General features: G+C 31.3%; 52 protein-coding genes, 1 tRNA gene and 1 pseudogene (2 of these 54 cut by a window edge). 24 read left to right on the plus strand and 30 right to left on the minus strand.

The window, feature by feature from the left end; all coding sequences use genetic code 11:
* The 9 genes from WA340_RS09855 to WA340_RS09895 all read right to left on the minus strand — a co-directional run.
* Positions 1-1,571, minus strand: partial view of a helicase-related protein gene (locus WA340_RS09855; protein WP_336128806.1) — the 5' end (the start) only. 1,813 nt of this gene lie to the left of the window's left edge; only the first 1,571 of its 3,384 coding nucleotides appear in the window; it begins with the start codon at positions 1,569-1,571; its stop codon lies off the left edge, out of view.
* Complete coding sequence (locus WA340_RS09860; RefSeq protein WP_336128807.1) at positions 1,572-2,582, minus strand: nucleotidyl transferase AbiEii/AbiGii toxin family protein; 1,011 nt, start codon at positions 2,580-2,582, stop codon at positions 1,572-1,574.
* Positions 2,583-3,179, minus strand: a complete 597-nt coding sequence (locus WA340_RS09865) for a DUF6088 family protein (protein ID WP_336128809.1) — start codon at positions 3,177-3,179, stop codon at positions 2,583-2,585.
* Between the two features lie 164 nt (positions 3,180-3,343).
* Positions 3,344-6,259: an Eco57I restriction-modification methylase domain-containing protein gene (locus tag WA340_RS09870; RefSeq protein WP_336128810.1), complete on the minus strand. Its 2,916-nt coding sequence runs from the start codon at positions 6,257-6,259 to the stop codon at positions 3,344-3,346.
* Positions 6,260-6,288: 29 nt separating this feature from the next.
* Positions 6,289-6,558 carry a hypothetical protein gene (locus WA340_RS09875; protein WP_336128811.1) on the minus strand — a complete coding sequence of 90 codons (270 nt, stop codon included), beginning with the start codon at positions 6,556-6,558 and terminating at the stop codon, positions 6,289-6,291.
* Positions 6,559-6,670: 112 nt separating this feature from the next.
* Positions 6,671-8,158 (minus strand): hypothetical protein, encoded by a 1,488-nt coding sequence (locus WA340_RS09880; RefSeq protein WP_336128813.1) that lies wholly within the window; start codon positions 8,156-8,158, stop codon positions 6,671-6,673.
* Entirely contained in the window at positions 8,158-8,421 is a 264-nt protein-coding gene (locus WA340_RS09885) for a helix-turn-helix domain-containing protein (RefSeq protein ID WP_336128815.1), read from the minus strand. The genes WA340_RS09880 and WA340_RS09885 overlap by 1 nt, the downstream gene beginning before the upstream one ends.
* 166 nt (positions 8,422-8,587) lie before the next feature.
* Positions 8,588-9,865: a site-specific integrase gene (locus tag WA340_RS09890; protein WP_336128816.1), complete on the minus strand. Its 1,278-nt coding sequence runs from the start codon at positions 9,863-9,865 to the stop codon at positions 8,588-8,590.
* A 237-nt stretch (positions 9,866-10,102) separates the two neighbouring features.
* A tRNA-Ser gene (locus tag WA340_RS09895) sits at positions 10,103-10,190 on the minus strand.
* Between the two features lie 191 nt (positions 10,191-10,381).
* Between WA340_RS09895 and WA340_RS09900 the strand changes: the two genes are divergently transcribed.
* From WA340_RS09900 to WA340_RS09910, 3 genes are all read left to right on the plus strand, one after another.
* Complete coding sequence (locus WA340_RS09900; RefSeq protein WP_336128817.1) at positions 10,382-11,011, plus strand: NAD(P)H-dependent oxidoreductase; 630 nt, start codon at positions 10,382-10,384, stop codon at positions 11,009-11,011.
* 69 nt (positions 11,012-11,080) lie between these two features.
* Positions 11,081-11,542 carry a thioredoxin family protein gene (locus WA340_RS09905; RefSeq protein WP_336128818.1) on the plus strand — a complete coding sequence of 154 codons (462 nt, stop codon included), beginning with the start codon at positions 11,081-11,083 and terminating at the stop codon, positions 11,540-11,542.
* Positions 11,543-11,641: 99 nt separating this feature from the next.
* Positions 11,642-12,835, plus strand: a complete 1,194-nt coding sequence (locus WA340_RS09910; protein WP_336128819.1) for a DegT/DnrJ/EryC1/StrS family aminotransferase — start codon at positions 11,642-11,644, stop codon at positions 12,833-12,835.
* On the opposite strand, the gene ribB is transcribed toward WA340_RS09910, so the two are convergent.
* The 6 genes from ribB to tpx all read right to left on the minus strand — a co-directional run bounded on the left by ribB (position 12,832) and on the right by tpx (position 19,882).
* The gene (gene ribB, locus WA340_RS09915) at positions 12,832-13,983 is read right to left on the minus strand and encodes a 3,4-dihydroxy-2-butanone-4-phosphate synthase (protein WP_027878804.1); all 1,152 of its coding nucleotides are present in this window, start codon (positions 13,981-13,983) and stop codon (positions 12,832-12,834) included. The genes WA340_RS09910 and ribB overlap by 4 nt on opposite strands.
* Before the next feature lie 48 nt (positions 13,984-14,031).
* Positions 14,032-15,882, minus strand: coding sequence for an LptF/LptG family permease (locus WA340_RS09920; protein WP_336128822.1), 1,851 nt, complete (start codon positions 15,880-15,882; stop codon positions 14,032-14,034).
* Positions 15,883-15,891: 9 nt separating this feature from the next.
* On the minus strand, positions 15,892-16,533 hold the full coding sequence (locus WA340_RS09925; protein ID WP_336128824.1) for a LolA family protein: 642 nt from the start codon (positions 16,531-16,533) through the stop codon (positions 15,892-15,894).
* A 1-nt stretch (position 16,534) separates the two neighbouring features.
* Complete coding sequence (locus WA340_RS09930; RefSeq protein ID WP_336128826.1) at positions 16,535-18,949, minus strand: DNA translocase FtsK; 2,415 nt, start codon at positions 18,947-18,949, stop codon at positions 16,535-16,537.
* A gap of 62 nt (positions 18,950-19,011) precedes the next feature.
* Positions 19,012-19,383, minus strand: a complete 372-nt coding sequence (locus WA340_RS09935) for a diacylglycerol kinase (protein WP_336128828.1) — start codon at positions 19,381-19,383, stop codon at positions 19,012-19,014.
* Positions 19,376-19,882, minus strand: a complete 507-nt coding sequence (tpx, locus tag WA340_RS09940) for a thiol peroxidase (RefSeq protein WP_336128830.1) — start codon at positions 19,880-19,882, stop codon at positions 19,376-19,378. The genes WA340_RS09935 and tpx overlap by 8 nt, the downstream gene beginning before the upstream one ends.
* A 208-nt stretch (positions 19,883-20,090) precedes the next feature.
* Between tpx and katG the strand changes: the two genes are divergently transcribed.
* Positions 20,091-22,337, plus strand: a complete 2,247-nt coding sequence (katG, locus tag WA340_RS09945) for a catalase/peroxidase HPI (protein WP_336129225.1) — start codon at positions 20,091-20,093, stop codon at positions 22,335-22,337.
* Between the two features lie 21 nt (positions 22,338-22,358).
* Entirely contained in the window at positions 22,359-22,868 is a 510-nt protein-coding gene (locus WA340_RS09950; RefSeq protein WP_336128832.1) for an ankyrin repeat domain-containing protein, read from the plus strand.
* A gap of 26 nt (positions 22,869-22,894) precedes the next feature.
* On the opposite strand, the gene WA340_RS09955 is transcribed toward WA340_RS09950, so the two are convergent.
* From WA340_RS09955 to WA340_RS09975, 5 genes are all read right to left on the minus strand, one after another.
* A complete protein-coding gene (locus WA340_RS09955) occupies positions 22,895-23,152 on the minus strand; it encodes a DUF6952 family protein (RefSeq protein WP_106678114.1) in 258 nt (85 codons plus the stop codon).
* A 9-nt stretch (positions 23,153-23,161) separates the two neighbouring features.
* Complete coding sequence (locus tag WA340_RS09960; protein ID WP_027878813.1) at positions 23,162-23,470, minus strand: thioredoxin family protein; 309 nt, start codon at positions 23,468-23,470, stop codon at positions 23,162-23,164.
* A gap of 72 nt (positions 23,471-23,542) precedes the next feature.
* On the minus strand, positions 23,543-24,187 hold the full coding sequence (locus tag WA340_RS09965) for a peroxiredoxin (protein ID WP_336128834.1): 645 nt from the start codon (positions 24,185-24,187) through the stop codon (positions 23,543-23,545).
* A gap of 140 nt (positions 24,188-24,327) precedes the next feature.
* Positions 24,328-25,794: a Na+/H+ antiporter NhaC gene (gene nhaC / locus WA340_RS09970; RefSeq protein ID WP_336128836.1), complete on the minus strand. Its 1,467-nt coding sequence runs from the start codon at positions 25,792-25,794 to the stop codon at positions 24,328-24,330.
* Positions 25,795-26,044: 250 nt separating this feature from the next.
* Positions 26,045-27,244 (minus strand): aminotransferase class I/II-fold pyridoxal phosphate-dependent enzyme, encoded by a 1,200-nt coding sequence (locus WA340_RS09975; RefSeq protein ID WP_223076894.1) that lies wholly within the window; start codon positions 27,242-27,244, stop codon positions 26,045-26,047.
* Positions 27,245-27,401: 157 nt separating this feature from the next.
* Between WA340_RS09975 and WA340_RS09980 the strand changes: the two genes are divergently transcribed.
* The 4 genes and pseudogenes from WA340_RS09980 to WA340_RS09995 form a co-directional block, all read left to right on the plus strand.
* Positions 27,402-27,860 (plus strand): Lrp/AsnC family transcriptional regulator, encoded by a 459-nt coding sequence (locus WA340_RS09980; RefSeq protein WP_106678104.1) that lies wholly within the window; start codon positions 27,402-27,404, stop codon positions 27,858-27,860.
* A gap of 45 nt (positions 27,861-27,905) precedes the next feature.
* Positions 27,906-28,673, plus strand: a complete 768-nt coding sequence (locus WA340_RS09985; RefSeq protein WP_027878818.1) for a LuxR C-terminal-related transcriptional regulator — start codon at positions 27,906-27,908, stop codon at positions 28,671-28,673.
* Positions 28,674-28,933: 260 nt separating this feature from the next.
* Positions 28,934-30,334 carry a dihydrolipoyl dehydrogenase gene (gene lpdA, locus WA340_RS09990; protein ID WP_336128840.1) on the plus strand — a complete coding sequence of 467 codons (1,401 nt, stop codon included), beginning with the start codon at positions 28,934-28,936 and terminating at the stop codon, positions 30,332-30,334.
* Between the two features lie 99 nt (positions 30,335-30,433).
* Positions 30,434-30,817, plus strand: a pseudogene (locus WA340_RS09995) (DUF2721 domain-containing protein); the annotation flags it as partial.
* A gap of 3 nt (positions 30,818-30,820) precedes the next feature.
* On the opposite strand, the gene WA340_RS10000 reads toward WA340_RS09995, so the two are convergent.
* Together WA340_RS10000 and WA340_RS10005 are read right to left on the minus strand one after the other, a co-directional pair.
* Positions 30,821-31,531 (minus strand): LytR/AlgR family response regulator transcription factor, encoded by a 711-nt coding sequence (locus WA340_RS10000; protein WP_336128841.1) that lies wholly within the window; start codon positions 31,529-31,531, stop codon positions 30,821-30,823.
* Positions 31,524-32,594, minus strand: coding sequence for a sensor histidine kinase (locus WA340_RS10005; protein WP_336128842.1), 1,071 nt, complete (start codon positions 32,592-32,594; stop codon positions 31,524-31,526). Before WA340_RS10005 ends, WA340_RS10000 begins: the two co-directional genes overlap by 8 nt.
* A 190-nt stretch (positions 32,595-32,784) precedes the next feature.
* On the opposite strand from WA340_RS10005, the gene WA340_RS10010 reads away from it, so the two are divergent.
* Complete coding sequence (locus WA340_RS10010) at positions 32,785-33,177, plus strand: MotA/TolQ/ExbB proton channel family protein (protein WP_027878823.1); 393 nt, start codon at positions 32,785-32,787, stop codon at positions 33,175-33,177.
* Positions 33,178-33,210: 33 nt separating this feature from the next.
* On the opposite strand, the gene WA340_RS10015 is transcribed toward WA340_RS10010, so the two are convergent.
* Positions 33,211-34,566, minus strand: coding sequence for a DEAD/DEAH box helicase (locus WA340_RS10015; protein WP_336128843.1), 1,356 nt, complete (start codon positions 34,564-34,566; stop codon positions 33,211-33,213).
* Positions 34,567-34,606: 40 nt separating this feature from the next.
* Positions 34,607-35,497: an aldose 1-epimerase family protein gene (locus WA340_RS10020; protein ID WP_336128844.1), complete on the minus strand. Its 891-nt coding sequence runs from the start codon at positions 35,495-35,497 to the stop codon at positions 34,607-34,609.
* Between the two features lie 77 nt (positions 35,498-35,574).
* On the opposite strand from WA340_RS10020, the gene pabB reads away from it, so the two are divergent.
* The 6 genes from pabB (at position 35,575) to WA340_RS10050 (ending at position 43,794) form a co-directional block, all read left to right on the plus strand.
* A complete protein-coding gene (gene pabB / locus WA340_RS10025) occupies positions 35,575-36,867 on the plus strand; it encodes an aminodeoxychorismate synthase component I (protein WP_106678092.1) in 1,293 nt (430 codons plus the stop codon).
* Between the two features lie 26 nt (positions 36,868-36,893).
* Positions 36,894-38,210 carry a tRNA lysidine(34) synthetase TilS gene (gene tilS / locus WA340_RS10030; protein WP_336128845.1) on the plus strand — a complete coding sequence of 439 codons (1,317 nt, stop codon included), beginning with the start codon at positions 36,894-36,896 and terminating at the stop codon, positions 38,208-38,210.
* The gene (locus tag WA340_RS10035; RefSeq protein ID WP_336128846.1) at positions 38,207-40,579 is read left to right on the plus strand and encodes a protein-disulfide reductase DsbD family protein; all 2,373 of its coding nucleotides are present in this window, start codon (positions 38,207-38,209) and stop codon (positions 40,577-40,579) included. The genes tilS and WA340_RS10035 overlap by 4 nt, the downstream gene beginning before the upstream one ends.
* Positions 40,580-40,643: 64 nt before the next feature.
* Complete coding sequence (ade, locus tag WA340_RS10040; RefSeq protein WP_336128847.1) at positions 40,644-42,266, plus strand: adenine deaminase; 1,623 nt, start codon at positions 40,644-40,646, stop codon at positions 42,264-42,266.
* A 98-nt stretch (positions 42,267-42,364) separates the two neighbouring features.
* The gene (locus tag WA340_RS10045) at positions 42,365-42,715 is read left to right on the plus strand and encodes a hypothetical protein (RefSeq protein ID WP_336128848.1); all 351 of its coding nucleotides are present in this window, start codon (positions 42,365-42,367) and stop codon (positions 42,713-42,715) included.
* Positions 42,716-42,822: 107 nt separating this feature from the next.
* Positions 42,823-43,794 (plus strand): YheT family hydrolase, encoded by a 972-nt coding sequence (locus WA340_RS10050; protein WP_336128850.1) that lies wholly within the window; start codon positions 42,823-42,825, stop codon positions 43,792-43,794.
* On the opposite strand, the gene WA340_RS10055 is transcribed toward WA340_RS10050, so the two are convergent.
* The gene (locus tag WA340_RS10055) at positions 43,791-45,260 is read right to left on the minus strand and encodes an SLC13 family permease (RefSeq protein ID WP_336128851.1); all 1,470 of its coding nucleotides are present in this window, start codon (positions 45,258-45,260) and stop codon (positions 43,791-43,793) included. The genes WA340_RS10050 and WA340_RS10055 overlap by 4 nt on opposite strands.
* Positions 45,261-45,384: 124 nt before the next feature.
* Between WA340_RS10055 and WA340_RS10060 the strand changes: the two genes are divergently transcribed.
* The 6 genes from WA340_RS10060 to WA340_RS10085 all read left to right on the plus strand — a co-directional run bounded on the left by WA340_RS10060 (position 45,385) and on the right by WA340_RS10085 (position 50,209).
* Positions 45,385-46,920, plus strand: coding sequence for a YifB family Mg chelatase-like AAA ATPase (locus tag WA340_RS10060; protein ID WP_336128853.1), 1,536 nt, complete (start codon positions 45,385-45,387; stop codon positions 46,918-46,920).
* A gap of 74 nt (positions 46,921-46,994) precedes the next feature.
* Entirely contained in the window at positions 46,995-47,354 is a 360-nt protein-coding gene (locus tag WA340_RS10065) for a hypothetical protein (RefSeq protein WP_336128854.1), read from the plus strand.
* A 3-nt stretch (positions 47,355-47,357) separates the two neighbouring features.
* Positions 47,358-48,089 (plus strand): hypothetical protein, encoded by a 732-nt coding sequence (locus WA340_RS10070; RefSeq protein ID WP_336128856.1) that lies wholly within the window; start codon positions 47,358-47,360, stop codon positions 48,087-48,089.
* A gap of 107 nt (positions 48,090-48,196) precedes the next feature.
* Positions 48,197-48,661, plus strand: a complete 465-nt coding sequence (locus WA340_RS10075; protein WP_336128858.1) for a hypothetical protein — start codon at positions 48,197-48,199, stop codon at positions 48,659-48,661.
* Between the two features lie 5 nt (positions 48,662-48,666).
* Entirely contained in the window at positions 48,667-49,377 is a 711-nt protein-coding gene (locus WA340_RS10080) for a hypothetical protein (RefSeq protein WP_106678074.1), read from the plus strand.
* Entirely contained in the window at positions 49,370-50,209 is an 840-nt protein-coding gene (locus WA340_RS10085; protein WP_336128860.1) for a sensor histidine kinase, read from the plus strand. Before WA340_RS10080 ends, WA340_RS10085 begins: the two co-directional genes overlap by 8 nt.
* Here the strand turns inward: WA340_RS10085 and WA340_RS10090 are convergent.
* Genes WA340_RS10090 through panB form a run of 4 tightly spaced genes read right to left on the minus strand, consistent with a single transcriptional unit; the run spans position 50,195 to position 53,546 of the window.
* The gene (locus WA340_RS10090; RefSeq protein WP_336128862.1) at positions 50,195-51,565 is read right to left on the minus strand and encodes an aldehyde dehydrogenase; all 1,371 of its coding nucleotides are present in this window, start codon (positions 51,563-51,565) and stop codon (positions 50,195-50,197) included. The genes WA340_RS10085 and WA340_RS10090 overlap by 15 nt on opposite strands.
* Positions 51,566-51,603: 38 nt before the next feature.
* Entirely contained in the window at positions 51,604-52,308 is a 705-nt protein-coding gene (locus tag WA340_RS10095; RefSeq protein ID WP_336128863.1) for an RluA family pseudouridine synthase, read from the minus strand.
* 20 nt (positions 52,309-52,328) lie between these two features.
* Positions 52,329-52,679 carry a four helix bundle protein gene (locus WA340_RS10100; protein ID WP_336128865.1) on the minus strand — a complete coding sequence of 117 codons (351 nt, stop codon included), beginning with the start codon at positions 52,677-52,679 and terminating at the stop codon, positions 52,329-52,331.
* Positions 52,680-52,727: 48 nt separating this feature from the next.
* A complete protein-coding gene (gene panB, locus WA340_RS10105; RefSeq protein WP_304144454.1) occupies positions 52,728-53,546 on the minus strand; it encodes a 3-methyl-2-oxobutanoate hydroxymethyltransferase in 819 nt (272 codons plus the stop codon).
* Between the two features lie 181 nt (positions 53,547-53,727).
* Here panB and WA340_RS10110 point away from each other — a divergent pair, with 181 nt between their 5' ends.
* Complete coding sequence (locus tag WA340_RS10110) at positions 53,728-54,096, plus strand: nuclear transport factor 2 family protein (protein WP_336129226.1); 369 nt, start codon at positions 53,728-53,730, stop codon at positions 54,094-54,096.
* A 142-nt stretch (positions 54,097-54,238) separates the two neighbouring features.
* Here WA340_RS10110 and WA340_RS10115 read toward each other — a convergent pair whose 3' ends face one another.
* A complete protein-coding gene (locus tag WA340_RS10115) occupies positions 54,239-55,660 on the minus strand; it encodes an L-serine ammonia-lyase (RefSeq protein ID WP_336128867.1) in 1,422 nt (473 codons plus the stop codon).
* A 187-nt stretch (positions 55,661-55,847) separates the two neighbouring features.
* On the opposite strand from WA340_RS10115, the gene dnaK reads away from it, so the two are divergent.
* Positions 55,848-57,671: the 5' portion of a molecular chaperone DnaK gene (gene dnaK / locus WA340_RS10120; protein WP_336128868.1), read on the plus strand. Its footprint extends 87 nt past the window's final position; only the first 1,824 of its 1,911 coding nucleotides appear in the window; the start codon lies at positions 55,848-55,850; its stop codon lies off the right edge, out of view.

Below are 57,671 nucleotides of genomic sequence, written 5' to 3' on the forward strand. Positions count from 1 at the left end.
TCTTCTGGGTCTTTAACTTCTGATAAGTTGACAATTTCTTTTTTATACTCAAAATCTGTTTTAAGGTCTAAACGATTTCTACGAATTACCACAGGTGTGATTACATTTTTTATCTCGTTTGCCATTGTATTTACATTGCCTCGAACAATTTGAATATCTATTGGTAAAGGTAAACCAAACATTTTTTCGTAGTCCCTTTCGGCTTTTCTTCGCTTATCTGGATTATTTGAGTTGTGGTTTTTTATAATGTTAGATAAACGCTTAAATCTATAATTGTAGGCATTAAAACGTCCTTCCAAGTCCATTTCAATGGTAATACCTGATTGACCAGGAACAATAAATAATTTTAATAGCGAGAAAATATCAGCAGGCGAATTGTTAAACGGTGTCGCACTTAATAGAATAACTTGTTTACCTCTACAAACATCCATTAAACCTTGGTATGCTGCGGTATCTTGATTTCTAAACTTATGCGCTTCATCAATGATAACCACCTCATAACCTTGTTGATTATCTGAAAGATGTTCTGCCAAAGTTTCCATATCACCAGAACTATACACATCCCAACTGTACAGCTTAAATCTGTTAATATATTCATACCAACCCGAGCTTTCTTTTTTACTACCCACTAATCCCGGTGGGCATAAAATCAGCCCTCTTTTGTTAAGTTGATTGGCTATTAAAGATGCAATAACCGATTTTCCTAAACCTACAACGTCTGCTATAATCACACCGTTGTAGGTGTCAATCACATTTAGTGCTTGGTTAACTGCATCTAACTGGTATTGGTACTTCTCAAAACCATTATCTTCCAACAATCTATCAATAGCATCGTTAATACGTTTGGCTTCTTGTAATTCTATATAGGTTTTTAAAATTAAAGCATAGGCTTCATAAGGTGTAATTAAAGAGGCTTGACTTTTATTTTTTAGAAAATCGATAATAATTTTTGTGCCATTTTCGGCTTCGGTAATAGGTACAGCCACTTCCCAAAGGTCATCAAAATAGGCTTCGGCACTTTCAAAACCATAGTCTTTTATTTCAACATTAAATTCTTCTTGACCGTGCAACCCTGCTTTGGTTAAATTGCTACTACCTGTAATAAATTCGCCTTTAACGTTGAATAAGTCTTGATACTGATTGTCTAATTGAAATAAATAAACTTTAGCGTGATTGGGATTAAGTGTTTTTCTAATAATCAATCTGCCTTCTTCTAATAACTGAATAAAGAATGTTATTTGATTGTAAAAAGCTTCGTTATCCATTTCGGAATTATTTATTGCGAAACCCATAGATTTCATAAAATGCGCAAAATGTTCTTCTTGACTTAAACTATCGTCTTGCAAGCCAACCTCTACAATAGTGCTTAAATATTTATCTACTTGTAAGCCAACCAATATTTTTAAGGTTACTTGATTGTTATCCTGAAGGTTTTTATAAATTTCTTGCCAACCCGAGAAATAAAAAAAGCCGACCAAGAATTTTAATTCTTGACTTGCCGAAATTAGTTTCTCTAATCGCTTTTTTAGTGTAGCGTTATCTTGGCTATTGGTTATAAAGTTTTTGTTCATTTATTCAAATTTCAATGCGTTGTATTCTTGGGTTGCTTTTTTAACGGTTTCCAAAAGGTCTGTAAAACTTGGGCTGTCTTCTGGAATCATATTAGTTTGCATCGTTTTATAATCGTCTTCCCAAGCTTTTATAAAATCGTCTGGTGGAATAGGGTTTAAGTTTGGTGGATATAATGTAGCATAATCTACACCACGCATACCATTAAAACGCTCTCTATGTTCAATTATAGAAACTATTAGTTCTTGGTCGTAGGCTTTGTGTTTGTGTTCGCTATTGTAGATTTTTGTAATGTCGTACAAATGCCTACTTAAACGTTCTACACGTATTTTGTCGTTAGGTTTTTTAAACTCCTCGTGCAATAAAAACAATTTTTCCAAATAGGTACGCTCTGGATTTACACAAGGTACATTTATAGGTAAATCAGCAAATGGTTGTTTAGGAAATTGTTCACCTACAAAAGATATGATGTCGCAATTTGTAAACGGATCTTTTAACGAGCGACTACCCAATTCTACTTTTACCCTTGGTAAAACGTATTCTGAATGTTCTGTAACCGCAGGATAATAAATTAAAATAGATACTGGGTCTTGGTCGCCATCGCCTAAATTTTCAAAATCGAAGTTTACCTCTGTATAGCCTTTTTCATTGAATGCTTTTTGTAAGGCTTCATAAAATGTAGTGGTAACAAACTCAAAAGATTGCTCTCTTAATTTTTTTACTTGCGATTTACTGATTAAACCACCATCAAAGCCTAAATACTCTCTATTTAAAGCTAAATCTATATCTTCTGAAAAACGCTGTATTAAATACCACGCTTTACTTAATGATGTACCTCCTTTAAATAACAAATGTTCGGCAACTTCTAATTGCGAAAAGATAATATCGAGGGTTTGTACTACCCACCAATCTTTTTCTACAGCATATACAGGCAAGCCTTTTTCTTGCGCTACCGCAGTAAAAACTTCTACTTTTTCTGTCTCTTTTAATTTATAAAACTCTTGTGCTGCCATTTACAATGCTTTTGCCATTATTTCTGCTATCCATTGCGGTGCTAACCCAATGTCGTGTTTTAAATCTTGCTTATCTTCTTTTAATAACAGACTATGTATTTTTTCTAATTCTTGGGTTGTGGCTTTATCCTTTCCAATATCTTTTAAGGCTTGAACCACCAATTTGCTAACCTCACCTTTTAGCGCCAAATTTTTAGGTGTTGTTTTCTTAAACTGTATGGTGCGTTTGCCAATTTTTATGGTTCTGGGTGAGCCATCTGTTAAGTAAACAATGCGTAGTGGCACTTGGGTAGATAAGCCTAAAGCGTTTTGCGCTTGCGCTCCTGTGGGTAATAAACGCGCCTTATCTCTTTTAGCAATAGCAATAGCTACTTCTTCAGCATCTGGCAATACGTCTTGATTAAGCAACTTACTAAAGGTTGGTTTAGCATAAATACCTCTTGCCAAACGACTTATTTTTTTTGCTTTTACCAAACGATGTAATGCGGTATGTACTGCACCATTGCTACCAAGGTCTAAAAAATCTTCTATAAACAGAATTGTGCCAGGCTTGGTACGATTTATTTGTTCTGTAACTTTATCATCTACACTTTGCATAACACAAATATAGTTTTTTTGTAAGTTATTTAAAAATATTTGTGAGTTATTTATGCTATAAAACTTACAGATGGATGTTATTTAATTATAAACTATGCCTTGTTTTTGCAACCTATTTTATAACTATTTGTAACTAAACTATACTAAAAAGGTTACAAGCTATTTTACACTTTGTAATTATTATACGCTTCTTCTGTTAAACTAAAAGCTGGGTCTATAAGCAATACCTCTTGGTGGGTGAGGTTATAGAGCTTGTAGATTATTATATTCAACAATTCATAGTTTTCATTAAAATCATTAGTGCCATATGTGTTTTCCAATTCATTATGTAAATCATTAATTCTTGAAAGCACATTATTTGTTGGCAATTGTATAGGAAGTGTTTCTAAAAAAGTTTTTGAAATGTTTACAGTAAGGTTCGAGTTGTTAGAAAAATTGTTAGCGTAATACCAATTGATTAGCCTTGAATTAAGTAAGCTGTTGAAGAACTCATAGAGTTCTTTATATTCTTCAACGAGAATTATATTATTAGTAGAGGCGAAAGCTTTTCTTTTTTCTAAATCTATTGCAGAAACTAAAGGCATTGTACCACCACTTATTCTTTGCATAACAATTTTTTTAGGTTGATTCCATAAATAATCTGGTCTCGTTCTATGAATCTCTGCTTTATTCCAAATAATGAAATTTGAACATTCTTGAATAAAAAATCTCTTTACATCTTTACCTTCAATTAAATCAAATGTATTATCCTCCTTTTTATCAAGAATAAGGTGTTTGTGAGCAACAATACCTTCAATAATATCAACACAACACTCACCAAGACTCTTTTTATTCTTTTTAATTTTAGAAGAAAGTGCCATCTGCTCTTTATTGAGCATAATATTAAAGGTGTAGCTTGTATTCTCTAAAAATACATTTTGATTGATGTATTTAGTTTTATACTTGTTTTCTTGAAGTGACTCTACATCAGTTAAAATTTCAGTTTCAAAATCTGGACTTGTTTTGTTACTTAACTGAAATAGAATTGTTGAAGCAGTTACTTTATTAAAGATGCCTTCTCCTAAATCTACAATTGAGTTTATATCATTATTTTTCAATAATTCATATCTAATTACATCATAAACAGTACCTCTTAAAATATTATTTGGAATAATATAAATAAGGTTACCATTCTTTTTAATAAGCTTTTTACCCTTTAATAAGAAAATAGCAAAGAGGTTTATTTTTCCAGCTTGCCTTGATTTTGACTTACTTGGAAGAGCTATATCTTTAAAATATTCATCATTAACATAGTCTTTAAAACCTGCTCCAAAATCTACATCTCTTGTAAATACATAGGGTGGATTACCTATAACTATATCAAAATTATCTTCTCCAAACATCCATTGTGGGTCAAACCAAGATGAGGCTTCATTACTAAAAGGGTTCCAACTAATCAATTTATAGCTTCGGCTGTTGGTATCGGCAAACAAGTTATGCTCGTTTTTAAATGCCTTTTTTTGTACCCTTAAAAAGCGTTCTTTTATTTTTACTTTTTTCTTACCAGAGCTTTGTAGGTAGTCTGCACGTAGTTGTTCTAAAAGTTGTAACTCTTCATAATTATCGAACATACTTGTTTGTTGTCCTTGTTCTTCAGGCAAGCCAATAAGCGTATTGGCGGTTACAAATTTAAACTCCAAGTTAGGTAAGGGTTCAATGCCACGGTTTATAGCCGTGTCGTCTATATTTTCATCAATAACCAAAGAGAGAAAACTACGTAGTTTTGAGATTTCGGAAGCAATAGGTTGTATATCTACGCCATAAATAGAATGTTGTATCACGCCTAATTTACGAGCGTAATCGCTTGTGGCGGCATCCAACTTTTCTTTAAGTTGGCTACGTATTAGGGCGTTATTTACCTTTTCGAGCTGTTTTTGTTTCCACCATTTTGCACCTGGGTCTAACTTTTTTAGAGCTAAAATAATTTTATGTAATGCACCCATAGGGAATGCACCAGAACCGCACGCTGGGTCTAAAATCTTAACATCGCTTAATGCTTGTAATATTTGGTCTTTTTTATTGGTACTAAAGGTGTCTTCTTGGTTGGTTTCTTGACCTTCCTTGAAAAGTCGCTCTAACGCCTCTTCATCATCAATAGCTGTTTTGGTTTTTAGATATTGCACCAACGATTGTTCTACCATATAATCTACAATCTCTCTTGGCGTATAAAAGCTTCCTGTGGCTTTACGTGCGCTTTTTTCGGTATCTGGGTCTATTTCTGCTAAAAGGTTTTCAAAGATAGTACCCAACATTTCTGGGTCAATACTTACTTCGGCATCATAAATGCTGTTTTCGTCAATGGTAAAGTTGTATTGTTCCAGGACTTTAAATAGCTCTAAAAACCACGAATTAGGAATTTTTAATCCGAAAGAAATTTGGTGTATGCCTTGACTATCGGTTGGAAAGAAATCGTCTGGATGTGCTTCAAACAAACCACCGTTTAAGAATGGGATAATGTTGGCGTCTTGTGGTAGAGTATAATCTTTACGGTCTTCTTCTCGTTTATTGAGTACTAAAAAGAATAGTTTTTCTAATACCGAGTGGTAGTAATCGTGTTGCTGATTGTTAACGTCTACAACTGTGTTTGATGATAACCACGTTTCCGGAATTAATGGAATGCCAGCTTCTGACTTTTTATTCTTTAAAAACCAACAAAATATGGTACGACCTATCAATCTAACTGCAAACTCTTGATAAACTTTGCGGTTGTCTTTTAAAGGTGTTGATGGCAAAACCAATTGCGGATTATCTGCATTAATGGTTTTAGTGCCTTGTTTGTACTTACCACCAATTAACTCATAAAAGGCTTTAGCTATTTCTTGATAGAATTGTTTGTTTAGTGGTTCTACACTAAAGGCTTCAATAATTTCATCTAACGAGTTAAAACCACAACTACCAACTTGTTTAATAAAGGTTTTATTGGTTTGTTTAGGCGATACAAAATAGGTATAACGCTTGTATTCTGTAAATTCTCTTTTAGTGCCTAAATAATTGGCTTTTACAAAACTGAACCTAAAATTCCCTTCACTATCATAAAACACAAATAATGCTGCATCTTTTACTTCGTGTTTCAGAATTTTTTGGCAATTTCGTATTGGTTTTTCTTTCCTGTTCTTTCCGTTAATGGTTCGGTAGTTTCGGATGCGATAATAATAACATCGTCTTTGTTTATGGTCGCTTCACCAACTTTTTCGATAGACTCATACTTGTCGAAAATACCTTCCTGGAAGAGATAATCTAAATTTTCGTCGTCTAGTTTGAAGGAAGGTAGCTTGTCTCTTAAAAAAGCTATTAAATTTTTGTTAGAATATTGATTGATTAGATTGGTTAGCTGACTCATATATAAAACTTAATTCACTCAAAAATATAAATCTTTTTTGTGGAAAGTAGGAATATTTACAAGAAAAAGATAAAACCCAAAAAACCGAGTGGTTTAATTGGGTTTTGTTGGGTTATGATGCTGTTGCAAAAGTTTTTTGTTTAAGCTTTTCAAGATGCTTTTCCATATTGCTTTTGCACCATTCTTCTTTTGCTATTTTTGGTGGATGACCTATTGCTTTAGATAGTTCTTCTTTCATTATTTGCTCTACAGCATCTACATATTCTTCGGTAGTTGTAATGCTATCGTGAATAGTATAAATAGGTGCGTTGGGATATTCTTCTGTTATACGCTTTGCAATAACATTAATCATTAAATGACTTTCAATACTTTGCAATAATCTTGGAAGTAGGGTTTTGTCTTTGCTTTTAATTTTAGCAAACACATTATACACTTCTTTAAACATTTTTTCAAATACACGTTTTGGTGCTGCTTCAGTTTGACCTTTAAATTGATTTGCTGTAAACAATACTTGGAATACTGCTGCTTTAACTTCTTTACGGTCTTTTAAATGAATACCCAATTCCTTTTGAAATGCTTGTTCTAAAAACTCGTATAGCTTACCAGATACTACTAAATCAATGTAGTGTTGAAACTCATTATCTATAAGGGATTGAGGGATTTCTCCTAACATAATGTAATTATCATTGCTATGAATTTTAATATGTGATATATTTAATATTTTATAATTTATATCATTTATATTATTAAAAGAAAGACTTTTACGATTCTGCGGTTCACGAAAAGAGATTGAAAAAGTGTTAGGTGTATTTGGCTCATTTTTTTGCTCAATCCAAAAGTCACGACTTAACAAAACTGTGCTAATATATGGTTGGCTGTTTTTTATATCTAACGAATATAATTTTTGACCATCGTAAGTAATTGCATTTCTAATACGACTTGGCATATTTGTTAAGTTTGTATGTAATCGATATACATTATCATCCAGCATCAAATTATAGTCTTTGCATTTTAACCTTTGCGCACTCATTTGTGCGTGTATCATTTGATTTGTTGGGTGCTTTTGTTTTTTTCTGATTCTGTCATACTCCCATAATGATCTATCTTGCATTTTTAAATGATGCTCTTCACGTAAAAAAGCATCTACATAATCATAATCAATTTGCAGTTTATCATTAAACCACTTTGTTGCAAAGTCAAGATGTTTAACAGATTCTTGTTTGCGATTTTTTTCAACTTTTAATTTTTTACGAAATGTAAATTCTACTACTTGAAATGGTTTAACAGGTGTTCTGTATTTCTCAATTAATCTGTAACCTTTTGATTTTTCACCAACTAAATAATGATTATCACATTCGATAATTTTTAAATCTTGTTCTAAATAATCAAGATATTGCTTATAGTTCTGAATTTTATCCTGCAACTTTTTTGCATTGATAGGTATAAAATCTTCTCCTTGAATATCTTTATCCATTAATGGAATGGCATTAATTAGATGTAAGATATAACATAGCTTGTCTAATTTATAAGGTTTAAATGTTGGTGGGTTGTTATGCGTTAACTCGAATATATCCAAGTTTTCAGGTATGTATATTCTCATTATGCACTATTGTTTTGGGTTAAAATTTTAATTACATCGTCATACTCATAGTACATAGTTTTACCCATTTTTGTGTAGGGTAGTGTACCATTTACACGTAAGTTTTGCAGCGTTCCTGGTGAGATGTTAAGCATCTCTCTAACGTCTGCTGATTTTAACCACTTTTTTTGCTCTGTTTGGCTTCCTAAAATTGTCTTAAGTTCTGTGATGATTTCTTGTTTTAGAGTCTTTAAATCATCCTTTGTAATTACTTCGAATGTCATTTTTTATTAAAATGTATTAAAAGGTGTAAACACCTGATTTATATTGTGTTAATTTACGATATTTTGAGCTTTACATAAAACAAACTTATTAACAGTTATTAACTAATTTATGGCAATAAAAAACAGTAAAACCCTCGTAAATACAAGGGTTTTAGTTAGTTTGATGCTAAAATAATAATGATGAATGTTTATATCTGCTAATTAAACGCTTGGATGTTTCTACATTAGTTTTATTAGCAAATTTTTGCTTTAAAATTGCCATATCATCGCTTACTTTTCTATCCAATATTTTAGCATAATGTTGTGTCGTTTTTAGTGATTTATGACCTAACATTTTACTTACTGATTCCATTGGAACACCATTAGACAATGTTACCGTAGTAGCAAAGGTGTGTCGTGCTAAATGGGTGGTTAAGTTTTTATTAATACCACACAAGTCTGCTATCTCTTTTAAATAGGCATTGGATTTTTGATTGCTTAATACAGGAAGTAAAACACCTTTTGTTACTGCCTCTGGATGGTTTTCGTATTTTTTTATAATGTCTAAAGCGGTTGGAAGTAGTGGAATATTACTGCGTGTATCGGTTTTAGTACGCTTTGTTTTAATCCATTTATCACCATCAATACCAAATACCAAATTATCTTTTGAGAGCTTCTTAACGTCGCTATAGGCTAAACCAGTAAAGCAACAGAATATAAAAATGTCTCTTACTTGCTCTAATCGATTGGTGTGTAATTCTTTTTCGAGCATTGTTTGTATTTCTTCTTCTGAAAGGAATTGACGTTCTACTTCTTTTAATCGTACTTTGTAATTTAAAAATGGGTCTTTTGCTATCCAACCATTAGCCAGAGCAATACGCACTATTTTTTTGAAATTCTTTATGTATTTAATCGTGCTGTTATGACCGCAGTTTCTAACGGTTTTTAAGTAAAACTCAAAGTCTATTATAAATTGGTGGTTTACTCGCTTAATACTTATATCGCTTACTTTATACTGATGCTGCATAAATTCTTTAAGATGCTTGCATACGGTTTTGTAGCGCTCTAAAGTACCTGCTGAAAATTCTCTACCTACTAACTTTTTTACTTGTGTATTATGGTTTTCAAAAATGGTTATGAGTGTACGCTCTTTTTCTTCAATACCTAAAAACTTATTCTTTAGGGTTTCTGTAGTGACCTCTTTATTGTCTTGAATTAGGTCTCTTTGACTTTGATATACTTTTGTAGTAAGGGAATCTAAATAAGCGTTAAGCTCTCTTATGTCTTCAGTTCTTCCAATTGCTTTATTGCCTTGACTGTTCCATTTATTAACTTCAATACTGCGTTTTGTACTGATTTCTGTTCGTTTACCATCTATGGTAATACGAAGATAAATAGGGCATTTGCCCTGTGCATCTACCTTACTTTTCTTCAAGTAGAATAATAATCCAAATGTTTTGTTCATTCTGGTGACCTTTAAAATTATACATTAATTTACGAAATAATTAGGTCTTATTTTGTGTTTAACTAATTGATTTATAAACAGTTATTAACAAATAGGTGACCTAAAAAAGGTTTTAAAAAGGTCACCCAAAAGGTCACCAACAGAATGGTTTTTAATACACTTTTTGATGTTTTGTAGAAACTAAAAAGTCCCGTAAACATAGTGTTTACAGGACTTTGTTCGATTTTGAATAAATCTTGGCGGAGAAAGAGGGATTCGAACCCCCGGAGGTGTGACCCTCAACAGTTTTCAAGACTGCCGCATTCGACCACTCTGCCATTTCTCCAGTGAATCTCATCGGGTATTTCCCAAATGCGAGTGCAAATATAGATAGCTTTTTCATTTATTTCAAATAAAAATGAACTTTTTTTATAAAAAAAATATTTTCAAATTCTGCTAGAGTTTAAGTATGTTAAATTTATCTTTTTAGGACTATATATATCAGTAAGCTATATTATTTTTGCTCAAAAAGTTAAGATGAATATTACAGAAGATTTAAAATGGAGATATGCCACAAAAAAATTTGATAATAATAAAAAAGTATCTAAAGATGATATCGATAAAATTTTAGAAGCTTTTAACCTTACAGCTTCTTCTTACGGTTTGCAACCAATAAAACTTGTTGTTTTGCAAGATGAATTAAAACAAGAAGAGTTAGTAAAGTTTTCAATGATGCAACAACAAGTAAAGGATGCATCGCATGTTTTAGTTTTTTGTATCGACTCTGTAGTTAATGAAGATAAAATTTCAGACTATTTTAATTTAGTAAAGCAAACTAGAAATACTCCAGACGATATTTTAAATCCTTTTAAAAAGTTTTTGATTGAAGACTTCAAATTAAAAACTCAAGAAGAAATTGAAGCATGGGCAAAAAACCAAGCATATTTAGCTATGGGAAACTTATTGACTGTTTGTGCTATGTTAAAAATAGATTCATGCCCAATGGAAGGTTTTAACCCAGATAAATTTGATGAAATTTTAGGTTTAAATAAACTTAATTTAAAAAGTGTATTGGTTATGCCTATAGGTTATCGTTCTGAAGACGATTTTATGGCTAGTCTAAAAAAAGTAAGAAAGCCTATAGAAGATATGATCATCTTTAAATAATGTAATATTTTGGCTTAATTGTTGTTATTTAGATATAAATAATACATTTGTACATATAATTTTTAAGTAATGAAACATTTAATTTTCATATTTAGTTTATTTTTTTCTTCACTTTTATTTTCTCAAGAAGAAGAACATTCAAGTTTAAATTGGTTAACAGACTTGAACGAAGCAAAAGTAGAAGCAACATCTTCTAAAAAACCCATTTTAGTATTATTTACAGGAAGTGATTGGTGTGCACCGTGCAAAATGTTAAAAGAAGATTTTTTTGATTCTGATGAATTTGAAACTAAATCTAAGCAATTTGTTTTATTAATGATTGATATACCAAGACGAACAGACATAATTACAGAAGAACAAAGAAAAAAGAATTTTGAAGTTGTAAGAAAATACAACAAAGAAGGTGGTTACCCTAATCTTGTTGCTTTAGATGATAATTTAAAAGTTATAGGAGAGCTGTCAGGCTATACTTTTTTAAGAGAAACAGATAGACATTTTGCATTTATAGATTCAATATTAGAAAATTATTAAATATTAATAACTAATAGAAAAAAGCGTTGTGACTTTATGTTATGACGCTTTTTTTTTCTTCTTATTAATAGTAAATTTGAAATCAATAAAATAAAAATTATGCCAGGATTTGAAAGCTTTGGTGAAGCAGAGCGAAAAGAAGCGCAAGATGTATTAGATAGCGGTATATTAATGCGTTACGGATTTGATGCTATGCGAAACGGACATTATAAAGCTAAATCTTTAGAAGAAGAGTTACAATCTACTTTACAAGTAAAGCACGCACAATTAGTTACAAATGGAACAGCTGCAGTTTCTGCGTCTTTAGCAATAGCAGGCGTAGGAGCAGGAGATGAGGTTATTGTACCTTGTTTTACATTTGTAGCGTCTTTTGAAGCTATTATGATGCTAGGAGCTATACCTGTTTTAGTAGATATAGATGACACATTAACTTTAAGTCCTGAAGCAGTAAAAAAAGCAATCACACCAAAAACAAAAGCTATAATGCCTGTACATATGTGTGGTAGTATGGCAGATTTAGACGCTTTAAAAGAAATTTGTGATGACAATAATTTAATTCTTGCAGAAGATGCATGTCAAGCTGTTGGTGGTACTTATAAAGGAAAATATTTAGGAACTTACGGTGATGTAGGTTCTTTATCCTTCGATTTTGTAAAAACTATAACTTGCGGTGAAGGTGGAGCAGTGCTAACAAATAATCCAGAGTTTGCCAAACATGCAGATCAGTTTAGTGATCATGGTCATGACCATATTGGTAATGATAGAGGAGCAGAATCTCATCCAGTTTTAGGTTATAATTTTAGGATTTCAGAACTTAATGCTGCAGTTGGATTGGCTCAAGTAAGACGTTTGAAAGACTTTATAGCTGTTCAAAAGAAAAATTACACAACTCTAAGAGAAGCGCTATCCGAAATTGAAGAAGTTACTTTTAGAACTGTTCCCGAAGGAGGAGAAGAAAGCTATGCTTTTTTAAATTTCTTTTTACCTAATTTGGATACAGCAAGGAAAGTTATCGCTTCATTTAAAGAGAAAGGTGTAGATGCTTGTTTTCATTATTACGATAACAATTGGCATTATGTACGTAAATGGGAACATTTAAAAGACATAAAAACACTATATCCTGTATCTAAAGAAGTAAAAGAAGGTTTGTCTTATCTAAAGCATAAAACATTTGATCAATCAGACCACTTTATTGGTAGAAATATCTCTTGCTTAATCAAATTATCTTGGACTGAAGCAGAAGTGAAAGAAAGAGCTAAATTAATGGTTCAAGCTATAAAAGAATCTCTTTAATAATTTACATATTCTACAATTTCTAACCCATAACCAATCATTCCTACGCGTTTAGTTTGTTGTGAGTTAGAAATTAATTTTAATTTATGAATATTTAAATCATGAAGTATTTGGGCTCCAATCCCAAAGTCTTTATTGTCCATTGCTATAGCAGGAGCTTTTGTAATTTTATTAGGTACCTGTTTTTCTTTTAAAACCGAAAGACGTTGTAATAAATTCATACTTTCAGCTTGTTGATTAATAAATAAAATGGCTCCTTTACCTTCTTTATTTATTACTTTAAACATATTATCTAACTTTTGGTCTGCATTATTAGTTAAAGTACCTAAAATATCATTATTTACTAAAGTAGAGTTAACTCTTGTTAATACTTCATCCTTACTAGTCCAATCGCCTTTAGTTAAAGCAATATGAATTTGGTTATTAGTGGTTTGTTGGTAAGCTCTTAACCTGTAATTACCAAAACGTGTTTCTATATTAAAATCTTCCTTTTTAATTATTAAGGAATCGTGTTCCATACGATAAGCCACTAAATCTTCAATAGAAACTATTTTTAAATCGAACTTTTCAGCAACTTTTATTAATTGAGGTAAGCGCGCCATAGTACCGTCTTCATTCATGATTTCAACGATAACACCTGCTGGTTGTAGTCCAGCTAATCTGGCAAAATCTATAGCTGCTTCAGTATGACCAGTACGTCTTAAAACACCACCTTCTTTTGCTACTAAAGGAAATATATGACCTGGTCTTGCTAAATCATAAGGTTTTGTGTTTGGATTTATTAAAGCTTGAACAGTTTTAGATCTATCTGCTGCAGAAATCCCTGTTGTTACTCCTTGACCTTTTAAATCTACAGATACTGTAAATGCTGTTTCCATGTGGTCTGTATTATTAGTAACCATCATGTGTAGGTCTAATTCTTTACATCTTTTTTCGGTAAGTGGTGTACAAATTAATCCTCGACCATGTGTTGCCATAAAGTTAATCATCTCTGGAGTAACTAATTCGGCAGCAGCTAGGAAGTCGCCTTCATTTTCTCTGTCTTCATCATCAACAACTATAATTACTTTTCCTGCTTTAATATCTTGAATAGCTTCTTCTATAGTGTTTAATTTTACGTCTACTGCGCTAACTGTTTTTGTGCTCATTACCTTAAAATTTGTGCAAAGATAAGCTATTTTTAAGCTTTTATAGGTTTAAGAATTGATTTTTAGATTTCTATTAACATGAATAATAGGATAGAGGATAAAACCTAATATTTTAAATAAAAGTGTCTCTTTAGTTTTATTTAAAGTTTTAAGTATTTTACTGTAGTGCCTAAATGTTTTTATATAGTTAAAAATAAAAACTATATATGATATTGCACTAATCTGTATTCCTGCTTCTGCTAATTGTGGTAACTTATTGTTTTTGAAAACAAAAAATAATATAAATAAAGCTAGAGCCAATATATAGGTTATAAAGCTAATTTTTGAAAGCAGTTTAAATTCTTTTAAAGCAGTCTTATCTATTGGGTTAACTTTTGGTTTAATGATAGTTTCAGTAGTTTCACCTAAAGCCTCTGCTACAATAGCTCTTTTTTTGTCTTGATTGGTTGTTTGTGTTTTTGATTTTTTACTTCCTAATTTAGAGTTGTACCATTTTTTAATTGGTACTGTTATGTGGTCAAATTCAAATAAGCCTCTATCTTCTGTAGCGCGTTTTGTTAAAAATATACTTAGAGGAAACATTATTAATGTGGAAAACCAAGCGGAAAGAACTGGATTTAATTTACCATTTTTAGCACTATTTTCTGCAAATAAACCAATAAAATGATAGGTTAAAAATAATACAATAGCAATAACCATTGGTAACCCTAATCCACCTTTTCTAATTAAAGCGCCTAAAGGAGCTCCTACAAAAAATAGAATAATACAAGCTACAGCTAAAGCAAACTTTTTATGTAATTCTATACCATGTTTGTTAATCCAAATACTCTTGTTTTTTAGAGTTTTTTCTTTAGAAGTCATTATTTGTTTTGTACTTGATACATTATTTACAGCATAATCTAATAACTGCACTTTAAATCTAGTATCAAAGAGGTCTAATAATGGTCCTTCGTATATAGTATCTTTTTTTGACTTTAAAGAGATGTTTAAGGTAGCAATGTTTGTTCTATTGTACATGGATTTAGAAAACTCCATGACATTATCTTGTCTTTCTAATTTAAGAGAATCTAAAGTGTGATTTAGCTCTGCTATATTTAGCATCGTGTATTTATTATCAACATTTTTTTCGTCTAAATCTACATTATTCAGCTCTGTTAAATCAATGTTCATAATGTGCTTCTTAAACTCACTTTTTACAAATGGTTTTTTCTGGCGGTCTTTTAGTTTTTTGGGAGGTGTATCATCATAATAATACCCATCATAAAGAATTAGTTTTAGTATGTTAGAATCTTCTTGACTTACTAATTCTCCCGTTTCGGCAATTATAACAGTATGGTTTCCTGCAACTCTAGTACTACTTTTTTTATGTATAGTAACACCTTTTAAAAACTTACCGTTTTCGCCACTTTTTTCTTCAACTTTAATATTAAAATTATCACCAATGTCGTTAAACTGTCCTTCTGCTATTGCCATAGCTGGTTTAACTTTGGCTATATTTTTTCTTAAGTTATGGCTTTCGTAATGTGCCCAAGGAATAACATTATTACTAAAGAAAAAAGTTGTTATAGATAGAATAAATATGAAAACGCCTAAACCAGACATTGCTCTTTGAAGAGAAATACCTGTACTTTTCATTGCAGCAAACTCATAGTTTTCAGCAAAATTACCAAACACCATTATAGAAGATAACAAAATAGTAAGTGGTAAAATTAAAGGAATAAGTGTAGGAGTGATGTACATTAAAAACTTAAGGATAGTAACTACGTCTAAGTCTTTTCCTGCTAATTCTTTAATGTATAGCCATATGGCTTGTAAAACAAAAATCAGCATGAGTATTACAAACACGCTGATAAAAGTTTTTAAGTAAGAGGTTAATATGTATCTATCTAGTATTTTCACCCCAAAAAATTAATCTAATTTGTTGATGTAGTAGTCCTTATACTTTTCTTGATCAAATGTAAATAAGGATTTTGATAATGTTTCGTTAGTTTTAAAAGAATTAACAGTTAAGGTTGTTTTAGTTCCGTTTTTGCCAATTTCAATTAGTCTATAAATATGTTTCGTTTTATTGTCTATACCTAAAAGCACATATTTGATTTCTGAAGAAGAATCTATAGGTGTTAATTTTACAAATTGTATTTTTCTACCTTGTACATTTTGTTCAATATCCATTTTGTATGTAAAACCATCTTCATAAAAGCTAAGCATTTTACTAGGTGTAATTGTATTTTGATCTTCATTAGAAACTTTAGACACAGTAACTTCTTCATCTTCTGGGCTTATACTGTATAAATTTTGACCATCAAAAATACGTGTAATACCTAATATGTTAAGTCTATATTTTTCACCTTCCATTATTACGTCACCACGTGTTTCTTGTTTAATATTTTCTTCAGTATTTTCTAAAACATATTTAAAGTCAATACTAATGTTTTTGTAATTTTTTGCTTTAGTAGAAACCTCGTCTAGTAAAGCTTTTGCTTTAGCGTTTTGCGCATAAGTTGTTAGAGTAAAAATTGTACTTAAAAAAAGGAATAATAACTTTTTCATTTTAATTTGTTTCGTTTTCTAATAGTTGTTCTAAAGCTAGTAAATCAGGTACTAACACTTGTCTTGCTTTACTACCTTCAAATCCGCCAACAATACCTGCAGCTTCTAATTGATCAATAATACGACCTGCACGATTGTAGCCTAATTTAAGTTTACGTTGTAGTAAAGAGGCAGATCCTTGTTGTGCTGTTACAATAATTTCTGCTGCTTCACGGAAGAGTTTATCTCTGTCCGATATATCTATATCAAGACTTGTGCCACTTTCTTCACCAACATATTCTGGTAATAAATAAGCGTCAGGATATGCTTTTTGTGCGCCAATAAAATCTACTATTTTTTCTACTTCTGGAGTATCTACAAAAGCACACTGTATACGTATCATATCATTACCTTGTGTGTAAAGCATGTCTCCACGTCCAATTAATTGGTCTGCTCCCGCACCATCTAAAATAGTACGCGAGTCTATTTTTGAAGTTACTCTAAACGCAATACGTGCAGGGAAATTGGCTTTAATAATACCTGTAATAACGTTTACAGATGGACGTTGCGTTGCAATAATAAGATGAATACCAATAGCACGTGCTAATTGCGCTAAACGTGCAATAGGTGTTTCTACTTCTTTACCAGCAGTCATAATTAAATCTGCAAACTCATCTACCACTAATACGATGTAAGGTAAAAACTGGTGTCCGTCGTTAGGATTTAATTTTCTAGCTTTAAACTTGGCATTGTATTCAGAAATATTTCTACAAAGTGCATTTTTAAGCAATTCGTAGCGATTATCCATTTCTATACACAACGAATTTAATGTGTTAATTACCTTTGTGTTATCCGTTATAATAGCATCTTCACTATCGGGTAATTTTGCTAAATAATGTCTTTCAATTTTATTAAAAAGTGTAAGTTCAACTTTTTTAGGGTCTACTAGTACAAATTTTACTTCAGCAGGATGTTTTTTGTATAAAAGTGAAGTTAATACTGCATTTAAACCAACCGATTTACCTTGTCCTGTTGCACCAGCCATAAGTAAATGAGGCATTTTGGCAAGGTCTATAACTAATGTTTCGTTACTAATGGTTTTACCTATAGCTATTGGTAATTGCATTTCTGATTTTTGAAATTTTTGAGATGCAATTACAGATCGCATTGATACGATTGTTGAGTTTTTATTAGGCACTTCGATACCAATAGTACCTTTACCAGGAATTGGCGCAATTATACGAATACCAAGCGCAGCTAATGATAAAGCAATATCGTCTTCTAAGTTTTTAATTTTAGAAATACGCACACCAGCTTCCGGAACAATTTCGTAAAGTGTTACTGTTGGACCAATGGTAGCTTTAATACTATCTATACCAATTTTGTAGTTGTTTAAGGTTTCTACAATTCGGTTTTTGTTTTCTTCTAACTCTTGTTGGTTTATAGTTACACCTTCGTTATCATATTTTTTAAGTAGATCTAATGGCGGATATTGATATTTACCAAGCTCTAAAGTAGGGTCAAATTGTCCAAAATCTTCAACAAGCTTGTTAGCAAGATTATCAGTTTCAGATTCTTCTTCTTTTACTGTTTCTACTTCAATTTTAACGTCTTCTTCACCATTTTCTTCTTTAATCGAAGTTTTTAAAATAGGTTCTTCAACTTCTTCTTCATCTTTTGGTGTAGACACTTCAAATGTTGTAGATGTTTCGGTTGTAGAATGATTAGTAATTGTAGGTTCTACATCTTTTTTGACTTCAAAAGCAGATTTTATATTTTCTGCTTCTTCAGAATGAGAATTATCAACAGGAGTAAAATCTTCTTTTAAATCGTCTTTAATTTCTGCTTTAGCTTTATTGAAAAGCGAAGCTATACGTTGCGGTGTAAATTTAAAACGAACTGCTAAATAGGTTATAAAAGCAAAAATTAATAGAAGTACAGTCCCTAGTTTTCCTATATAATCTTGAAAAAAGGTATTGACTTCAAAGCCTATTGTTCCGCTTAAAATGTCATTTTTAGAAGTGAAAAATCCGAATAAAACTGAAAACCATATGATTATTAATGTACCCCAAAACCAATGTCTTCTTAATTTGGTTTTGCTTAAATCCATTAGCACAAATACACCTGAAAGAAAAGTTAAGCCAGAAAATATAAATGACGCAATACCAAAACCACGTTGGATAAAAACATCACTTAACCAAGCACCAACTTTACTAAGCCAATTTTGTGTTTCGACATCTCTAGTTGTAAATTCTGATAAGGCACTTTGATCTGCTTTTCCGGTAAAAATAAAGGATAAGAAAGCAGTAAATAGCAAAAATCCAAGTATTACCAAAAAGCTACCAAAGACTAATTTTTGTTGATTATTCAACGTAAAATCAGGTTTTTTAAAGCGTGGCTTGTTTTTGGTTTTAGATGTTTTTTTTGCTTTGGCCATTAACGGTTTTTTAATTTGGGTAAAAATACAAATTGTAAACGTTTATCCTAATGGATAATTGTTTAAAAAATCTTAGGAATATAAATTATTAAACCAATAATTGACGCAGCGATTGAAGCAATAAAAACAGCGCCAGCTGCAATATCTTTAATTATTCCAATTTTAGGATGATGATTAGGATGGATAAAATTTGCGACTTCTTCTACAGCAGTATTTAATCCTTCAATACTCATAACCATTCCAATAGCTAAGCATTGCATAATCCATTCTGTGTTAGAAATGGAGTAATAAAAGCCAGCAACAGTTACAATAATTGCAATAACAAATTGTATCTGTATACTAGCTTCTGTTTTAATTAAGCGTAACATACCTAAAAAGGCATATTTAACGCTTTTAAGACGATTTATAATAAAAGGTTCTTTTGTTTTACTCATTAGATAAAGCGCTAAGAGCAGCTTCATAGTTAGGTTCGTCTGCTACTTCTTCTACTTGTTCTGTGTAGATTACTTTTCCATTTTCATCTAAAATAACAATACATCTAGAATGTAAAGTTTCAAAAGGTCCATTTTTAAACGCTAAACCATAATCATTACCAAACTCACCTGTTTTAAAATCTGATAGCATTTCTAAGTTGTCAATACCTTCTGCGCCACAAAATCTAGACATAGCAAAAGGTAAGTCTCTTGATATGCAAATTATTTTTGTGTTTTCTACTTCTGATGCTTTTTTGTTAAAAGTTCTTACCGATGTTGCACATGTACCAGTATCAACACTAGGAAATATGTTTAAAACCACTTTACTTCCTTTGTAATCAGCAAGTGTTTTTTCTGATAAATCTGTGTTAGTTAAATTAAAATTTGGAGCATCATTACCTACTTTAGGTAAATTTCCAACAGTTTCTACAGGATTGCCTCCTAGGGTTATTTTAGCCATAACATTTAATTTTTTTTCAAATTTAAAAATAATACGTTAAACACATTTTTTAAACACTGTTTATTGTTATAATTTGAAATTATTGTTTTGTAAAATTAAATAAATTTAACTTATAATTAAATAGTGATAATCAATTTTTTTGATCATTTTTTTGTAAATTTAATAGTTAATTTTAATGAAATATTATAAAAACTATAAAACTATTAATATGAAAAGCAATTCTAATGAAAATCCTAATGGAGAGAACTTCGAAATTAATGAAAGTTCAGCAAAATGTCCTTTTCTTAGCGGAACTATCAAAAAAACTGCTGGTGGCGGAGTAAAAAACCGCGATTGGTGGCCAAACGAATTAAAATTAAATATTTTACGTCAGCACGCGCCAAATTCAAACCCTTTAGACGATGATTTTGACTATGCTAAAGAATTTAATAGTCTTGACTTTGCAAAATTAAAGCAAGAGGTCATAGATTTAATGACAGATTCTCAAGATTGGTGGCCTGCAGATTACGGTCATTACGGTGGATTTATGATTAGAATGGCTTGGCATAGTGCAGGTACTTACAGAGTAGGAGATGGACGTGGTGGCGCTGGTGGCGGTAACCAAAGATTTGCCCCAATTAATAGTTGGCCAGACAATGGTAACCTTGACAAAGCAAGACTTTTACTTTGGCCTATAAAGAAAAAATACGGACGAAAAATATCTTGGGCAGATTTAATGATACTTGCAGGTAATTGTGCTTTAGAGTCAATGGGCTTTAAAACCTTTGGATTTGCAGGAGGAAGAGAAGATATATGGGAACCAGAACAAGATGTGTATTGGGGAAGTGAAACAGAATGGGGCGCAAATGAAGCGCGTTATGGCGATAGTAAAAATGTAGAAGAAAGAGATCTTGAAGATCCTTTAGCAGCAGTAATGATGGGTTGGATTTATGTAAACCCTGAAGGACCAGACGGTAATCCAGATCCAATGGGTTCTGCTAAAGATGTTAGAGAAACTTTTGGTCGTATGGCGATGGATGATGAAGAAACTGTTGCATTAATCGCTGGTGGACATACATTTGGGAAAGCTCATGGTGCAGCAGATCCTAGCAAATATGTTGGTGTTGAACCACATGGAGCTTCTATTGAAGAAATGAGTACGGGTTGGAAAAATACATTTGGTACTGGAGTTTTAGACGATACAATTACTAGTGGAATAGAAGGTGCTTGGACGCCAAATCCAACGCAATGGGATCACGATTATTTTGATGTGTTATTAAATTATGATTGGGAATTAACCAAAAGTCCTGCTGGGGCATACCAATGGAAACCAACTGAAGCTTCTAAAGCAAGAAAAGCTCCAAAAGCTGGTGATCCAAATGGAACTCAAGATTTAATGATGACCACTGCAGATATTGCTTTAAAAACAGATCCTGAATATTTAAAAATTTCTCAGAAATTTCATAAAGATCATAAAGCATTTGAAGATGCTTTTGCTCGTGCATGGTACAAACTTACACATAGAGATATGGGACCAATAGATCGTTATTTAGGTCCAGAAGTGCCAAAAGAACAATTGTTATGGCAAGATCCAATTCCTAAAGTAAATTATAAACTTTCTGAAGGCGATATTTCTAAATTAAAAGAAATGATTTTAGATTCTGGGTTATCAATATCTCAAATGGTAACTACTGCTTGGGCATCTGCTTCAACGTTTAGAGGATCGGATAAACGAGGTGGCGCTAATGGCGGAAGACTTCGTTTAGAGCCACAAAGAAGTTGGGAAGTTAACAATCCAAAAGAATTAGAAAAAGTCTTATCAAAATTAGAAGGTATAAAAAACGATTTTGATGGAGAAGTTTCAATAGCAGACTTAATTGTACTTGCAGGAAATGTTGGTGTTGAACAAGCAGCCAAAAAAGCAGGTCATAATATAGAAGTGCCATTTGCACAAGGTAGAGGAGATGCTTCACAAGAACAAACAGATATCGAAGGATTTAACTATTTACAGCCAATAGCAGATGGATTTAGAAACTATATTAAATCTGATTTACAAATTGCAGCAGAAGATTTATTAGTAGATAAAGCTAATCTTTTAACGCTTACTGTTCCAGAAATGACTGTTTTAGTTGGTGGATTAAGAGTTTTGGGTGCAAACTATGATGGATCTGATTATGGTGTATTTACCGATAAAAAAGAAACATTGACTAACGATTTCTTTACTAATATTTTAGATTTTACTTACACATGGAGCGCTACAAGTGAAGACGACAGATATTTTGAAGGTAGAGATAGACGTACTGGAGAATTGAAATTTAAAGGAACTCGTGCCGATTTAATTTTTGGTTCTAACACCGAATTAAGAGCTGTAGCAGAATTTTATGGTGCAAATGATGCACAAGAAAAATTTGTAAAAGATTTTGTAAAAGCTTGGACCAAAGTGATGAATTTAGATCGATACGATTTAAAAAAATAATCAAACAATTTTAATTTAAGAATGCTTGCCTGTCAAGCACTCTTTTTATTTTATACAGCAATGACAGAAAACGAATTATTTTTTGCTACAATACAATCTGGTAATGAAGACAATATAAAAGCACAATTAACCAGAAATCCAGATTTGGTAAATATTAAAGATCAAAGAGGTTTTACACCGTTAATTTTTGCAACTTATTTTAATAAAGAAAATATTGCCGAAATATTGTTAGAGCACAACGCAGATGTTAATGGTAAAGATGCTTCTGGTAATACAGCTTTGATAGGTGTTTCATTTAAAGGAAATACAGCTATTGCTGAAAAATTATTACAGCATAAAGCAGATATAAATGCTAAAAATAATGCTGGTATTACTGCATTAATTTATGCAGCGATGTATAATCAAGAAGACATGGTAAAACTTTTGCTTAAATATGAGGCAGATAAAACTATTGTAGATAATGAAGGAAAAAAAGCAATAGATTATGCAAAAGAAAAAGGCTTCAACAGTATTGCTGAAACCTTAGAATAAAAAAAACACTTCATTTGAAGTGTTTTTTATTTATCAATCGATCCTAAAACGCGTTGCATAAAGCTGTTTACCGCTTCTTTTTTAGGCGTACCATCTTTTATCATTTTATTGACTTCAATAGCACCATACATATTAGAGATTAACTCGCCAATAACATCTAATTCTTCATCTTTTAATGAAGGTACTTCGGTTAAGGCTTCTAATGTTTCAATAGTTTCAACTACGTAATCTTCGTCGTTGTCTTCTATAAACTGTGTAAGGTGTTTTATTACAGGTAATTTCATAATTTATAATTAAGCAACTTCGTTAACTAAATCTTTTAAAACGTCAAATTTGTTAGTTTGTACTTGATTAACAAAGTTTCCGTTTTTAAATGTTGCAAATGTTGGTAAGTTATCTACCGTTGCTAATTTTCTTGACTCAGGAAATTTTTCCGCGTCAGCGATAACAAAGGTTACATTTTCTAACTCGCTAGCCAATTTTTTTACTTTAGGCTTCATTATTCTACAGTTACCACACCATGTTGCAGAGTATTGTACAACTACAGTATCATTACTATTTACTAACTCTTGTAGGTTATCTTGGTCTAATTCTTTAAGCATAATTGAAAGTTTTAGTGTAAACACCAAATTCTAAAATATAGAATTTGGTGTTTTTTAAATTAAGGGATTATTCTAGTTTGCGTGAGTTGCTAAGTAACTAGCAACGCCATCTCTGTTAGCATTCATTGCTTCTTTACCTTCTTCCCAGTTTGCAGGACAAACTTCTCCTTTTTCTTGTACGTGAGTTAACGCATCGATTAATCTTAAGTATTCACCAACGTTTCTACCTAATGGCATGTTGTTAATGCTTTCGTGTTGTACGTTACCTTCTTCGTCAATGATGTAAGTAGCTCTGTAAGTTACGTTATCTCCTTCTACAGTTACAACACCAGTTTCTTCGTTGTAAGTTTCGTTAGTAATATCTAAAATGCCTAATGTAGAAGCTAAGTTACGGTTAGAATCTGCTAAGATTGGGTATGTTACACCTTCTATACCACCGTTATCTTTTGGAGTGTTTAACCATGCAAAGTGTACTTCTGGAGTATCACAAGAAGCACCAATTACGATAGTGTTTCTTTTTTCAAACTCAGCTAAAGCAGCTTGAAACGCGTGTAATTCTGTTGGGCATACAAAAGTAAAGTCTTTTGGGTACCAAAATAATAATACTTTTTTGTTGTTATTTTTTGCTTCTTCAAGAACGTTAATTTTGAATGTATCACCCATTTCGTTCATTGCGTCTACATTTAAATCTGGAAATTGTTTTCCTACTAATGCCATGTTTTATTTGTTTTGATTATTAATTTTAAAGCCGCAAATATAAACATGTTATTACTTTTAAAATATTAATGAAATTTTAAATATTTATTTAGTAATAAGTTTTATTTATTGTAATGACTTTAGACTATAATTATTACAAATTATTTATGGGTAAGTTGTCTAATTTTGATAGAAAATGCAGCAAATATTAATGTTGTAATTGGGCTTAACCAATTAAAAATAGCAAACCAAAAATACTCTGCAACACCAACACCAAGAACGCCACTTTGATAAGCGCCACAAGTGTTCCAAGGAATTAAAACAGAAGTTACTGTACCAGAGTCTTCTAGTGTACGACTTAAATTTTCTGGTGCTAAATTTTTGTCTTGATATGCTTTTTTAAACATTTTACCAGGAATTACAATTGCTAGGTATTGGTCTGAAGCAATTGCATTTAAACCTAAACAACTAAAGACAGTACTTGCAAAAAGACCAAATACGGTTGTTGCTATTTTTAAAAGCTCGTTAGTAATTCTGGCTAAAGCACCAATTGCATCCATAATACCACCAAATACCATTGCGCAACAGATTAATAAAATGGTCCATATCATACCATTCATTCCTCCAGATGAGAATAGTTCGTTAAGTTTTTCGTTATCTGTAGCGATTTGAGTATCTGTTAAAATAGAATTAAAAATTGCAGCAAATTTAGAATTTGATAAACTTGTTAAAATTTCAGGTTGAAAAATAAAAGCAAATATTGCAGCAAGAACAACTCCTGTTAATAATGCAATAAGAGGTTTGGTTTTCATTAAAATTAAAGCAATAACTACTACAGGAACAATAAATAGAAGCGGAGTAATATTAAATGTATTATTTATACTTGACAAAAGATTGCTTATATCTGCATTACCAGTTGTGTCTATAGTTGCGCTTAAAATAGAAAATATAATAATTGTCACTAATACAGTAGGTACTGTAGTAAAAGACATATATCTTATGTGTGTAAATAAATCTGTGCCAGCCATAGCAGGAGCAAGGTTTGTAGTATCGCTTAAAGGCGACATTTTATCTCCAAAATAAGCTCCAGAAATTACAGCGCCAGCAATCATTCCTGTTGGTATACCTAACGCACTACCTATACCAATTAAAGCAATACCTACTGTAGCAGAAGTTGTCCAAGAACTACCTGTAGCAATTGAAATTATAGCAGCAATAATTACAGAAGCTGGCAAGAAAATTTCTGGGCTTAAAACTTGTAAACCATAATATACCATAGCAGGTATAATGCCGCTTACTAGCCATGTTCCTGCTAAAGCACCAACTAAAAATAAGATAAGAATAGGTACAAAAACACTTTTTAAGTTTTCCCAGATTTCTTTTACCATTAAGTTAAAAGATACCTTGTTAAATACACCTACTATAGCAGCAATGCCACCACCAATTAGTAATATAATTTGGTTGGTATAAGCACCAAACCATTCTTGATCATCAACAAAAAAGATATTGTAAGCAAGAAATGCCATTAGGCAGATTACTGGTATTAAGGCTTCTAAAAGGTTTAGTTCTTTATTTTTTACAATTCTTTGCTCGTTAATTTCAATATCAGAAAGGTTGTTGTCTTGCATGTTTAGTTAGTTTTCAATTGTAATGTTACGATTTTAGACAGAGCTATGCAAATTGAAATTATCTTTTAGGTTAACTTAACAGATCTGTTAAAACGATATTTAAAACTTAAGTTTTAAGTATAGGTATTAATAGATTGATAAATGTTATTTTTAAAAATTTAAGTGATAAAACTAGTCTTTAAACTATTATAATTTAGCTATTTATAAAGATTAGTTTTATCACTTTAGTTATAGTTGTATCTAATTAGTATTACAGTATACCAACTTCTTTCATACATTGATTCATCATATTGTATGTACGCTCTATATCGGCATCTAATCCAATAGAAAATCTAATTAATCCATCACTTAAACCCATTTCTTCTTGTTCGTCTTCAGGTATTTCAGAAGATGTAGAAGTTCCTGGAGCAGAAAATAAGGTTTTATAAAATCCTAAACTAACCGCTAAATAACCTAAGTTTTTTTCTTGCATTAATTCCATTAAAGCATTAGCCTTATCTAAGCTACCAACGTCTATGGTAAGCATGCCTCCAAAACCATACTGTTTGTTCATCATATTTTTAAATAATTGATGAGAAGGATGAGATGTTAATCCAGGATATACAGTTTTTAGCCCTAATTTTTCAAATTTTTCTGCTAAGTAACTAGCATTATGACTATGTTGTTGCATGCGTATATGCAGTGTGCGTAAGTTTTTTAAAATAGAAGAAGCGCGTAAACTATCCATTGTACTACCTAGTAGCATACAAGCACCATCGTTAACACTTCTTAATTCGTTAATAAAGTCTTGTGTGCCGCAAACAACACCTCCAACAGTATCACTAGACCCATTAATAAATTTAGTTAAACTATGTATTACAACATCTGCTCCTAATTTTGCAGGTGAAATGGATAAAGGCGAAAACGTATTGTCTACTACTAATTTTAAATTATGTTTTTTTGCAAGATTAGCTAGCCCTTCTATGTCTGCTACTTCTAATAAAGGGTTACTAACACTTTCACAATACAAAACTTTGGTATTTTTTGTAATTGCGGCTTCAACAATATCTAATTTTGTTATATCAACAAAAGATGTTGTAATGCTTAATCTAGGAGCAAAATTTTTTAAAAAAGCATAAGTACCACCATAAATAGTTCTGCTAGAAACCACATGGTCACCAGCTCCACAAAGTTGCATAATTACAGGTGTAATTGCACCCATTCCAGAAGCTGTTACATTTGCAGTTTCTGTACCTTCCATAGCGGCTAAAGCTTCACCTAAATATAAATTGGAAGGAGAAGAATGGCGTGAGTATAAATAACAACCATCTGCGTTACCTTCAAAGGTGTCAAACATGGTTTTAGCTGATAAAAAAGTATAAGTTGAAGAGTCTGAAATAGAAGGGTTTACACCTCCAAATTCTCCAAAATACTGTAAGTCCTGAATATTATTTGCTGGTTTAAAAGACATGGTTTTAAGTTTTATTACATCAAAATTGATAAATACTAGAATTTAAAACAATATTGTTAATGTATTTTAGAAAATTAAACTGAATTTTAATAATTTTACAGAAAATTAGTATTGTGTTTTAAATATAATAATTTGTTTTACAGAAAATTTTTCAACTATGGTATTTGACGATATTGACAAAAAATTACTTCAACTTTTACAAAACGACAGTAAACAAACCAATAAAGCTTTAGCAAACCAATTAAACTTATCTGTTACAGCAGTTTTTGAGCGTATAAAAAAATTAGAAAACCAAGGTGTTATAAGTAAATATGTAGTCTTAGTAAATAAAGAGAAAATAGATAAGTCTTTTGTTACTTTTTGCCACATAAAACTAATACAACATATGCAAGAATATGTAATTCAGTTTGAAAAAGAAGTAAATAAACTAACCGAAGTTATAGAGTGTTATCATATAAGCGGAGATTATGATTATCTTTTAAAAGTAGCAGTAAAAGATATGGAAGAGTTTAGAAAATTTATGGTAGAAAAATTAACCAATATAAAACATATTGGTAGCACACATAGTATGTTTGTTATCAGTGAAGTAAAACATACTACAGCAATTTCGGTTTAAATAAAAATAATTATATTGTGGTGTAAATGTTAGCTATTATCCCTTATGAAATACTCTAAAATTAAAGAGCTTTATAGCACAATTTTTGATTCTTACGCAAAACCTTCTTTAGAAACTCACATAAAGAAAATTATAGAATTAGATCAGTTTTTACCCTACAGTTCTACTTTTTTTTGCGTTACAAACACACAAGATTTAACTTTTGAATATGTAAGTAAAAATTTTACTAGCTGTTTGGGGCTAGATGATAACGATTTAAAGATTAAAGGTATGCGTTATTTTTGGAGCCGTATTCATCCAGATGATGTCGAAATATGGCTTTCTGCCATGCATCATTTAATGGACTTTACCTTAACCGAAATACCTATTAAACAAAGAAATAAAGCAAATTATACTTGGAATTATCGCTTTAAAAACGAAAAAGGAACCTATGTAAATATAGTGCAAAACACAACACCTTTAGATTTTGATAATGAAATGAAACCCATTATAGGTTTAGCACATTATACCGTTTTAGATCCTAAAATAAATATGCAAATAACAGCAACAGCAAAGCTTTTAAATGATCAAAATGAATATGAAACAGTGTATTTTAATAATTTTTCTCAAAAATTATTAAAAGAAGGAATTTCTAATAGAGAACGTGATATTATTAGGCTTTTAGTATTAGATAAAACAAGTAAAGAAATTTCAGAAAGTCTAAATATAAGTTCTCACACAGTAGATACACACAGAAGAAATATCTTGAAAAAATTAAAACTTTCATCTACAGGAGAACTAGTAGCAATGATTAAATTAAATAATATAATTTAAAAAATACTCAAATTGAGTATTGCACAAACTTTAAGATATACTCAATTTTACAATGCTATTAATCAATAAATATAAGCCTGTTTTAAATCAGATATAGAACTCTTGTTTGATTTAACAATGGGCTTTTTTTAGGTTATAGAGTTTCTTCTAAAGCTTAGACAAATTATTCAAAATTATACTTAGAGGTTTACATTCAAAATCGTATTTTTGTATTAGTTTTTAATAAAATTAATTTCCGCAAAAGCGAAAAATCAACACATATGAGTCAATACGATGTAGCAATTATAGGTTCTGGACCTGGTGGATACGTAGCCGCAATACGTTGTGCACAATTAGGTATGAAAACCGCAATAATCGAAAAATATTCAACTTTAGGAGGTACTTGTCTTAACGTAGGATGTATACCAAGTAAAGCGTTATTAAGCTCTTCTCATCATTATGAAGAGGCAACAAAACACTTTGAAGATCATGGTATCGAAATTCCTGGAGAAGTTAAAGTAAATCTAGAAAAAATGATTGCGCGTAAGCAATCTGTAGTAGATCAAACTACTGGTGGAATTGACTTTTTAATGAAGAAAAACAAAATTGATGTTTATCAAGGTGTTGGAAGCTTTAAAGATGCAACCCACATAACTATTAAAGGAGAAAAAGAAGAAGAAATTGAAGCTAAAAACACTATTATAGCTACAGGCTCTAAACCTTCTAGCTTACCATTTATAAACATTGACAAAGAAAGAATTATTACTTCTACAGAAGCTTTAAAACTTAAAGAAGTGCCTAAACACCTAATTATTATTGGTGGTGGCGTTATCGGTTTAGAGCTTGGACAAGTTTACAGACGTCTTGGTGCAGAAGTAACAGTTGTAGAGTATATGGATCGTATCCTTCCAACTATGGATGCAGGATTATCTAAAGAACTTAATAAAGTTTTTAAGAAAGCAAAATGCAACATGATGGTGTCTCACAAAGTACAATCTGTAGAGCGTAACGGAGATGAAGTTGTTGTAAAAGCAGAAAATAAAAAAGGTGAAGTTGTAGAGTTTAAAGGCGATTATTGTTTAGTGTCTGTTGGTCGTCGTCCTTATACAGACGGACTTAACGCCGAAGCTGCAGGAGTAAAACTTAACGATAGAGGACAAGTTGAAGTAAACGAACATTTACAAACATCTGCAAGTAACATTTACGCAATAGGAGATGTTATAAAAGGAGCAATGTTAGCGCATAAAGCTGAAGAAGAAGGTGTTTTTGTTGCCGAAACTTTAGCTGGACAAAAACCACATATTGACTATAACTTAATTCCTGGTGTAGTTTACACTTGGCCAGAAGTTGCAGCAGTAGGTAAAACAGAAGATGAACTTAAAGAAGCAGGAACTAAATACAAAGTAGGACAATTCCCGTTTAGAGCTTTAGGTCGTGCAAGAGCATCTGGAGACATCGATGGATTTGTAAAAATCCTTGCAGATGAAACTACAGACGAAGTACTTGGTGTACATATGATTGGTGCACGTTGTGCAGATTTAATTGCAGAAGCAGTAACTGCTATGGAATTTAGAGCATCTGCCGAAGATATATCGCGCATGTCTCATGCGCATCCAACTTTTGCAGAAGCTGTAAAAGAAGCTGCTTTAGCAGCAACAGAAGATAGAGCTTTACATGTATAGTAAAACACTAAAAAGACTATTTATATAAAATTAAAGCGAGCTTTTTAGCTCGCTTTTTTTAATTAAAAATGTATGAATTAACTAACATTAACAACGCCAGCCTTATTATTTTCAGCAATATCCTTAATCATGCTGGCGTACACTAACAGATTTTTAGCTTATGCGTCTGTTGTAAGAAACTTAAAATAAAAGTTTTTACAACAACAAGACGAAGCACTTTTACTTCAAATTAATAACTTAAGAAAACGGTTATACTTAACAAGATCTATGCAGATTTTTGGTATTTCTAGTTTGTTACTTTGTGTACTAACTATGTTTTTGGTTTACATAGAACAAAATGATATAGCCGTTTGGGTTTTTGGAGTTGCATTGTTGTTATTAATCTTATCCTTAGGTTTTTTGATAAGAGAAATTAAAATTTCAGTAGATGCGCTAAATCATCATTTAACTGATATAGAAAATCATTTATCAGATAAAAAGTAGAGGTTAAAAACGTTCTAATTTAGTGATAACATCTTTTTTGTAACTTCTGCTAATAGTTAAACACTTACCGTTTACAATCATTTCTTCATTGGTAAACGACTCAATACTTGCTAAGTTTACAATGTATGATCGGTGTATTCTTAAAAAATCTTTTTGTGGAAGTTTAGCTTCAATTGCACTAATAGTTTCTCGGGTAATGATAGATTGATCTTTTAGATGAATTTTTAGATAATCACTCAAACTTTCTATAAAAATAATGTCTTTAAACGTAATTTTTAACATACGTCTATCTGAACGAACAAAAATAAAATCGTTAGTTTCTGAAGGTTGTGATTGTGTTTCAATTTGTTGCGTATTAACTTCAAAATATCTATTTATAGCTTGCAACAATCTTTCAAAAGAAATAGGTTTTAATAAATAATCTACAGCTTGAAGATTAAAACCTTCTACTGCATAATCACGATAGGCAGTAGTAAATATTATTTTAATGTTCTTATTTATTGATTTTGCAAATGCAATTCCAGAAATTTCAGGCATATTAATATCTAAAAAAATAAGATCTACTGCATTGTTATTTATAAAATTAAATGCTTCAATAGCATTTTTGCATTGTGCGATAACTTCAATATTTTCTATTCTAGATAAGTGCGATGCTATGATCTCTCTAGCCACATTTTCGTCATCAACAATTATACAAGAAATAGGATTACTCATTAGTTAGTTTAGATTTAATATTTAGCTGTAAGTTAACTGTAAATTTAGATGGTTCTTGAAAAATATCTAATTGATATTGATTTGGATATAACAATTCTAAACGTTTTTTAATGTTTTGTAAACCAATACCTTCATTTTGGTTTTTCTTGTTTAAACTACTATTAGAAATTTTAAAAATAATGATTTCTGAAGTTGTTTTTATAGATAAATCTATGTGCAAAACACCATTTTTTAAAGTCCCATGTTTAAAACTGTTTTCAACAAAAGGAATAAAAAGCATCGGCGCTATACTTATAGATTTTGTATGTATATCTTTAGAAAACGACACATTTAAAGTTTCATTAAATCGCATTTTTTCAAGACTTATATAATCTTCTATATGATTAATTTCTTCTTCTAAACTCACAAACGGTTTATCAACTTGATATAATAAATAATCAAGAAGATTAGATAGTTTTAAGATCATGTTTGGTGTGTCATCAGCCTTTTTTAAAGCAGCGCCATACATTGTATTTAGTGTGTTAAACAAAAAATGTGGATGAATCTGCATTTTTAAATAATTAAGCTCTTGCTCTTTTAGTTTTAGCTGAGTTTCTAAAATTTTAGATTCTAATAAAGCTGTTTTTTTGTTCGATTTTAAGTTTAGCTGTAATAGTTTAAATGCACTTACCAAGATAACGACAAGATATACGCTAGAGGTTACTAAAATGATGTTTCTGGTAATTGGATTCATTTGATCAAATTCAAAATTTGATAAATAAATCAAACTAAAAAATATGGACAGCATAATTAAATACAACGAAATAATTAAAGTGTAAACACTATATACCGTAAACGCTGTATATCGTTTTGTTATTAAATAATCAGGTATTAATTTGTAAATAGATACATAAGTAGTCGCTATAGTAGTTGGCATTAAAAACGTGCTAAACATTAAAGTATCTTTAAAATGTTTACTTCCAGCACTAAAAAAATAAGTAAAAAATAAAAGCACAACAGACCAAAATAGTATGTGTTTAGTGGCTTTAAAAAGTAATAATTTGATTAATTTTTGAGTTTTCAATGCTTAAAAAAATATATACAATATTACAATTTTTAATTTTTGAGTTTTAATTTTGTAGACCAATAACCAATTTAGCAAGTGATTTGACATGTTGTTAAATCGATATCTAATTAGGTTGTTTATCGCATTTTGTAAAAGCCTAAGCTATTTAAAAATAAGTTTGTAACAGGTTTAATCAAAAAATGAAATTATGACTTTACTAACTATTTTAAATCAACAATTTTTAGTTGCCAATCTTTTTTATGAAGGCGGACCGCTTTTTATGTCTTTAATACTATTGGCATTATTAACTTCGCTATTCTTTATCATTAAAGGTTTTATCGCATTAAAATCAAACAAAGAGCAAACTTTTAAAATGCTAAAACTAGCTATTGATGCTAGTTTGCTAGCTTTAGTTTTAGGTTTTTTAGGTTCTGTTTTAGGACTTATTCAGGCATTTGATAGTGTAGAAGCAATGGGTAATCCAGATCCATCTATATTTGCTGGCGGATTAAAAATATCTTTGTTAACTGCAACTTTTGGATTGTTTTCTTTTGTTGTAACTAGAATAGGAATATTTATTTTAAGGCTTGCAAATAAGTAAAGCTAAAAAGCCAATCTTTACGATTGGCTTTTTTTATTTTTTCTTATTACGCTTATTATAATTTTTATCACCTCGTGTTTTAGGTTTTTTATATTTTTTTGCGATTTCACGTTTGTAACTTCCACCTAAATTAACCTTTTTATTTTTTTCTTTTTTCTCATGAAAAGCAGGTCCTGGTGCATCTTCGTCAAGTCTTCGTTTTGTAGGATTGTAACGCTCTTTTATCACTTCGCGTTCTTCAGGAATTAATTCTTCAGAAATTGAAACTGTTTCAGGTATTTCAACTAAATTAATTTCCATTTGCATTAATTTCTCAATGCGTTCTAACGCGTCTTGTTCTTTTTCTGTAGAAAATACTAAAGCATGTCCTTCGCGTTCTGCACGACCAGTTCTACCAATACGATGCATGTAGTTTTCTGGATATTCAGGCGTATCAAAGTTTACAACATGGCTAATATTATCAATATCTAAACCACGCGCCATAACATCTGTTGCAACTAAAATTCGGTTAACACCTTCTCTAAATTGCTCAATACTACGAAGTCTGTAATTTTGCGTTTTGTTAGAGTGAATGACACATAATTCTTCTTTAAAAAATTCATCTAAATCTTCAAAAAGCCGATCTGCCATACGTTTATTAGATACAAAAACTAAGACTTTGTTGTACTGTTCTTCGTCTTTTAAAAGTTCGATTAAAAGATTCTTTTTTGTGTGATAATTTGGGACGCTGTATTTAGTTTGTTCTATATTTTCTAAAGGCGTACCAGAAACTGCAATCGAAACACGTTCTGGAGCGATAAAAAAGTCGGTAATTAAGTCGTCTACATCTTCCGTCATTGTTGCAGAAAACATAATGTTTTGTCTACGTTCTGGAAGTATATCAAAAATGTTGATTAATTGATGTCTAAACCCTAAATCTAACATCACATCAACTTCGTCTATCACTAATTTTTGGATAGATTTAAGCTGTAACGCTCTACTAACCGCTAAATCGTATAATCTTCCTGGTGTAGCAACAATAATATCTAAACCTTGTGCTACAGCTTGTTTTTGGGTATTTATGTTTGTGCCACCATAAACACCAAGCACGCGTACATTGATGTATTTGGCTAGTTTTTCTATATCATCAACCACTTGTACTACAAGTTCTCTGGTTGGAACTAAAATTAAAACACGAGGATTATCCTGTCTTGAAAATTTTAAATTTCTTAAGATAGGCAACATGTAGGCGTAGGTTTTACCAGTTCCTGTTTGGGCAATTCCTACCACATCTTTACCACTTGCAACAATACTAAAAGCTTCTGCTTGTATTGGCGTAGGCGACGTAAAGCCTAAATCGTCAATAGCATTGTATAATGGTGTGTTTAATTTTAAATCTTGAAAAGTCACAGCTATAATTTAGGCTACAAAACTACTACTTATATTTTGTTTATTCTAAATGCTGGTTATGTATTTGTATGCTGTAGCTAGCTGTAAATGTTTTATTTGCTGCTAATTTAATAATACCTTCCTTTTTTGTGATATCTTGGTTGGTGTTTTCATGATCCGCAATGCCCAACCAAGGTTCTATACACACGTAAGGTGCATTTGGTTTTGCCCAAATCCCTAAATATTTAAAATCAGGAAAACTAACATTTAAAATTTCTCCGTGGTTTTTACTTACTAAAGCTACTTTTCTAGAGCTTAAATCTTTAAAAATTAAAGCATCTTCATTAAATAAATCTGGTTTTAAATTAATGGTATTTTTGGTATTGAAAACTGGTTTTGTCTGGTCTGTAACAAGACCGTTATCCATATTTAGTAAGTAACTTTTTGCAGTTTCAGGATGTTCAAATTCTAAATGATAATCAGTGTAATTCTCTTCATCATAAAAAGGACATTTAAACGCAGGATGACCACCAATTGAAAAATACATATTAGAATCGTTTAGATTTTTAACTGTATGAGTTAAGGTTAATGTGTTATCTGTAAGGGTATATTTTAATAAAAGTTCAAAATCAAACGGAAACCATTTGCTTATCTGTTTGTTTTGTTTCAAGCTAAACGTTAAGCTATTTTCGGTTTGTTCTAAAAGTTTAATATCTTCATTATGTCTAACAAAACCGTGCTTTGGCATATGATAGGTTTTCTCATTAAAAACATAACTATCGTCTTTCATCGATCCAATTATTGGAAATAAATTTGGTGCGTAACTAGCCCAAACTTTTGGATCTGCATGCCACATAAATTGGCGGTTATTTTTAACTGAAGAAATCTCACAAAGCTCAGCACCTTTAGCTTTTACTTTGATGTTTAATAAGTCGTTTGATAATTGAAACATAATAATGGTTTTAAACTACTGTCAAATTAATCGTTTTTTTCTTAAATCTGCTTAACTTTACACTTCAATTTTTTTATTTGAGAACACATAAAACATATAAAGTTGCTAATGTCCAACAGTTTAAACAACATTTGTTAAACTGGAGCAACCAATTTGAAGATATTATTTGGTTAGACAGTAATAATTACAAACAGCAGTATTCTAATTACGATGCGGTTTTGGCAGTAGATGCATTTACTAGTTTACAAACCGATTTTCATCAAGCTTTTGATAAACTAAAAGATTACCAAACTACGACTAACGATTGGATTTTTGGGTATTTATCTTACGATTTAAAAAATGATATTGAGCCTCTAAAATCAGAAAATTTTGACGGATTACATTTTCCAGATTTGTATTTTTTTCAACCTAAAAAACTATTTTTTTTAAAAGGAAATTCGGTTGAATTACACTACTTAAAAATGGTTGATGATGAAATGGACACTGATTTTGAAACTATATCAAATTTTGAAAATGTAGAACAACCTTCATATAAATCACCAATTAAAATTCATCTTCGTATTCATAAAGATGAATATTTTGAAAAGCTAGAAAAAATGTTAGCTCACATACATCGTGGTGATATTTACGAAGCTAATTTTTGTCAAGAATTTTATGCTGAAAATACAACGATAAATCCGTTAGAGATTTACAATAAGTTAAACGCTATTTCTACGCCACCATTTGCTACATTTTTAAAGCAAAATGACAAGTATTTATTAAGTGCTTCACCAGAACGTTACTTAAAAAAAGAAGGTCAAAAGGTAATATCTCAACCTATAAAAGGGACAGCAAAACGTGATGAAGATTTTATGATAGATAGCTTGCTTAAACACGATTTGGTAGCTAACCCAAAAGAGCGTAGTGAGAATATTATGATTGTAGATTTAGTACGTAACGATCTGTCTTTAACTGCCAAAAAAGGAAGTGTAAAAGTAGAAGAATTATGTAAAGTGTATACTTTTGAGCAAGTGCATCAAATGATATCTACAGTCACGTCTCAAGTTAGGGAAGATGTACATCCTGTAGATGTGATTAAAACCACTTTCCCTATGGGAAGTATGACTGGTGCACCAAAAATTTCGGCAATGAAAATTATCGAAGATTTAGAGGCTACAAAACGTGGATTATATTCTGGTGCTGTTGGTTATTTTTCGCCAGAAGGCGATTTCGATTTTAATGTAGTGATAAGAAGCATTTTATACAATCAATCTAAAAAGTACGTAAGCTACTCGGTTGGTGGCGCAATTACAGCAAAAAGTGATCCGACACAAGAGTATGAAGAATGCTTGATTAAAGCCAAAGCTATGCGAACAGTTTTGGAGGATTAATAATATTTTAATATTACTTTTATAGTATGCTAAAAGCTTTCAAAAATCACATAAAACAAAACCTTCCTTTTTTAAAAGAAAGTAAGCTGTTAATTGCTATTTCTGGCGGCGTAGATTCGGTGGTTTTAACGCATTTGTGTAAAGAGGCGAAGTTGGAATTTGCTTTGGCACATTGTAATTTCAATTTAAGAGGAAATGAAAGTGACGCCGATGAGAGTTTTGTTTTAGAGCTTGCAGAAGATTTAGATGTTGAAGTATTTATCCAAAATTTTGATACCGAAAGTTTTGCAAAAAACGAAAAACTATCCATACAATTAGCCGCAAGACAACTACGTTACGATTGGTTTTTTGAACTATCAGAACAATTAGAATTCGATTACATTTTAACTGCGCATCACGCAGATGATAATTTAGAAACGTTTCTAATCAACTTATCACGTGGTACAGGTTTAGAAGGTCTAAAAGGTATTCCTGAAGTTAATGAAACTATCGTTAGACCGTTGTTGTCTTTTTCAAGAGAAGACATTGAAGATTATGCAAAAAAACACCATTTAAAATGGCGAGAAGATAGCAGCAATGCTTCTACAAAATACTTGCGTAATAAGTTGCGTCATGATATAATTCCTGTTTTAAAAGACATAAATCCAGATGTTTTAACAAACTTTCAAAACACATTGGCGCATTTAAATGATAGTTCAACTATCGTTGAAGATGCTGTAGATTCCTTTTTAAATAAAGCGATTGTATCTATTGATGACAGCCAAATTTCATATAAAATTTCAGAATTTGAAGCATTAAATAATCCAAAAGCTTATCTATTTGAAGTCTTTAAAGATTATGGTTTTACACAATGGAAAGACATTAAAAATTTACTAACTGCACAAAGCGGAAAGTTGGTGTTTTCTAAAACGCATCAGCTATTAAAAGATAGAGATTATTTGATTTTAAGTGAATTGTCTTCAAAAGAAAACAATGAAACAGTTACCATTCTTGAAGATCAAAACGAAATAAAATTACCAAACGGAATTTTATGTATAGAGTCAGTCGAAGAAATAGGTAAAACAGATAAATCCACCATTTATATTGATAAAAAAACGTTAAAGTATCCTTTAACTGTAAGACATTGGGAAAAAGGTGACTATTTTTACCCATTAGGAATGCAAGGAAAAAAGAAACTTAGTAAGTTTTTTAAAGACGAAAAATTATCTTTGCTAGACAAACAAAAAACCTTGCTATTGTGTAGTGATCACCAAGTGGTTTGGGTGATAAATCACAGAGCAGATAATAGGTTTAAACTAACTAAACAAACCCAAGACATTTTAAAAATTAAATATCAAAAATGAAGCATTTATTAGCTTTTTTAATTGTACTGTTTTCAATTCAAACTGTTTTTTCTCAAATAGAACCTGTAAAATGGTCTACAGAAGTCGAAAAAATTAGTGATACAGAATATAATCTGATTTACAAAGCAGATATAGAAGATCATTGGCATTTATATTCTCAAACTTTACCGGAAGGAGGCGCAATTCCTACCGAGTTTATCTATAATGAAGATGCTTTAAAAAATGATTTTAAATTAGTAGGTAAAGCTATAGAAAGCGAGAGTATTACTAAGTTTGATAAAGTATTTCAAATGGATTTGACTTATTTTGATAATGCAGCAACTTTTACTCAAAAAATCGAATTAAATGACTCAAATATATCACAAATTGAAGCCGAAATTAGTTACCAAGCTTGTGATGATGCCAGATGTATTTTTGAAAGTGAAATCGTTACTTTTCCTTTAAAAGAAGGTCAATCTCAAGTTTTTGAACCCGTAAAATGGAGTTCGGAAATTAAAAAATTAAGCGATTCAGAATATCAACTAATTTATACGGCAGATTTAGATGAAAAATGGCACATTTATTCTCAAAAAAATACAAGTTTAGATGGACCAATTGCTACAGAATTCACTTTTAATGATATTAATAAAGATTACGAATTAGTAGGAAAAGTTGAAGAATCTAAAAGCGTTACTAAATATGAAAATGCTTTTAAGATGGATGTAACTTATTTTGAAAACAAGGCGATTTTTACTCAAAAAATTAAAGTTCTAAACCCTGCTTTAAATAAAATAGAAGCTGAAGTATTGTTCCAAGCTTGTGATGATACTAAATGCTTAGCACCAACAAGCTTCGAATTTATTAATAATTTAGATGGAACAGAAGCTTTAATAGAAACCACAAAAATTGATGCTGAAAATTTAGAAAAATCAAGACAATTAGATTTAAATATTACCGGTTGGGACAATTACAAACAAGAAGAAGTTAAAGAAAAAACTAACTTTGGTATTTTCATTCTTGGTTTTATTGGCGGTTTAATAGTATTATTAACACCTTGTGTGTTCCCGATGATTCCCTTAACGGTTTCATTCTTCACAAAAAGTGCAGAAAACAGTCAAAAAGGTATTGCAAATGCAATATTATACGGGTTTTTCATCCTTTTAATTTATGTGCTTTTAAGTTTACCATTTCACTTTTTAGACTCTTTAGATCCAGAAATTTTAAATACTATTTCAACCAATGTATGGCTTAATATTATCTTCTTTTTAATCTTAGGCTTTTTTGCGTTTTCATTTTTTGGTTTTTACGAAATCACATTACCAGCATCTTGGGGAAATAAAATGGACGAAAAATCATCAAGTATAGGTGGTTTTATAGGTATATTTTTTATGGCTTTAACCTTAGCAATTGTTTCGTTTTCTTGTACGGGACCAATTTTAGGTTCATTATTAGCAGGATCATTAACAAGTGATGGTGGCGCAATGCAATTAACAGCTGGTATGTCTGGTTTTGGTTTAGCATTAGCATTACCGTTTACCTTGTTTGCAATGTTCCCAAAATGGTTAAACGCTTTACCAAAATCTGGTGGTTGGCTAAATAGCGTTAAAGTAGTTTTAGGATTTTTAGAACTAGCTATGGCGTTTAAATTTTTATCAAATGCAGATTTAGTGTCACATTGGGGACTTTTAAAACGTGAAATTTTCTTAGGAATATGGATAATTTTAGGTATTGGGTTGTTCCTTTATTTAATAGGAAAAATCAAATTTCCGCATGATAGTCCATTAAAAAAGTTAAGCTTTTTAAGGATTAGTACAGCTGTTTTAGTCATCTCATTTGTTATTTATATAGCACCAGGAATATTAAAAAATCCAACATGGGACTTAACAGCGTTAAGTGGTTTTCCGCCACCAATTTCATATAGTATTTATGAAAAAGATTCAGAATGTCCTTTAGGTTTAGATTGTTATAAAGATTTAGACGAAGGTATTGCTGCAGCAAAAGCTGCAAACAAACCAATAATGTTAGACTTTACAGGTTGGGCTTGTGTAAATTGTCGTAAAATGGAAGAACAAGTATGGAGTCAGAGTAAAATCTATAAAATACTTAAAGAAGAGTATATTATTATTTCATTATACGTAGATGATCGTAAAGAACTGCCAAAAGAAGAGCAATTTAAATACGTAAAACCTAACGGAAATTTAAAAAATATTAGAACGATAGGCGATAAATGGGCGACCTTACAAACGCTAAACTTTCAAAATAACTCACAACCATTTTATGTGTTGTTAAATCATAATATGGAATTGTTAAATCACACAACTGCGTACACACCAAACGCAGACGAGTATTTTGAATGGCTCCAAAAAGGCGTTGAAAACTTCAAGAAATAAAAAAACTAATCCTGCAAATGCAGGATTTTTTTTTAGTTTAATTTTGTGACATAAATAAATAAGAATGAAAACAATCCAAGGTCAAATAGTAGACATACAAAATAGAACAATTTTTAGCGGAAGTATTTTAGTAGAAAACGGTAAGATTAAAGCTGTTAAAAAAGAAGAACATGATGTAAAACACTACATTTTACCTGGTTTTGTAGATGCACATATTCATATAGAAAGCTCCATGTTAGTACCAAGCGAGTTTGCCAAAATAGCCGTAAAACATGGTACGGTTGCAACTGTTAGTGATCCGCATGAAATCGCCAATGTGTTAGGCGTAAAAGGTGTCGAGTTTATGATTGAAAACGGTAAGCAAACACCATTTAAATTCAATTTTGGAGCACCAAGTTGTGTGCCTGCAACCACTTTTGAATCTGCTGGAGCTGTTATAAATTCTGATGATATAAAAACCTTAATGGCAAATCCAGACATTAAATATTTAGCCGAAATGATGAATTATCCTGGCGTTTTATTTGATGATTCTGAAGTTTTAAAAAAGATAGAATGGGCAAAACATTATAACAAACCTATTGATGGTCATGCGCCAGGTTTACGTGGTGAAGATTTAACCAAATACATTAATGCAGGAATAACAACCGATCACGAGTGTTTTACCTACGAAGAAGGCTTAGAAAAATTGCAAAAAGGAATGAAAGTCCTTATTCGTGAAGGTAGCGCAGCCAAAAACTTCGAAGCGCTTATAGATTTACTTCCAAAGCATTATCAAAACATCATGTTTTGTAGTGACGATAAACATCCAGACGATTTATTGTTGCACCATATAAATAAATTATGCGCTAGAGCAGTAGCAAAAGGTAACGATGTATTTAATGTCTTACAAGCAGCGTGTATAAATCCTGTAAAGCATTATAATTTAGACGTTGGATTATTAAATGAAGGTGACACTGCAGATTTTATTGTAGTTGAAGATTTAAAAGCATTTAAAACATTACAAACCTTTATTAATGGCGAATTAGTTTTTGATAACGGTACATCTTTAATGCCTCATATTAATTTTGAAAACCTTAATAATTTCAACACAGAGAAAAAGCAGGTTTCCGATTTTAAAGTTGAAAGTCAAGCAAAAAGCATAAGAGTAATTGAAGCTTTAGATGGCGAGTTAGTGACTAACCAAATCTTGGCAGAAGCAACAATAGAACACGGAAATTTAGTCTCTAATACCCAAACAGATATTTTAAAAATGACGGTTGTTAATCGTTATAAAAATGATACGCCAGCAATAGCATTTATTAAAAATTTTGGATTAAAAGAAGGCGCTATCGCAAGTTCTGTTGGTCACGATTCTCATAATATTATTGCTGTTGGCGTAGATGAAGAAGCGATTTGTAAAGCAGTAAACTTAATTATTGAAAATAAAGGTGGTATTTGCGCAGTCTCTAACACAAAACAAGATGTTGTACCTTTACCAGTTGCAGGAATTATGAGCGACCAAAATGCAGAAACTATTGGTAAAGCCTATGCCAAATTGGACCAAATGGCAAAAGATTTTGGCGCCACTTTACACGCGCCTTATATGACGTTATCGTTTATGGCATTGTTAGTTATACCTGCTTTAAAATTAAGTGATAAAGGCTTGTTTGATGGTGGTAAGTTTGAGTTTACAAGTGTAGAAGCCTAATGCCAATCCTAAACACAACATACAAACCTAATTTATTTTTACTTTATTAGATACTAATCTATTATTGGAAATTTAAAAATAATAAAAAAATGCTTTTCATGACAGCTAAACCAAAATATTTAAGAAGTTATAAAGACTACCTAATAGTTTTATTATCAATTATTTCACCAAATTTAAAACTTATCATTAATTTTGAGTTTAAAAATTTCTTTCAACTTATAATCGTCATTATTTTAATGATTGTAGTAGGTCTTATTACGACATCTATATTAGCTTTGTTGCTTAATTATATAGTAGATTGGTTTAATGATAATTCAAAAACAGAGTTTCCAACAGAATCAAAAAAAGAAAGGTTACAAAGAATCTTGAATTATTTCTTGATTGTATCAATTATCAATATTTTTATATATATCATATCAGGTAATTCAATTATGGACTTTATATTTTAAAATATTCATCTAATTATTTTTTTCGATTTTTCATTAATTTTTATTATGAATACAGTAAAAGTAATTATTGTTGATTAACTTTTAGTAAAATATTTTGAAACTTGTTTATGCCAATCCTAAACACAACATACAAACCCAATTTACTATTCCGTAACGGTCACATTGCTACGATTTATTCTGGTTTATGGCGTAGGGTAAAAGGTGTCAATCAAAAACGCGAGCGTATTGTTTTACCAGATCAAGATTTTTTAGATTTAGATTGGAGTTTTTCAACTAAAAAAACGAATCAACTACTAATTGTTTTACATGGTTTGGAAGGTAACGGTAATAGGCATTACGTACTTGGGTCGGCTAAAATAGCTAATCAAAATAATATGGATGCTGTATGTGTTAATTTTAGAGGCTGTAGTGGCGAAGTCAACAAAAGTTTTCAGTCGTATCATTCTGGTAAAACAGACGATTTAGCAGACGTTATTAAACACCTTACAACACATTATCACTACAATACAATTTACTTAAACGGATTTAGTTTAGGAGGAAACGTTATTTTAAAATATTTAGGTGAAACGGAAGATATACCAAAGCAAATTAAAGCAGCAGTAGCAGTTTCGGTACCAGTTTATTTAAAAGGTTCTTTACAACGATTGATGGCTTTAGATAATAAAATGTATTCCATTAAATTTTTAAGAGATTTAAAGCAAAAACTGAAAGAAAAACAAGTTTTATATCCAGAAAAAATTTCAAATTCCATAATAAAGTCGGTAAAGACCTTAAAAGATTTTGACGATGCTTATACTTCAAAAGCACACGGTTTTAAAGATGCTTACGATTATTATGAGAAATCTAGTAGTCTTCAGTTTTTAAATCAAATTTCAGTACCAACGTTAATAATTAATGCGCTAAACGATTCGTTTTTATCAAAAGAATGCTACCCAATAGAAGAAGCCAAAAACAATCCAAATCTATTTTTAGAACTACCAAAATATGGCGGTCACGTTGGGTTTCATCATAAAAACAATATTTATTATACAGAATCTAGAATGATTTCATTTTTAAATCAAATTTCTAATTCATTTTAAAGTTTAAATGCGTCAGGAAATCCTTCGATTGTAATATTCCAAAGTAATGGAAGTATAAAGTACACAAACAAGGTTAATAAAATGATTGATACTAAATTCATCACAAAACCTTTTTTTACCATATCTGGTATACGTAAATAACCAGATCCAAAAACTACAGCATTTGGTGGCGTAGCTACTGGTAGCATAAAAGCACAAGACGCAGCAACAGCAGCGCCAACCATTAAAATAAACGGATGAATATCTATTGAAATAGCCATAGGAGCCAACACCGGTAATAGCATAGCTGTAGTTGCTAAATTGGATGTGATTTCGGTTAAAAAATTAACCGCAGCAATTAATAACAACAGTAAAATGATTGTGGTTACACCTGCAAAAGTGGTCATTTGTTCTCCGATCCATTTTGCTAATCCCGTGGTTTCAAAACCTTTTGCTAAAGCCATTCCGCCACCAAAAAGTAAAATAATTCCCCAAGGAATTTTCACCGCATCATCCCAATTCATCAATTTTGTTCCTTGTTTTTTAGAAGGCAACAAAAACAATACGATAGCAAAAGAAATAGCTATAATAGTATCATCTAACGCTGGCAATATATTTTTAAATAAAAACGAACGCGTAATCCAGAAAAAAGCGGTTAAACCAAAAATAAAAGCAACCAATTTTTCTTCGTAACTAATTTTGCCTAAAGCTTTTAATTGACGGTTAACTTCGGCTTTTCCTCCAGAAAATTCTTTCTTTTCAAATGTAAAAGCAACTTCGGTTAGGTATTTCCAACAGATAAATAATAATATAATTGAAATAGGAAACCCAAACATAAACCATTGTAAAAAGGTGATTTCGTAATTATAAATATCCGAAACAACACCAGCTAACACTAAATTTGGTGGCGTACCAATTAATGTCGCAATGCCACCAATAGAAGCGCTGTAGGCAATTGCTAACATTAAGGCTTTACCAAAGGTTAAGTTTTCGTCTTCAGGTGTGTTTGGGTTATCCTTTAGTTGTAAAATGATTGCCACACCAATAGGAAGCATCATCACCGAGGTAGCGGTATTGCTAATCCACATGGATAAAAACGCGGTAGCTAGCATAAACCCAAGGATAATTCGTTTTAAATTAAACCCAATTATTTTAATGATATTTAAGGCAATACGTTTGTGAAGATTCCATTTTTCAATAGCAATCGCGATTATAAAACCGCCTAAATATAAAGACACAAATTTATGTCCAAATGCACTAGTGGTATCACTTAAATTAAGTCCTCCAGACAATGGGAAAAGTGCAATTGGTAATAAGGCAGTTACCGCAATTGGTATTGCTTCTGTAATCCACCAAATAGCAATCCAAGCAGTAGCAGCTAGTACAGCGCGACCTTCTGTAGATAAACCTTCTGGTTTAAAAAACAATAGTAAGAGTACAAAAACGATAGGTCCTAAAACCAATCCAATTTTTTGAGTGTTTTTCATTTACATTGAATTGAATAAAACGAAAGTACAGAATTTATTATTTATAAATAATCTCGATTTAAAACTATATTAAAAATGACAATTCATTCAAAATTTATATATTAACACTCTAAACCAATCATTTATGCTCAAAAAAGTATTTGGAAGTGCCGTTTTTGGTGTCGAAGCAACAACTGTAACCGTAGAAGTTAATGTAGATACCGGTATAGGTTATCATCTTGTTGGACTGCCCGACAATGCTATAAAAGAAAGCAATTATCGTATTGCAGCTGCGTTACAAAATAACGGATATAAAATCCCAGGAAAGAAAATTATAATTAACATGTCTCCAGCAGATTTACGTAAAGAAGGCTCTGCTTATGATTTGACGTTGGCAATCGGTATTTTAGCAGCATCTAAACAGATTAAAGCCGAAGATTTAGACCGTTATTTAATCATGGGCGAATTATCTTTAGACGGAAATTTACAACCTATAAAAGGTGCATTGCCTATTGCAATTAAGGCTAGGGAAGAAGGTTACAAAGGGTTTATTTTACCTATTCAAAATGCAAAAGAAGCAGCAATAGTCAATGATTTAGAGGTTTTTGGTGTAGAAAATATTAAAGAAGTAATTAACTTTTTTGATAAAGGTGAAGCATTGCAACAAGTTAAAATTGATACTAGAAAAGAATTTGAAAAAAATCTAGACTTCCCAGAGTTTGATTTTGCAGACGTTAAAGGACAAGAAAGCATTAAGCGTTGTATGGAAATTGCAGCAGCTGGCGGACATAACATTATTTTAATTGGTCCACCAGGCGCAGGAAAAACTATGTTAGCCAAGCGTTTGCCAAGCATTTTGCCACCAATGACTTTACACGAAGCTTTAGAAACTACAAAAATACACAGTGTCGTTGGTCGTGTAAAAGACACTGGATTAATGTCGCAAAGACCATTTAGAAGTCCGCATCATACGATTTCAAATGTCGCTTTAGTTGGTGGCGGAAGCTATCCACAACCAGGAGAAATTTCTTTAAGTCATAATGGAGTGTTGTTTTTAGACGAGTTGCCAGAATTTAAAAGAGAAGTTTTAGAAGTAATGCGTCAACCTTTGGAGGATAGAGAAGTAACCATTTCTCGTGCGAAATTCACGGTGACTTATCCATCGTCGTTTATGTTGGTAGCAAGTATGAATCCAAGTCCTGGCGGCTATTTTAACGATCCAGATGCGCCAGTAACTTCTAGTCCAGCTGAAATGCAACGGTATTTAAGCAAAATTTCTGGTCCGTTGTTGGATAGGATAGATATTCATATTGAAGTTACGCCAGTTCCTTTTGAAAAATTGTCGGATGATCAAATAGCAGAAAGTTCTGTAGATATTAGAAAGCGAGTAACTAAAGCTAGAGAAATCCAGACAAAACGTTTCAAAGATTTTGAGAATGTACATTACAATGCGCAGATGTCTACCAAACAAATACGTAAATATTGTAAGTTGGACGATGCTTCACTTCAGCTTTTAAAAACAGCAATGGAGCGATTAAATCTTTCGGCTAGAGCTTATGACAGAATTTTAAAAGTGGCTAGAACTATTGCAGATTTAGAGCAAAGCGAAACCGTTTTGGGTAATCATATAAGCGAAGCGATTCAATACAGAAGTTTAGATCGCGATGGTTGGTTGGGTTAATCAAAAAATCAAATATTTTTTTTTACTAATTTTTATTAGGTAAATGAATTATTAATCAAACTAATTTTAACCAAATGCCAAAACCACAAGGAATAATCTCTGCTCAAGAAGCACAGACATTAAACGACAACTGGACAAACTTGAGAGCTAAAGCTAATGAAGCAGCTGTAGGACAACCAGACAATAGATCATCATGGTACTCTTTAGATGATATGCAAAACTTTTTAGACTATATAAAAGAAAATAGCGATAACGTTAATGGCGTTCGTTTTTATTTAGGTGTAGAAATTACTAAAGAAGACTTAAAAGGAATGACAACTATTTTTATGGTTCCTACAGAAGAAAAGGACGGTAAAAACATTGATATTGAAGGTGCGGAAGGCATGGATAGAGGCTTAAGAGGCGATCCGCCACCTGCTAATTATCCTCAATAATTAATGGATTCTTTTATATATTTTATAAAATCTAATTACGATTTACTTTTTAAATGTGCAGAAGTTTTAGCAGCTATTATTGGTATATTTTTATTTAAAAAATATAAAAATGATAATGCTGCTAAGCTTTTTATTTATTTTTTAATTTACGTTAATGTTGTTGAAACGATAGGATCTTATACAAACATTCTAAGAGGTTATCCTGATGACAACTGGATTAAATTAGCTTTTAAAAATACAATTTTTAATCAAAACTATTGGTGGTATACATTAATGTGGGATATAGGAGCATCGATATTTTTATCTTTTTATTTTTTTAAAATATTAAAAACAAATTTCTTCAAAAAAGTTGTCAAGTACTTTAGTGTAATTTTAATATTATATCAAATTATACTATTTATTTACAAGTTTGACCTATTAATTAACAGTAGTATTTTAAATATTACAATGCTTCATATGATTTTGGTAGTCGTATTAACTTCACTTTATTTTATAGAGTTAATTAATAGCGATTCAATTATTAAATTTTATAAATCATTACCCTTTTATGTAGCAACTGCAACCTTAATATTTACAATAATACAGACACCAATCTATTTTTTTGAAAGCTACTATAATACAAATGATGAAAGTTTTATAGCACTACAAAGAACGATTAACGTATTTTCTATTATACTAATGTATTTTACTTTTGGTTATGGTCTTATTAAATCAGAGCCAGATACAACTACTTAAAATAATTAAGTAGTAAACTAATAAGCATTAAATTGCTGTAATGATTATACTAAATTTTTTTTATTACATTTAACCACATATTAGCTATTAATTAAAACTAACCAAAAATGAAAAATTTACTTAGCCTAATTATAGGATTAATTATCGGAGCTTTTGTTTCTTATTATTTTTTCTGTCCTTCTGGATTAACCACAGCTCCACCAACTAGCGTTGTACCAAAAGGAATCATATCTCCAAGTCAAGCCCAAGATTTAAATGATAATTGGACTACTTATAGAAAAGCAGTAAACGACTCTGTAGCTTATAAAGGAGAAGAAAACCGATCGTCTTGGTATTCTATAGAAGATATGGAGTATTATGTTAATTATGCTCAAGATTCTTTAAACGCTAACGGGATACGTTTATATTTAGGAGTTAACACAACTTTTGGTGATGGAGGTTTAACAACTATATTTATGGTACCAACTCAAGAAGGAGATACAAGATCTTCTCCTCCTAAAGATATCTCAAATGCAGATGCTTTAGATATGGGACACAACGGAATTCCTCCAGGACACGGTTACCCAAATTAAGAGCTTTGGAAAAGTTTTTTATTGAAAATTATTCATACCTAACTTATTTTGTTGAGTTAGTAGCAGTTATTGCTGGAATTATTACGTACAAAAAATATAAAGGAACACCAGCTACTTTTTTTATTAAAATTATTTGGTTTAGTTTTTTTATAGAACTTATTGGAAGCTATTCTAATTATTATAATACTTTTGATTTTTTAAAACCTATACTTAATTCTATTTTTAAAGTTAACTATTGGTGGTTTACCTTAACCTATTTAATAGGTGTTGTAATATCTATATCCATATTCTATCAGAAAATATTAGAAAACATCAGATTTAAACTGTTTTTAAAATATTTAACTGTAGCTTATTTTTTATCTGCAGTTATATATTTGCTAATAAATCCAGACTTGTTTTTTAGTCAAATACCGCCTATAATATCTATTTTAGCAGGTATATTGGTCTTAACATCTTGTGTGCTTTATTTGATAGAATTATTGTTAACAGATAAGATTATAAATTTTTACAAATCAGTTTATTTTTATATAACAGTCGGACTATTTTTTTGGTGGATTGTAGTTACACCTTTAACATTTTATGACGTTTATATGGTTAATAGTGATTGGAAATATATTCTTTTAAAATGGCAGGTTTTTCTGTCCTTAAATTTTATGATGTATATTGTATTTGCTGTAGGGCTACTAATATCTAAACCAGAAAAAGTCAATGAGTAATTTTATAATTTTATTATTAAAAGATCCAGCAACATCAACAGCTGCAGAAAGATATTTGCTTATCTACATGATATTTGTTTTAATAGCAATTACATCTTTAGTAATCTTATTTTTTATAGTATTTCAAAAAAGAAAAAATAAGCTTTTGATAGATAAAATTAAGCAGAAACAAGCATTTGAAAAAGAATTATCCAATGCGCAAACCGAAATACAAGAACAAACTTTAAAAAATATTGGTTGGGAACTTCATGATAATGTTGGTCAATTACTAGCAGCAGCTAGTATGCAACTTAATATTTTGAAAACAAAATTAGATAATGATGACGTTTTAAATTCATTTAAAGATGCTTCAGATACTGTAAAAGAAAGTCTAAAAGAAGTACGCATGCTTTCTAGATCATTAAATAATGAAGTTATTTTAAATATAGGTTTTGAAAAGTCTATTAGTAATGAATTAGATCGCCTTAAAAAGATGAAGTTTGCTAGTGCAGAACTTAATGTTAAAGGAGATATAGTAGAATTTGAAAATAAAAAACACGAGATAATTATTTTTAGAATTCTTCAAGAGTTCTTTTCTAATACCGTTAAGTATTCTGAAGCAAAAAACCTATCTGTTATTTTAGATTATCAAGAAAATCACCTTAAGATTATAGCTAAAGATGATGGTGTAGGTTTTGATATGACCACAGTTAATAAAGGCGCAGGGTTATTAAATATGCAAAGTCGAGCAGAATTAATTAATATGGAATATCAATTAATATCTCAACCAGGTGATGGTGTTACTTTAGAACTACTTTATCCTTACAAACACGATACTTTAGAGCCATTTTAGTAAAGATTTTAATTTTTTTAATTTACCTGTATAAGGCGCGTATCGTAAGGGAATATCTAGCCAATTTGCTTTTTTTACAATAGCTTTTTTATGGCTAAAAGTATCAAAAGTATACTTTCCGTGATAAGCGCCAATACCACTATTGCCAACACCTCCAAAAGGTAATTTATGATTTGCAAAATGAACAACAGTATCATTAATACAGCCACCACCAAAAGAAAATTCTTTAATTAATTTTTTGGCTTGTGTAGTATTTGTACTAAATACATAAAGGCTTAATGGTTTTGGATAGCGGTTTATAATTTTATGCACTTCATTTAAATTTTTAAATGAAATAACAGGTAAAATAGGACCAAAAATTTCATCTTCCATCACTTTACTGTTTAATGAAGGTTCATCAATTATTGTTGGAGAAATATAAAGGTCTTCTGCATTAGTTTGTCCACCAATTATGCAGTTTTCGTTTGTTAGCATTTCTGATAGTCGATTGAAGTTTTTCTTATTAATTATACGAGCAAAATCTGAAGATTTTTCAGGGTTTTTGGTATAAATAGTTATAAGTTCATCTTTTAAAACTTCATAAAACTTATTCTTAATAGACGCATCAATTAAAATATAATCTGGTGCAATACACGTTTGACCAGCATTAATAAACTTACCCCAAACAATACGTTTTACAGTTAGTTTTATATTAGCAGTTTTATCAACAATACAAGGGTTTTTTCCTCCTAATTCTAAAGTTATAGGCGTTAGATTAGGTGCAGCTGCTTTAGCTACAATTTTACCGACGCTAACGCTACCAGTGAAGAAAATATAATCCCAAACTTGATTTAGTAGTTTGGTAGAAGTATCTACACCACCTTCAACAACAGTTACAAACTCTGGTGGAAAAACATTTTTTATAACTTTTGAAAGTAAAGCTGATGTATTTGGTGTTAACTCGCTTGGTTTTAGCACTACAGTATTTCCTGCTGCTACAGCACCTATTAAAGGTGCTAAGGCAAGTTGGTAAGGATAATTCCAAGGAGCAATAATTAAAACTGTTCCGTAAGGTTCAGAATATAAATAGTCTGATGAAGGAAAATTTAATAAGCTAGGAAATACACGTTTTGGTTTTGCCCATTTGTTTATATTACTTATTGTACGTTTTAAATCTTGTAAAACAATTGCGGTTTCTGTTATAACAGATTCAAATTCTGGTTTTTTAAAATCGTCGTAAAGCGCTTTAACAATAAGATCTTCTTGGTTAATTATTTCTGATTGAAGTTGTTTTAGTAATTGCTTTCTGTAGGCAATAGTTTTGGTTTTACCAGTTTTAAAAAAATCTTTTTGAGAATTTACTATAGCTTCAATCATGCCTTATTTCTTTTTTAATAAAAATAAGAATTATTAAACTAAATACAGGCGTCCCAAACAGGATCTTTTGGTAATGGTGCTGTAATATCTAATTCTTCTTTAGATACAGGATGAATAAATTTAATATTTCTGGCATGTAGACTTATACTAGCATCTTTGTTGCTTCTGCTATAACCATATTTTAAATCGCCTTTTATTGGGCAACCAATAGTGGATAATTGAGTGCGAATTTGATGGTGTCTACCTGTTTCTAAAGTAACTTCTAATAAGTAGAAATTATCTAGTTTTTTTATAATTTGATAACTTAATATAGCTTTTTTACTGTCTTTAACTTCAGTTTGATGTGCGTAAGATTTATTGTTTTTAGGATTCTTTTTTAGCCAATGTACAAGTCTATCTGAATCTTTTTTGGGTTTATTTTTAACTAAAGCCCAATACGTTTTTGTGATATCTTTAGTCGCAAACATCTTGTTTAATCTTGGTAATGCTTTACTAGTTTTAGAGAAAATTACCAATCCAGAAGTAGGTCTGTCTAATCGATGAACCGTTCCTAAATAGACATTTCCGGGCTTATTATATTTATCTTTTAAATACGACTTGACTACATCGCTTAATGGTTTATCACCAGTTTTATCACCTTGCACAATATCTCCAGCACGTTTATTAACCACAATTATATGGTTGTCTTCGTATATAACTTGAAGATTGTTTTTGTTGGATAGATGTTTCGATTTTTGGATCACTAGATGATTAGATTTTTAGATTAGTTTAAAGAAGTATTAAACTTTGAAGTCATTTTGATTATTGAATTTAATTCCTTTAATAAGGATTCTAAATCTTCATCTGAAATAAACTTTAAATCAAAAGCTATTAGAAGTTGAGTTTCAATTTCAAAAGTAGAACCTAATGTTATTTGTAAAAATCTAGCAAAATCTTTATTTGATTTTCTTGAAGAACCTTCTGCAATGTTAGATGGAATTGATACAGCAGCTCGCCTTAATTGATTTGTTAGCCCGAATTTTTCAGATTCAGGAAAGTTTGAAGTGACTTTATAAATAGCAGAGCAAAAAACTCTACTACGTTTCCAAATTTCTAAATCCTTAAATCTATGCATAAATAGTAATCTAATTAATCTAACAATCTAACAATCCAGTAATATATATCAATACTGTTCCCTCTCACTAGGAAAATCAACCGACTTTACATCATCCACATATTGAGATATTGCAGAAGTCATATCGTCATAAAGATTCATATAGCGGCGTAAAAATCTTGGATTAAACTCATGGGTCATGCCAATCATATCGTGAAGAACTAATACTTGACCATCTACACCATTACCAGCACCTATACCAATTACAGGAATTGACACACTTTCTGCAACTTCTTTAGCTAATGTAGCAGGGATTTTTTCTAGAACAATAGCAAAACAACCAGCTTTTTCTAACATTAAAGCATCAGATTTTAGTTTTTCAGCTTCAAATTCTTCTTTAGCTCTTACCGTATAAGTACCAAATTTATAGATAGATTGTGGCATTAGTCCTAAATGTCCCATTACAGGTATACCAGCGTTAATTATACGTTTAATAGATTCTTTTACTTCTTTTCCACCTTCAAGTTTTACCGCATGTCCGCCAGATTCTTTCATAATTCTAATAGCAGATCTTAAGGCTTCTTTAGGATCACTTTGGTAAGTTCCAAACGGTAAATCTACCACTACTAATGCACGTTTTACAGCACGAATTACAGAAGAGGCATGGTAAATCATTTGATCAAGAGTAATTGGTAATGTAGTTTCATGACCAGCCATTACATTACTTGCAGAATCACCAACTAAAATTACGTCTACACCAGCGCCATCTACGATAGTAGCCATAGTATAATCGTAAGCGGTTAGCATAGAAATTTTTTCGTTATTAGCCTTCATATCGACTAATGTTTTTACAGTAACTCTCTTATATTCTTTTTTTGCGGTAGACATAATTTTTAATTTGATAGACTGTAAAAGTACTAAAATTAAGGCGTATTGCTAAATTTTTCTTTTAGTTGAAAATCTTATATTTACAATAAATTATATCTAAGATGAAATCAATTTTTTATGTTTTTTTGCTATTAATTTCTGTTGAAACTTTTCGCAAAGTGAAGCTGAAGTACAAAAAACTATCGAAACTTTTTTTGAAGGTTTTCATAAACAGGATTCTACACTATTAAATCAAGTGGTTTATAAAGATGTAACGTTACAAACGATAGCGACAAATAGAGAAGGAAAAACCATTTTGCATACCGAAGACTATTCAAAATTTATAACTTCAATTTTATCAATTCCTAAAAATCAAAAATTTGAAGAAAAGCTATTGAGTTTTGATATTAAAATTGACGGAAATATGGCAAACGCTTGGACACCTTACCAGTTTTGGTTTAACGACCAGTTTAGTCATTGTGGTGTTAATTCATTTCAACTAATTAAAGTTGATAATGTTTGGAAAATCTTCTTTTTAGTAGATACCAGACGTAAAGATTGTGAAGAATAATTAAACTTAATGTCTCCTCGAGCGCAGTCGAGAGGTTATTTTTTAGGTCTCGACTGCGCTCGACCAGACAAGAAAATAATAATATATCCAAAATAGATAACCAAAACGTAATCGAAAAACTGGAAGCTGAGCGTAGTCGAAGCTAACAATCAGATAAACTTACTCTAACCGCTAAACCACCTTCGCTGGTTTCTTTATATTTGGTATGCATATCCTTAGCAGTTTCCCACATGGTATCTACTACTTTGTCTAGTGGTACTTTTACGTTTTTAGGATCTGTATCTAAAGCTAATTCGGCAGCATTTATGGCTTTTATTGCGCCCATACTATTTCGTTCAATACATGGTATTTGTACTAATCCACCAATAGGATCGCAGGTTAGACCTAAATGATGTTCCATTGCAATTTCTGCAGCAATCATGACTTGTTCTGGTGTACCACCAAGTAACTCGGTTAAAGCACCAGCAGCCATAGCAGAAGATACGCCAATTTCAGCTTGGCATCCGCCCATAGCAGCACTAATTGTTGCGCCTTTTTTAAAGATGCTTCCAATTTCACTTGCTACTAAAAGAAAACGCTTAATGTCGTTAAAATCGCCATCATGATTTTCAATAACCATATAATACATCAAAACAGCAGGAATAACACCTGCGCTTCCGTTGGTTGGTGCTGTAACCACACGACCTAAAGACGCATTAACTTCGTTTACGGCTAAAGCAAAACAGCTAACCCATTTAAGGATTTGTCTAAATTTGACTTCACTTTCTCTTATGCTTTCTAACCATTCTTGTGGTGTTGTGTAAGGCACTTCGATATTTAATCGTTTGTGTGTATCGTAGGCACGTCTTCTTACATTTAATCCACCAGGAAGATTACCTTCGGTATGACAACCAATAAACATACATTCTAGCATGGTTTGCCAAATGCGATTTAATTCAAAATCTATTTCTTCGTCAGAGCGAAGTGATCTTTCGTTTTCAAGTACAATTTCAGAAATGCTAAGATTTTCTTTATGACAAAACTCTAGTAACTCAGTTGCTTTGTGAACAGGATAAGGAAATTCTTTTAGCAGTTCTACATTTTCTTCATGTACAGTACGTTCTTCTTTAACCACAAATCCGCCACCAATAGAGTAGAATGTAGACTCATGCGTTTCATTTTCGGCGTAAGCGGTAAACTTAATTCCGTTTGCATGAAATGGTAAAAACTCACGGTTAAACACAATATCTTTTTCGGGTTCAAAAGGAATCACTAACTCATTGTTTAAAACCAATTTGTGCGTGTTAGTGATAGATGCAATGACAATGTCAATAGTATCTGTAGGTATACGTTCTGGGTCTGCACCACTTAAACCTAGCATAACGGCTAAGTCTGTAGCATGACCTTTTCCTGTTAAAGATAATGACCCATATAGGTCAACTTTTACATTAATAATGCGATCAAAAAAGTTATCTGCTTTTAGCTCATAAATCCAGCGTTCGGCAGCACGCCAAGGTCCTAAAGTGTGAGAACTTGATGGACCTACGCCAATTTTAAGCATATCAAAAACCGAGATACATTCCATAGTCTTGCGAAAACGTTTTAGAGCAGCAAATATAGAATTTTTATGTCTCCTTTAATTGTTAAAACTTATAATATTTAAAACATGAAATATGACATCATGTCAGTAAAAATGTCTTGGCATATTAATTGACTTAATGACGTCGAATAAGTTTTTTAAAACACAACAAAAAAATAAATTATATAAAATTATGAGTAAGATTATTGGAATCGATTTAGGAACAACTAACTCTTGCGTTTCTGTAATGGAAGGTAACGAACCTGTAGTTATCCCTAACGCAGAAGGTAAGCGTACTACACCTTCTGTTATCGCTTTTGTTGAAGGCGGAGAGATAAAAGTTGGTGATCCAGCAAAACGTCAAGCAGTAACAAACCCAACAAAAACAGTTTATTCTATTAAACGTTTTATGGGTAACAAATATTCTGAATCTAAAAACGAAGCAGAACGTGTGCCATATACAGTAGTAAAAGGTGATAACGATACACCTCGTGTAGATATTGATGGTCGTTTATATACACCACAAGAATTATCTGCAATGGTACTTCAAAAAATGAAAAAAACAGCTGAAGACTACTTAGGTCAAGATGTAAGTGAGGCAGTAATTACTGTACCAGCTTACTTCAATGATAGCCAACGTCAAGCTACTAAAGAAGCAGGAGAAATTGCAGGTCTTAAAGTTAGACGTATCATTAACGAGCCTACAGCAGCAGCTTTAGCTTATGGATTAGACAAAAAAGGAACAGATCAAAAAATTGTAGTATTTGACTTTGGTGGTGGTACTCATGACGTATCTATATTAGAATTAGGAGATGGCGTTTTTGAAGTATTATCTACAGACGGAGATACACATTTAGGTGGTGATGACGTAGATGAAAAAATCATTAACTGGTTAGCAGACGAGTTTCAAGCTGAAGAAAACATGGACTTACGTAAAGATCCAATGTCTTTACAACGTTTAAAAGAAGCTTCAGAAAAAGCGAAGATAGAATTATCATCTTCTGAGCAAACTGAAATCAATTTGCCATATATTACAGCTACAGCAAGCGGACCAAAACACTTAGTGCGTACATTAACACGTAGTAAATTTGAGCAATTAATAGACGATTTAGTAAAACGTACTATAGAGCCATGTGAGTCTGCATTAAAATCTGCAGGATTAAGTAAAAGTGATATTGACCAAATTATCTTAGTTGGTGGATCTACACGTATTCCAGCAGTACAAAAAGCAGTAGAAAGTTTCTTTGGTAAAGCGCCAAGTAAAGGTGTAAACCCAGACGAGGTTGTATCTTTAGGAGCAGCAATACAAGGAGGTGTATTAACAGGAGATGTAAAAGACGTATTATTATTAGACGTAACACCATTATCATTAGGTATCGAGACTATGGGTAACGTATTTACTAAGTTAATCGAAGCAAATACAACAATACCAACAAAAAAATCTCAGGTATTTTCTACCGCAGCAGATAATCAGCCATCAGTAGAAATCCACGTATTACAAGGAGAACGTGCTATGGCGGCAGATAATAAAACGATTGGACGTTTTCACTTAGACGGAATTCCACCAGCACAAAGAGGTGTACCACAAATTGAGGTAACTTTTGATATTGATGCTAATGGTATTATTAAAGTATCTGCAACAGATAAGGCAACAGGAAAATCTCAAGATATTCGTATTGAAGCGTCTTCTGGCTTAACTGAAGACGAAATCCAAAAGATGAAAGCTGACGCTGAAGCAAATGCAGAAGCAGATAAAAAAGCAGCAGAAAGTGCTAAGAAGTTAAACGAAGCAGATTCTATGATTTTCCAAACGGAAAAACAATTAAAAGAATTTGGTGATAAATTATCAGACGATAAGAAAAAGCCAATTGAAGATGCTTTAGAAGAACTTAAAAAAGCTTACGAAACAAAAGATTTAGCAGTAATCGAGCCAGCGTTAGAAAAAATTAACGAAGCTTGGAAAGTTGCTAGCGAAGAAATGTACAAAGCACAACAAGAAGCACAAGGAGCAGCTGGT

Origin of the sequence: Mesoflavibacter sp. CH_XMU1422-2 (assembly GCF_037029245.1) — a bacterium.
Taxonomy (GTDB): Bacteria; Bacteroidota; Bacteroidia; order Flavobacteriales; family Flavobacteriaceae; genus Mesoflavibacter; species Mesoflavibacter zeaxanthinifaciens.

Excerpts from the sequence above, each read along its gene's own strand:
- WA340_RS09955 (WP_106678114.1), bottom strand. The coding sequence starts at position 23,152 with ATGAAATTACCTGTAATAAAACACCTTACACAGTTTATAGAAGACAAC.
- katG (WP_336129225.1), top strand. The coding sequence starts at position 20,091 with ATGAAAAGCAATTCTAATGAAAATCCTAATGGAGAGAACTTCGAAATT.
- WA340_RS09985 (WP_027878818.1), top strand. The coding sequence starts at position 27,906 with ATGAAATACTCTAAAATTAAAGAGCTTTATAGCACAATTTTTGATTCT.
- WA340_RS10055 (WP_336128851.1), bottom strand. The coding sequence starts at position 45,260 with ATGAAAAACACTCAAAAAATTGGATTGGTTTTAGGACCTATCGTTTTT.
- WA340_RS09980 (WP_106678104.1), top strand. The coding sequence starts at position 27,402 with ATGGTATTTGACGATATTGACAAAAAATTACTTCAACTTTTACAAAAC.
- WA340_RS10010 (WP_027878823.1), top strand. The coding sequence starts at position 32,785 with ATGACTTTACTAACTATTTTAAATCAACAATTTTTAGTTGCCAATCTT.
- WA340_RS10085 (WP_336128860.1), top strand. The coding sequence starts at position 49,370 with ATGAGTAATTTTATAATTTTATTATTAAAAGATCCAGCAACATCAACA.
- nhaC (WP_336128836.1), bottom strand. The coding sequence starts at position 25,794 with ATGCAAGACAACAACCTTTCTGATATTGAAATTAACGAGCAAAGAATT.
- WA340_RS09905 (WP_336128818.1), top strand. The coding sequence starts at position 11,081 with ATGAAACATTTAATTTTCATATTTAGTTTATTTTTTTCTTCACTTTTA.
- WA340_RS09890 (WP_336128816.1), bottom strand. The coding sequence starts at position 9,865 with ATGAACAAAACATTTGGATTATTATTCTACTTGAAGAAAAGTAAGGTA.
- WA340_RS09875 (WP_336128811.1), bottom strand. The coding sequence starts at position 6,558 with ATGAGTCAGCTAACCAATCTAATCAATCAATATTCTAACAAAAATTTA.
- WA340_RS09860 (WP_336128807.1), bottom strand. The coding sequence starts at position 2,582 with ATGGCAGCACAAGAGTTTTATAAATTAAAAGAGACAGAAAAAGTAGAA.
- WA340_RS09950 (WP_336128832.1), top strand. The coding sequence starts at position 22,359 with ATGCTTGCCTGTCAAGCACTCTTTTTATTTTATACAGCAATGACAGAA.
- WA340_RS09900 (WP_336128817.1), top strand. The coding sequence starts at position 10,382 with ATGAATATTACAGAAGATTTAAAATGGAGATATGCCACAAAAAAATTT.
- WA340_RS10065 (WP_336128854.1), top strand. The coding sequence starts at position 46,995 with ATGCCAAAACCACAAGGAATAATCTCTGCTCAAGAAGCACAGACATTA.
- WA340_RS09880 (WP_336128813.1), bottom strand. The coding sequence starts at position 8,158 with ATGAGAATATACATACCTGAAAACTTGGATATATTCGAGTTAACGCAT.
- WA340_RS10045 (WP_336128848.1), top strand. The coding sequence starts at position 42,365 with ATGACAGCTAAACCAAAATATTTAAGAAGTTATAAAGACTACCTAATA.
- WA340_RS10020 (WP_336128844.1), bottom strand. The coding sequence starts at position 35,497 with ATGTTTCAATTATCAAACGACTTATTAAACATCAAAGTAAAAGCTAAA.
- tpx (WP_336128830.1), bottom strand. The coding sequence starts at position 19,882 with ATGGCTAAAATAACCCTAGGAGGCAATCCTGTAGAAACTGTTGGAAAT.
- WA340_RS09930 (WP_336128826.1), bottom strand. The coding sequence starts at position 18,949 with ATGGCCAAAGCAAAAAAAACATCTAAAACCAAAAACAAGCCACGCTTT.
- WA340_RS09975 (WP_223076894.1), bottom strand. The coding sequence starts at position 27,244 with ATGTCTTTTAAACCAGCAAATAATATTCAGGACTTACAGTATTTTGGA.
- tilS (WP_336128845.1), top strand. The coding sequence starts at position 36,894 with ATGCTAAAAGCTTTCAAAAATCACATAAAACAAAACCTTCCTTTTTTA.
- WA340_RS10060 (WP_336128853.1), top strand. The coding sequence starts at position 45,385 with ATGCTCAAAAAAGTATTTGGAAGTGCCGTTTTTGGTGTCGAAGCAACA.
- ade (WP_336128847.1), top strand. The coding sequence starts at position 40,644 with ATGAAAACAATCCAAGGTCAAATAGTAGACATACAAAATAGAACAATT.
- WA340_RS09965 (WP_336128834.1), bottom strand. The coding sequence starts at position 24,187 with ATGGCATTAGTAGGAAAACAATTTCCAGATTTAAATGTAGACGCAATG.
- WA340_RS10035 (WP_336128846.1), top strand. The coding sequence starts at position 38,207 with ATGAAGCATTTATTAGCTTTTTTAATTGTACTGTTTTCAATTCAAACT.
- WA340_RS10075 (WP_336128858.1), top strand. The coding sequence starts at position 48,197 with ATGAAAAATTTACTTAGCCTAATTATAGGATTAATTATCGGAGCTTTT.
- WA340_RS09935 (WP_336128828.1), bottom strand. The coding sequence starts at position 19,383 with ATGAGTAAAACAAAAGAACCTTTTATTATAAATCGTCTTAAAAGCGTT.
- lpdA (WP_336128840.1), top strand. The coding sequence starts at position 28,934 with ATGAGTCAATACGATGTAGCAATTATAGGTTCTGGACCTGGTGGATAC.
- WA340_RS10000 (WP_336128841.1), bottom strand. The coding sequence starts at position 31,531 with ATGAGTAATCCTATTTCTTGTATAATTGTTGATGACGAAAATGTGGCT.
- WA340_RS10115 (WP_336128867.1), bottom strand. The coding sequence starts at position 55,660 with ATGGAATGTATCTCGGTTTTTGATATGCTTAAAATTGGCGTAGGTCCA.
- panB (WP_304144454.1), bottom strand. The coding sequence starts at position 53,546 with ATGTCTACCGCAAAAAAAGAATATAAGAGAGTTACTGTAAAAACATTA.
- WA340_RS09960 (WP_027878813.1), bottom strand. The coding sequence starts at position 23,470 with ATGCTTAAAGAATTAGACCAAGATAACCTACAAGAGTTAGTAAATAGT.
- WA340_RS10070 (WP_336128856.1), top strand. The coding sequence starts at position 47,358 with ATGGATTCTTTTATATATTTTATAAAATCTAATTACGATTTACTTTTT.
- WA340_RS09885 (WP_336128815.1), bottom strand. The coding sequence starts at position 8,421 with ATGACATTCGAAGTAATTACAAAGGATGATTTAAAGACTCTAAAACAA.
- WA340_RS10100 (WP_336128865.1), bottom strand. The coding sequence starts at position 52,679 with ATGCATAGATTTAAGGATTTAGAAATTTGGAAACGTAGTAGAGTTTTT.
- ribB (WP_027878804.1), bottom strand. The coding sequence starts at position 13,983 with ATGAGCACAAAAACAGTTAGCGCAGTAGACGTAAAATTAAACACTATA.
- WA340_RS10090 (WP_336128862.1), bottom strand. The coding sequence starts at position 51,565 with ATGATTGAAGCTATAGTAAATTCTCAAAAAGATTTTTTTAAAACTGGT.
- WA340_RS09910 (WP_336128819.1), top strand. The coding sequence starts at position 11,642 with ATGCCAGGATTTGAAAGCTTTGGTGAAGCAGAGCGAAAAGAAGCGCAA.
- WA340_RS09865 (WP_336128809.1), bottom strand. The coding sequence starts at position 3,179 with ATGCAAAGTGTAGATGATAAAGTTACAGAACAAATAAATCGTACCAAG.
- WA340_RS09925 (WP_336128824.1), bottom strand. The coding sequence starts at position 16,533 with ATGAAAAAGTTATTATTCCTTTTTTTAAGTACAATTTTTACTCTAACA.
- WA340_RS10050 (WP_336128850.1), top strand. The coding sequence starts at position 42,823 with ATGCCAATCCTAAACACAACATACAAACCCAATTTACTATTCCGTAAC.